65 protein-coding genes and 1 tRNA gene (2 of these 66 running past the window's edge) are annotated in these 57671 nt (G+C 31.8%); 14 read left to right on the top strand and 52 right to left on the bottom strand.

Annotation, left to right across the window (positions count from 1 at the left end; translation table 11 throughout):
* The 11 genes from ACW5YJ_RS10305 to ACW5YJ_RS10355 form a co-directional block, all read right to left on the bottom strand.
* Window positions 1–213, bottom strand: the beginning of a protein-coding gene (locus ACW5YJ_RS10305; protein ID WP_196583704.1) for a phage scaffolding protein. The gene continues 312 nt to the left of window position 1, outside the view; the window shows 213 of its 525 coding nt (coding positions 1–213); the start codon lies at window positions 211–213; the stop codon falls past the left edge of the window.
* Between the two features lie 102 nt (window positions 214–315).
* Window positions 316–510 carry a hypothetical protein gene (locus ACW5YJ_RS10310; protein ID WP_196583705.1) on the bottom strand — a complete coding sequence of 65 codons (195 nt, stop codon included), beginning with the start codon at window positions 508–510 and terminating at the stop codon, window positions 316–318.
* Window positions 473–1465 (bottom strand): phage minor head protein, encoded by a 993-nt coding sequence (locus ACW5YJ_RS10315; RefSeq protein WP_196583706.1) that lies wholly within the window; start codon window positions 1463–1465, stop codon window positions 473–475. Before ACW5YJ_RS10315 ends, ACW5YJ_RS10310 begins: the two co-directional genes overlap by 38 nt.
* A complete protein-coding gene (locus ACW5YJ_RS10320) occupies window positions 1428–2837 on the bottom strand; it encodes a phage portal protein (RefSeq protein ID WP_196583707.1) in 1410 nt (469 codons plus the stop codon). Before ACW5YJ_RS10320 ends, ACW5YJ_RS10315 begins: the two co-directional genes overlap by 38 nt.
* Before the next feature lie 12 nt (window positions 2838–2849).
* Window positions 2850–4058, bottom strand: a complete 1209-nt coding sequence (locus ACW5YJ_RS10325) for a PBSX family phage terminase large subunit (RefSeq protein ID WP_196583708.1) — start codon at window positions 4056–4058, stop codon at window positions 2850–2852.
* On the bottom strand, window positions 4051–4572 hold the full coding sequence (locus tag ACW5YJ_RS10330) for a terminase small subunit (RefSeq protein WP_196583709.1): 522 nt from the start codon (window positions 4570–4572) through the stop codon (window positions 4051–4053). The genes ACW5YJ_RS10325 and ACW5YJ_RS10330 overlap by 8 nt, the downstream gene beginning before the upstream one ends.
* An 84-nt stretch (window positions 4573–4656) precedes the next feature.
* Window positions 4657–4908: a hypothetical protein gene (locus ACW5YJ_RS10335; protein WP_457338141.1), complete on the bottom strand. Its 252-nt coding sequence runs from the start codon at window positions 4906–4908 to the stop codon at window positions 4657–4659.
* Between the two features lie 250 nt (window positions 4909–5158).
* Window positions 5159–5581 (bottom strand): DUF1492 domain-containing protein, encoded by a 423-nt coding sequence (locus tag ACW5YJ_RS10340; RefSeq protein WP_196583778.1) that lies wholly within the window; start codon window positions 5579–5581, stop codon window positions 5159–5161.
* Between the two features lie 13 nt (window positions 5582–5594).
* Window positions 5595–5738, bottom strand: a complete 144-nt coding sequence (locus ACW5YJ_RS10345; protein WP_196583711.1) for a hypothetical protein — start codon at window positions 5736–5738, stop codon at window positions 5595–5597.
* A complete protein-coding gene (locus tag ACW5YJ_RS10350) occupies window positions 5738–6094 on the bottom strand; it encodes a hypothetical protein (RefSeq protein WP_457338142.1) in 357 nt (118 codons plus the stop codon). Before ACW5YJ_RS10350 ends, ACW5YJ_RS10345 begins: the two co-directional genes overlap by 1 nt.
* A gap of 255 nt (window positions 6095–6349) precedes the next feature.
* Window positions 6350–6511, bottom strand: a complete 162-nt coding sequence (locus ACW5YJ_RS10355) for a hypothetical protein (RefSeq protein WP_457338143.1) — start codon at window positions 6509–6511, stop codon at window positions 6350–6352.
* Between the two features lie 281 nt (window positions 6512–6792).
* Here ACW5YJ_RS10355 and ACW5YJ_RS10360 point away from each other — a divergent pair, with 281 nt between their 5' ends.
* Entirely contained in the window at window positions 6793–7416 is a 624-nt protein-coding gene (locus tag ACW5YJ_RS10360; protein ID WP_196583713.1) for a hypothetical protein, read from the top strand.
* Between the two features lie 19 nt (window positions 7417–7435).
* On the opposite strand, the gene ACW5YJ_RS10365 is transcribed toward ACW5YJ_RS10360, so the two are convergent.
* From ACW5YJ_RS10365 to ACW5YJ_RS10415, 11 genes are all read right to left on the bottom strand, one after another.
* A complete protein-coding gene (locus ACW5YJ_RS10365; RefSeq protein ID WP_457338144.1) occupies window positions 7436–7810 on the bottom strand; it encodes an SA1788 family PVL leukocidin-associated protein in 375 nt (124 codons plus the stop codon).
* On the bottom strand, window positions 7810–7962 hold the full coding sequence (locus tag ACW5YJ_RS10370; protein ID WP_457338145.1) for a hypothetical protein: 153 nt from the start codon (window positions 7960–7962) through the stop codon (window positions 7810–7812). Before ACW5YJ_RS10370 ends, ACW5YJ_RS10365 begins: the two co-directional genes overlap by 1 nt.
* Window positions 7963–8004: 42 nt before the next feature.
* Window positions 8005–8214 (bottom strand): hypothetical protein, encoded by a 210-nt coding sequence (locus ACW5YJ_RS10375; RefSeq protein ID WP_196583716.1) that lies wholly within the window; start codon window positions 8212–8214, stop codon window positions 8005–8007.
* The gene (locus ACW5YJ_RS10380) at window positions 8192–8392 is read right to left on the bottom strand and encodes a hypothetical protein (RefSeq protein ID WP_196583717.1); all 201 of its coding nucleotides are present in this window, start codon (window positions 8390–8392) and stop codon (window positions 8192–8194) included. Before ACW5YJ_RS10380 ends, ACW5YJ_RS10375 begins: the two co-directional genes overlap by 23 nt.
* Window positions 8389–9300, bottom strand: a complete 912-nt coding sequence (locus tag ACW5YJ_RS10385) for an ATP-binding protein (RefSeq protein WP_457338146.1) — start codon at window positions 9298–9300, stop codon at window positions 8389–8391. Before ACW5YJ_RS10385 ends, ACW5YJ_RS10380 begins: the two co-directional genes overlap by 4 nt.
* Window positions 9290–10141 (bottom strand): DnaD domain-containing protein, encoded by an 852-nt coding sequence (locus ACW5YJ_RS10390; RefSeq protein ID WP_457338147.1) that lies wholly within the window; start codon window positions 10139–10141, stop codon window positions 9290–9292. The genes ACW5YJ_RS10385 and ACW5YJ_RS10390 overlap by 11 nt, the downstream gene beginning before the upstream one ends.
* A 41-nt stretch (window positions 10142–10182) precedes the next feature.
* On the bottom strand, window positions 10183–10998 hold the full coding sequence (locus tag ACW5YJ_RS10395; RefSeq protein ID WP_457338148.1) for a recombinase RecT: 816 nt from the start codon (window positions 10996–10998) through the stop codon (window positions 10183–10185).
* Between the two features lie 11 nt (window positions 10999–11009).
* On the bottom strand, window positions 11010–11951 hold the full coding sequence (locus ACW5YJ_RS10400) for a YqaJ viral recombinase family nuclease (RefSeq protein ID WP_457338149.1): 942 nt from the start codon (window positions 11949–11951) through the stop codon (window positions 11010–11012).
* Window positions 11952–11965: 14 nt separating this feature from the next.
* Complete coding sequence (locus ACW5YJ_RS10405) at window positions 11966–12265, bottom strand: hypothetical protein (protein WP_457338150.1); 300 nt, start codon at window positions 12263–12265, stop codon at window positions 11966–11968.
* Window positions 12266–12339: 74 nt separating this feature from the next.
* Window positions 12340–12519: a hypothetical protein gene (locus ACW5YJ_RS10410; RefSeq protein ID WP_196583721.1), complete on the bottom strand. Its 180-nt coding sequence runs from the start codon at window positions 12517–12519 to the stop codon at window positions 12340–12342.
* A 5-nt stretch (window positions 12520–12524) separates the two neighbouring features.
* Window positions 12525–12830 carry a DUF771 domain-containing protein gene (locus ACW5YJ_RS10415; RefSeq protein WP_196583722.1) on the bottom strand — a complete coding sequence of 102 codons (306 nt, stop codon included), beginning with the start codon at window positions 12828–12830 and terminating at the stop codon, window positions 12525–12527.
* Window positions 12831–12903: 73 nt separating this feature from the next.
* On the opposite strand from ACW5YJ_RS10415, the gene ACW5YJ_RS10420 reads away from it, so the two are divergent.
* On the top strand, window positions 12904–13569 hold the full coding sequence (locus ACW5YJ_RS10420) for a hypothetical protein (protein ID WP_457338151.1): 666 nt from the start codon (window positions 12904–12906) through the stop codon (window positions 13567–13569).
* Between the two features lie 214 nt (window positions 13570–13783).
* Here ACW5YJ_RS10420 and ACW5YJ_RS10425 read toward each other — a convergent pair whose 3' ends face one another.
* Window positions 13784–14050: a helix-turn-helix transcriptional regulator gene (locus tag ACW5YJ_RS10425; RefSeq protein ID WP_196583724.1), complete on the bottom strand. Its 267-nt coding sequence runs from the start codon at window positions 14048–14050 to the stop codon at window positions 13784–13786.
* 130 nt (window positions 14051–14180) lie between these two features.
* On the opposite strand from ACW5YJ_RS10425, the gene ACW5YJ_RS10430 reads away from it, so the two are divergent.
* From ACW5YJ_RS10430 to ACW5YJ_RS10450, 5 genes are all read left to right on the top strand, one after another.
* On the top strand, window positions 14181–14939 hold the full coding sequence (locus tag ACW5YJ_RS10430) for an XRE family transcriptional regulator (RefSeq protein WP_196583725.1): 759 nt from the start codon (window positions 14181–14183) through the stop codon (window positions 14937–14939).
* A 163-nt stretch (window positions 14940–15102) separates the two neighbouring features.
* A complete protein-coding gene (locus ACW5YJ_RS10435) occupies window positions 15103–15603 on the top strand; it encodes a PH domain-containing protein (protein ID WP_081224923.1) in 501 nt (166 codons plus the stop codon).
* Between the two features lie 337 nt (window positions 15604–15940).
* Window positions 15941–16987: a thermonuclease family protein gene (locus ACW5YJ_RS10440; protein ID WP_196583781.1), complete on the top strand. Its 1047-nt coding sequence runs from the start codon at window positions 15941–15943 to the stop codon at window positions 16985–16987.
* A gap of 69 nt (window positions 16988–17056) precedes the next feature.
* Window positions 17057–17494, top strand: a complete 438-nt coding sequence (locus ACW5YJ_RS10445; protein ID WP_196583726.1) for a DUF4231 domain-containing protein — start codon at window positions 17057–17059, stop codon at window positions 17492–17494.
* The gene (locus ACW5YJ_RS10450) at window positions 17488–17895 is read left to right on the top strand and encodes a TIR domain-containing protein (RefSeq protein ID WP_174538778.1); all 408 of its coding nucleotides are present in this window, start codon (window positions 17488–17490) and stop codon (window positions 17893–17895) included. Before ACW5YJ_RS10445 ends, ACW5YJ_RS10450 begins: the two co-directional genes overlap by 7 nt.
* Here the strand turns inward: ACW5YJ_RS10450 and ACW5YJ_RS10455 are convergent.
* Window positions 17892–18089 carry a hypothetical protein gene (locus ACW5YJ_RS10455; protein WP_081224922.1) on the bottom strand — a complete coding sequence of 66 codons (198 nt, stop codon included), beginning with the start codon at window positions 18087–18089 and terminating at the stop codon, window positions 17892–17894. The genes ACW5YJ_RS10450 and ACW5YJ_RS10455 overlap by 4 nt on opposite strands.
* A gap of 97 nt (window positions 18090–18186) precedes the next feature.
* On the opposite strand from ACW5YJ_RS10455, the gene ACW5YJ_RS10460 reads away from it, so the two are divergent.
* On the top strand, window positions 18187–19230 hold the full coding sequence (locus tag ACW5YJ_RS10460) for a tyrosine-type recombinase/integrase (RefSeq protein ID WP_196583727.1): 1044 nt from the start codon (window positions 18187–18189) through the stop codon (window positions 19228–19230).
* Window positions 19231–19361: 131 nt separating this feature from the next.
* Here ACW5YJ_RS10460 and ACW5YJ_RS10465 read toward each other — a convergent pair.
* The 13 genes from ACW5YJ_RS10465 to zapA all read right to left on the bottom strand — a co-directional run bounded on the left by ACW5YJ_RS10465 (window position 19362) and on the right by zapA (window position 32926).
* Window positions 19362–19435, bottom strand: a tRNA-Arg gene (locus ACW5YJ_RS10465).
* A gap of 319 nt (window positions 19436–19754) precedes the next feature.
* Window positions 19755–20264: a YfcE family phosphodiesterase gene (locus ACW5YJ_RS10470; protein WP_017724198.1), complete on the bottom strand. Its 510-nt coding sequence runs from the start codon at window positions 20262–20264 to the stop codon at window positions 19755–19757.
* Window positions 20264–20845, bottom strand: coding sequence for an XTP/dITP diphosphatase (locus tag ACW5YJ_RS10475; protein ID WP_119603700.1), 582 nt, complete (start codon window positions 20843–20845; stop codon window positions 20264–20266). The genes ACW5YJ_RS10470 and ACW5YJ_RS10475 overlap by 1 nt, the downstream gene beginning before the upstream one ends.
* Before the next feature lie 11 nt (window positions 20846–20856).
* The gene (gene racE / locus ACW5YJ_RS10480) at window positions 20857–21657 is read right to left on the bottom strand and encodes a glutamate racemase (protein WP_457338152.1); all 801 of its coding nucleotides are present in this window, start codon (window positions 21655–21657) and stop codon (window positions 20857–20859) included.
* 208 nt (window positions 21658–21865) lie between these two features.
* A complete protein-coding gene (gene sdhB / locus ACW5YJ_RS10485) occupies window positions 21866–22678 on the bottom strand; it encodes a succinate dehydrogenase iron-sulfur subunit (protein ID WP_017724195.1) in 813 nt (270 codons plus the stop codon).
* Between the two features lie 2 nt (window positions 22679–22680).
* Complete coding sequence (gene sdhA, locus ACW5YJ_RS10490) at window positions 22681–24444, bottom strand: succinate dehydrogenase flavoprotein subunit (protein ID WP_017724194.1); 1764 nt, start codon at window positions 24442–24444, stop codon at window positions 22681–22683.
* A 45-nt stretch (window positions 24445–24489) separates the two neighbouring features.
* Window positions 24490–25101, bottom strand: coding sequence for a succinate dehydrogenase cytochrome b558 subunit (locus tag ACW5YJ_RS10495; protein WP_017724193.1), 612 nt, complete (start codon window positions 25099–25101; stop codon window positions 24490–24492).
* A 329-nt stretch (window positions 25102–25430) separates the two neighbouring features.
* A complete protein-coding gene (gene uvrC / locus ACW5YJ_RS10500; RefSeq protein WP_017724192.1) occupies window positions 25431–27218 on the bottom strand; it encodes an excinuclease ABC subunit UvrC in 1788 nt (595 codons plus the stop codon).
* Window positions 27219–27556: 338 nt separating this feature from the next.
* Window positions 27557–27871 carry a thioredoxin gene (gene trxA, locus ACW5YJ_RS10505; protein ID WP_017724191.1) on the bottom strand — a complete coding sequence of 105 codons (315 nt, stop codon included), beginning with the start codon at window positions 27869–27871 and terminating at the stop codon, window positions 27557–27559.
* An 81-nt stretch (window positions 27872–27952) separates the two neighbouring features.
* Entirely contained in the window at window positions 27953–30301 is a 2349-nt protein-coding gene (locus ACW5YJ_RS10510) for an endonuclease MutS2 (RefSeq protein ID WP_457338153.1), read from the bottom strand.
* 9 nt (window positions 30302–30310) lie between these two features.
* Window positions 30311–32023: a DNA polymerase/3'-5' exonuclease PolX gene (polX, locus tag ACW5YJ_RS10515; RefSeq protein WP_457338154.1), complete on the bottom strand. Its 1713-nt coding sequence runs from the start codon at window positions 32021–32023 to the stop codon at window positions 30311–30313.
* Between the two features lie 115 nt (window positions 32024–32138).
* Entirely contained in the window at window positions 32139–32660 is a 522-nt protein-coding gene (locus ACW5YJ_RS10520) for a CvpA family protein (RefSeq protein WP_426432622.1), read from the bottom strand.
* On the bottom strand, window positions 32660–32926 hold the full coding sequence (gene zapA / locus ACW5YJ_RS10525) for a cell division protein ZapA (protein WP_017724187.1): 267 nt from the start codon (window positions 32924–32926) through the stop codon (window positions 32660–32662). The genes ACW5YJ_RS10520 and zapA overlap by 1 nt, the downstream gene beginning before the upstream one ends.
* Window positions 32927–33227: 301 nt before the next feature.
* Here zapA and rnhC point away from each other — a divergent pair, with 301 nt between their 5' ends.
* Window positions 33228–34157 carry a ribonuclease HIII gene (gene rnhC, locus ACW5YJ_RS10530; RefSeq protein ID WP_107551331.1) on the top strand — a complete coding sequence of 310 codons (930 nt, stop codon included), beginning with the start codon at window positions 33228–33230 and terminating at the stop codon, window positions 34155–34157.
* Window positions 34158–34468: 311 nt separating this feature from the next.
* Here the strand turns inward: rnhC and pheT are convergent, their stop codons facing one another.
* The 6 genes from pheT to ACW5YJ_RS10560 form a co-directional block, all read right to left on the bottom strand.
* The gene (pheT, locus tag ACW5YJ_RS10535) at window positions 34469–36871 is read right to left on the bottom strand and encodes a phenylalanine--tRNA ligase subunit beta (protein WP_457338155.1); all 2403 of its coding nucleotides are present in this window, start codon (window positions 36869–36871) and stop codon (window positions 34469–34471) included.
* Window positions 36871–37929 (bottom strand): phenylalanine--tRNA ligase subunit alpha, encoded by a 1059-nt coding sequence (gene pheS / locus ACW5YJ_RS10540; protein WP_017724184.1) that lies wholly within the window; start codon window positions 37927–37929, stop codon window positions 36871–36873. Before pheS ends, pheT begins: the two co-directional genes overlap by 1 nt.
* A 329-nt stretch (window positions 37930–38258) precedes the next feature.
* Entirely contained in the window at window positions 38259–38999 is a 741-nt protein-coding gene (locus ACW5YJ_RS10545) for a TrmH family RNA methyltransferase (RefSeq protein ID WP_457338156.1), read from the bottom strand.
* A gap of 26 nt (window positions 39000–39025) precedes the next feature.
* Window positions 39026–39970: a M23 family metallopeptidase gene (locus ACW5YJ_RS10550; RefSeq protein ID WP_457338157.1), complete on the bottom strand. Its 945-nt coding sequence runs from the start codon at window positions 39968–39970 to the stop codon at window positions 39026–39028.
* 129 nt (window positions 39971–40099) lie between these two features.
* On the bottom strand, window positions 40100–40273 hold the full coding sequence (gene rpmF / locus ACW5YJ_RS10555; protein WP_017724181.1) for a 50S ribosomal protein L32: 174 nt from the start codon (window positions 40271–40273) through the stop codon (window positions 40100–40102).
* 80 nt (window positions 40274–40353) lie between these two features.
* Window positions 40354–40902: a YceD family protein gene (locus ACW5YJ_RS10560; RefSeq protein ID WP_017724180.1), complete on the bottom strand. Its 549-nt coding sequence runs from the start codon at window positions 40900–40902 to the stop codon at window positions 40354–40356.
* A gap of 126 nt (window positions 40903–41028) precedes the next feature.
* On the opposite strand from ACW5YJ_RS10560, the gene ACW5YJ_RS10565 reads away from it, so the two are divergent.
* Complete coding sequence (locus ACW5YJ_RS10565) at window positions 41029–42162, top strand: nucleotidyltransferase (RefSeq protein WP_426432616.1); 1134 nt, start codon at window positions 41029–41031, stop codon at window positions 42160–42162.
* Between the two features lie 110 nt (window positions 42163–42272).
* On the opposite strand, the gene coaD is transcribed toward ACW5YJ_RS10565, so the two are convergent.
* Both coaD and rsmD read right to left on the bottom strand, forming a co-directional pair.
* On the bottom strand, window positions 42273–42758 hold the full coding sequence (gene coaD / locus ACW5YJ_RS10570) for a pantetheine-phosphate adenylyltransferase (protein WP_017724178.1): 486 nt from the start codon (window positions 42756–42758) through the stop codon (window positions 42273–42275).
* A gap of 1 nt (window position 42759) precedes the next feature.
* The gene (gene rsmD / locus ACW5YJ_RS10575) at window positions 42760–43302 is read right to left on the bottom strand and encodes a 16S rRNA (guanine(966)-N(2))-methyltransferase RsmD (RefSeq protein ID WP_017724177.1); all 543 of its coding nucleotides are present in this window, start codon (window positions 43300–43302) and stop codon (window positions 42760–42762) included.
* 73 nt (window positions 43303–43375) lie between these two features.
* On the opposite strand from rsmD, the gene ACW5YJ_RS10580 reads away from it, so the two are divergent.
* On the top strand, window positions 43376–43765 hold the full coding sequence (locus tag ACW5YJ_RS10580; protein WP_017724176.1) for a DUF7147 family protein: 390 nt from the start codon (window positions 43376–43378) through the stop codon (window positions 43763–43765).
* 121 nt (window positions 43766–43886) lie between these two features.
* Here the strand turns inward: ACW5YJ_RS10580 and ACW5YJ_RS10585 are convergent, their stop codons facing one another.
* On the bottom strand, window positions 43887–44138 hold the full coding sequence (locus ACW5YJ_RS10585; RefSeq protein WP_017724175.1) for a YlbG family protein: 252 nt from the start codon (window positions 44136–44138) through the stop codon (window positions 43887–43889).
* 130 nt (window positions 44139–44268) lie between these two features.
* Between ACW5YJ_RS10585 and ACW5YJ_RS10590 the strand changes: the two genes are divergently transcribed.
* A complete protein-coding gene (locus ACW5YJ_RS10590) occupies window positions 44269–45189 on the top strand; it encodes a glycerophosphodiester phosphodiesterase (RefSeq protein ID WP_017724174.1) in 921 nt (306 codons plus the stop codon).
* Window positions 45190–45249: 60 nt separating this feature from the next.
* Here ACW5YJ_RS10590 and ACW5YJ_RS10595 read toward each other — a convergent pair whose 3' ends face one another.
* Both ACW5YJ_RS10595 and ACW5YJ_RS10600 read right to left on the bottom strand, forming a co-directional pair.
* Window positions 45250–45684 (bottom strand): YlbF/YmcA family competence regulator, encoded by a 435-nt coding sequence (locus ACW5YJ_RS10595; protein WP_017724173.1) that lies wholly within the window; start codon window positions 45682–45684, stop codon window positions 45250–45252.
* Between the two features lie 17 nt (window positions 45685–45701).
* Window positions 45702–46751, bottom strand: coding sequence for a CAP-associated domain-containing protein (locus ACW5YJ_RS10600; RefSeq protein WP_017724172.1), 1050 nt, complete (start codon window positions 46749–46751; stop codon window positions 45702–45704).
* 187 nt (window positions 46752–46938) lie between these two features.
* On the opposite strand from ACW5YJ_RS10600, the gene ACW5YJ_RS10605 reads away from it, so the two are divergent.
* On the top strand, window positions 46939–49197 hold the full coding sequence (locus tag ACW5YJ_RS10605) for an ATP-binding cassette domain-containing protein (protein ID WP_119603704.1): 2259 nt from the start codon (window positions 46939–46941) through the stop codon (window positions 49195–49197).
* 374 nt (window positions 49198–49571) lie between these two features.
* Here ACW5YJ_RS10605 and ACW5YJ_RS10610 read toward each other — a convergent pair whose 3' ends face one another.
* Both ACW5YJ_RS10610 and cyoE read right to left on the bottom strand, forming a co-directional pair.
* A complete protein-coding gene (locus ACW5YJ_RS10610) occupies window positions 49572–50033 on the bottom strand; it encodes a DUF420 domain-containing protein (protein WP_017724169.1) in 462 nt (153 codons plus the stop codon).
* Window positions 50034–50057: 24 nt separating this feature from the next.
* Window positions 50058–50969 carry a heme o synthase gene (gene cyoE, locus ACW5YJ_RS10615; RefSeq protein WP_017724168.1) on the bottom strand — a complete coding sequence of 304 codons (912 nt, stop codon included), beginning with the start codon at window positions 50967–50969 and terminating at the stop codon, window positions 50058–50060.
* Between the two features lie 271 nt (window positions 50970–51240).
* Between cyoE and ACW5YJ_RS10620 the strand changes: the two genes are divergently transcribed.
* A complete protein-coding gene (locus tag ACW5YJ_RS10620; protein WP_107551325.1) occupies window positions 51241–52149 on the top strand; it encodes a COX15/CtaA family protein in 909 nt (302 codons plus the stop codon).
* Window positions 52150–52693: 544 nt separating this feature from the next.
* Here ACW5YJ_RS10620 and ACW5YJ_RS10625 read toward each other — a convergent pair.
* Together ACW5YJ_RS10625 and ftsW are read right to left on the bottom strand one after the other, a co-directional pair.
* Window positions 52694–56149, bottom strand: a complete 3456-nt coding sequence (locus ACW5YJ_RS10625; protein ID WP_457338158.1) for a pyruvate carboxylase — start codon at window positions 56147–56149, stop codon at window positions 52694–52696.
* A gap of 360 nt (window positions 56150–56509) precedes the next feature.
* A protein-coding gene (gene ftsW / locus ACW5YJ_RS10630) for a cell division peptidoglycan polymerase FtsW (protein WP_017724165.1) crosses the window boundary here: on the bottom strand, window positions 56510–57671 show its 3' portion. It continues 74 nt past the right edge of the window; 1162 of the gene's 1236 nt are visible here — the last part of the coding sequence; its start codon lies beyond the right edge, outside the window; the stop codon is at window positions 56510–56512.

The following is a 57671-nucleotide window of genomic DNA, read 5'->3' on the forward strand; positions in this document are numbered from 1 at the left end:
TTGCTTTTCTAATGCTTCTTTATTGTTGGCCTTAGATTCTAAGTCAGTAATTTGTTTATCACGATTAGAAATTTCTTCGTTTGCTTTATCAAGCTCTTTTTGAGCTGAATCAGCTTTGTCTTTAGATTCTTTTAATAAATCGTTATGCTTATCAATTATTTTATTAACGATTTCATCATCAAGACCTAAATCAATTAAAAATTTTTTGTCCATAATTAAATACTCCTCTCATATCTATTGGTGTGGATTTTGCACCTTTTAACGCCTTGAGCATATTTGGGCATAAAAATAACTACTACACACTGTGCAGTAGCTTTAATCGCTTATTTCGGGTCTAAAGTTTACCAATTCTTTACTTATTATTTCTGTATCTGCTTCATTGCTAATAGTTATATTTACTATTGGTTCTTTTAAAATTTCACTTATTTCAGTTAATAATGATTTAACCTTTTTTAATTTCTCAATACCTTCATCAGCATCTACAATTACTTTTAACTTTACTTCTTTCATTATTCACCACTCCTTTTGTTTTTTCCCACTCTGAATAAGTCATGAATGGTATTACTTCGGTTTTATCATCATCTTTTCTAACTCTCATTACTGTTGGCAATTCATCTTCATCAATGTAATAAAGTAATTTACATCGACAATTTATGTTTTCTCTAGCACTTTTAATCCCTACAAATAATTTAGGCGCTTGGCCAATACAACCGCTAGAATGAAAGTTATTTTCAATAGGTATCGCTTTGCCATCAAGATGGCGATGTGTGTCACGTGTTCTAGTACCTTTTGTAGCAAACCATTTCTTTTTCATATCTAAACCATTATTTTTAGCAACTTTAGCACTATCAAGTCCAGCTTGTGACATTGCTCTGCCCGCTTCTGTACGAGCCACTCTCAATGATTGAGCCTTTGTCATTCCAATATCTTCACGTAATGATTTAGCTATTTTCGCATATCCTTCACCACTCATAATACCCTGTGTAATGTTTATACGAATTCTTTTAATAACTTCATTACGGTGTTTCTGTAATGTGGGAACCAATTTTATAAATTCGATTGGTTGCTCTATTGCACTTACAATAACTTCAGGACTAGGAATATCAAACTGCATTAGTTTTTGTGATGCCATTTCATATAGGTAAAGACTCATTAAATACTTTTTGATATAACTATTTTGTTGTGATTCTTGTATGGTTTTAATTACTTCTTTATAGGCACCGTTTAACATTTCTGCTATTCGTATAAGTTCTTTGTTAAGTCTGTTATATTTGTTAAATTCAGTCCATGTGGCATGTGGTGATTCTTGCTGATACTTTTCAAATAACATTGCTATAGTTTGTTGAATTACTTTTAATCTTTTAGCAAATACTATTTCTATTTCACTTTCAGCTTGTCGTTGGATTAATTCGATATATTCATCTATATCACTTTGATTCGTTATCTTCGGATTCTTCTTGTTCATTTGAACCCTCCTCAATATCACCAACTTGTTTATTAAATTCCATTTGTTCTTTTTGTAACCTTTGTAATTCTGCTTCTAAATCTTCAACAAATGGATGATTTTCAATAACCGTTTCATGACTAACTATCCCCATAGAAGATTGTGCCATTTGTACTTGTAATTCTGTATTTGCGACTTTGTTATAATTAAAACTTATATCTATATCTTTACAATCAACTTTTAAATTATGATGTTCAATTACATACCAAAGTAACTCTTGGATTGCTACTTTTGTTTTACGAGCCAACTTGTCAGCTTTTAAATTTAAATTAGTATATAAAAATTCTAATGCAACGCCACTAGGTGCAGAACCAAATTTATCGGAACTAAAATCAACTGCTTGGCCAAATAGCATTATATTTTCATATAGCATTTTTAAATATTTTTCCGTATTTTCAACAGGTACTTTTATCTCTATTGTATCGACGCCACCGTCAACATTACTTACTTTAATAGCACCATAATGACGCATATTTCTTTTAAACTCTGATAAATTAGTTTCATCATAATTCGTTAATACATATATTAATTCATTCGATTCTTTAAACATATTTGCTGTATCGGATAAACGCCTATTATATGCATCGACCTGTGTCTTATACATGAATAAATCTGAACGTTCAGCGTCATTATTCTTAAATGGTATAAACGGTATACGTCCCCATGATCCTGTACTGAAATGTGTTTCTTGACTGTTTAAATTACGTGAGTAATCTCTTATTAAACTCCCATTATCATAAATATAATAATTAATGAATGTTTCATCCCAATACTCGACTTTCATTTCATTGTCTAATTTATAGAAACGTATAAATGCTTCCAATTCTTCATGTTCTCTATCTTTCCATATTGGAACTCCTTGTTCAGCTGGTACTCTAAATAACTTTAATTCTCCCTCTTCGTCAATATAAGGATGAATCCACTCAATACCTTTATTACTTGCACCAGTTAATACACTATGTAACTTGTCATCAAATCTACTTCCTAATGCTAGGTTGATTTGCTCTATTATATTGTTATCTGTGTATTTAAATTCGATAGGCTTTCCAACTAAATAAGATACTTTTTGGTCTACTAAATTTGCATGAAAATTAGTGATTAATCTATCATCTGGCTTTAATGGGTCGACTTTTCCTGTTGCATCTTTTGAAGGTGGCTCTCTAACAATATCTGGCTCTTGATCATAATATTTTTGGCCAATTTCAAAGTTTGGTATTTTGTTCTGATGCGCTTTAATATATCGTATAATCATTTCTTCTAAAGTTTCAGGTTTATTATTACTTTTAATAATGTCATTAAATATTTCTGTCTGTGTCGGTTCACTTGGATACAAAATATCTCCTCCTTACTTAAAACCAGTTCCTGAACCTTTGCTAGATGTATAAATTGCATATCTTAAAGCATCTAAACAATCATCATTAGCTTTTACTGGTTCATCTTTTTTGTCGTCCCATACATAGTTATATATTTCATCTTTAAACAATTTAACTTTGTCCTCTATAATAAATAACTCATTAAGTTTAAATCCTCTAGCAACTACTTCTATTCCAGATAATTTTGATTTATCCGCATACCTAGCTTTTATACCTTCTTTACCAAATCTGTTTATGTGTTCAGTTCGAGCTGTATCACAATAAAATAAGATATTTCCATGTCGCTCTATGACACCTTTTGCGATTTGTACCCAATCATCGATTTCTTTATGTTGATAGGCATGTTCTTCAATTAGATATCTTTTACCTTCCATATCTTCTGCAACTACAACGATTGATCCATGATGTTCATATCCCCAGTCCACACCCGCATATTTCTTTTTAATTTGTTTTTGGTTATATTGTTCTTCAGTGATGTAGTGTATTTCTTCGTTAAAATCTTTATATACAACACCTTCAGCCGCTACCCACTTTCCGTAAATATCTCTATCGGTAAACATGCCTGATGGTGTACTTGCTATTATTGATTCAACATATTCACTATCTAAAAATGTATTATCAAATAAAGTGAATTGGAATGCTTTTATGTTAAGTCTGCCATTAGATAATGTTTGGCCAGAGTTATCAATATAATCTTTTTTTACTGGATGCATTGGGTTTTCGGGGTTTGTATCGACTAATATTCTTGCACCTTTATAACTACAACGAGAAAACACCTCTTTAATAAAAGTGTCATGTAATGCTGTACCTTCATTAAGAAATGCTCCAGCTGATGTAAAACCACGGGCTTTTTTCCATGAATCTGCATTTTGGCCGTCAAACACATAAACTTTATTTCCAAATATTTTAACTGCATTTGATTTATCTAACTTAAGTTCTTTGCCAAGTATTAATTCCATATCATCTAACACATTACGGCGAATAGATGCTTGAGTAGCACCACCTATAATAAAGTTCAATCCTTTGTTCTCATAACCAGCTATGTGCATCAAAAAAAGCAGTATAAACACATACGTTTTACCTGCTCGCTTAGCTCCACTTGCTATTAAAATTTTAGGTCGTTCATTTATAAAACAATTCCATACTTCTTGCTGTTTTGGGTTTAATACTTTATCAATCATCTGAACCACCAGCTAATTTAATAAGTGCTTTAGCAATTTCAGATTCTTGATTATTATTCTCTGCACTATCCATTTTTTCAATTTTCTTCTGAAGCATTTGTATTTCTTTTTCAAGTTTTTCATTAGCTAAACGACCATTTAAGATGCCATGAACTTTTAATATATGTTCTATAGATCGTTGACGTTCTTCAATTCTAGGTGTAATGGTATACGTAACTTCTTTATCAACTTCATCAGTTAAATTATCATATATCTTTGTATATAACTGTTGATGCTCACCTCGAGCTATTGATGCAGATATCGCTAACGCTTCAGTAACACTCATCAAACTCTCTTCTTGAACTTGTTCAATGCGTTCTTTAATATATTTTTTAATTGTAGTATTTTGTAGTAGTTTAGTTGCGTTTGTATTAGCTTTGTTTTTTGAATAACCAGCTTTAACATAGGCCTCTGTAGCATTCCCACTTTTAATATACTCATCAGCAAATCTTTGTCGTTTTACTGTTAATTTCATTTCATTGAATCACCTTCTTATGCTAATTTGTTTGTTAAATTTATACATAAAAAAACGCTTGCTCATGGCAAGCGTAATATTAAACTAAAAATGTTTAATTGTATTATTTTTTCTTTCTGTTGCTTTTGTTTCAATAATGTTTAATTGCTTATTTATAACAGCTTTTTCGTTTTGTTCATCCAATGGTTCCATTGAAATAATATCACCTAAAGAAGCAATCGAATATTTTTTCCATGCCAATTTATTACTTAATGATTTTGCAATATCAACTTTAATAACATGTTCTGGTGACTCATAGTAATAACTTTCTATAATTTCAAGTTTATTATATTCCATACTCTTTCCCCTTTAATTTATTTTGACTTACACAATTATAATACTTTATTATCAAGTTTATAGCTACACTTTATTTAAATTAAAAACCTACCCAGGTCGTAGCTGGATAGGTCAAAGGGGTGTTAATTAAATGCATAAGTTTTTAGGGGGTAAACCAATGCAAGTTTTTACATGCATTATAAACTATAGCTGTTTACATATATCATAATAATACATTTTAGGTATCAAAAACTGTCATTTTACTGTCAATTTATAATTCACCTAATTCTTCAGCGAATTTTAATACAATTTTCTTTTTTATTCTATGGCCTGTACTTTCGGATATATGTATATCACTACATACATTAACAAACATTTTTTGATTGAAGTAATACTCCTGAATAAATTCACGCTCTTTTCGACTTGATGTATTAATTACACGTTCAATGGCTCTTTTGAATTCCAGTATTTTATTTCTTCTTATATCGCATAAATAATTAGTTACGACCATTTCTGTTTTAGAATGTTTAGAAGGCACAAATTCCCCACCGATATTAGTGTCCGTTCTTATCCATGGATTCATTACTTCCTCTTTTAGATCCTTCAACTGTTTATGGTAATTTGGATAATCAACAAGTTCATCTTCTAATTTTCTAACCGTTGATAATTTTAAGCCGTATTTCTTTTTGCTCATCATCACCTCCTCCTTATTTCTCAAATTGTTTTAATCTATTCTCAAGTAATTGCTTTTCATACTCTCTCGCCTCAAGTTGTCCTTTCAATTTACTATTTTCTGAAACAAAACCTATGATTAATAGTAATAAAAATATAATAATTATCACTAACCACATTATCGTTTTACCTCAAACTTTTCTGAACCTTTTTCTTCAATAACAACATCACTATTCATGACTTGAACACGTTTACCATCAATATTAATTACTAATACTCCACCTTCATTATATTTAGTTCTAACATTCTCACCCTTGTACTGTTTAAGTACATCACCTGTTTTACTGTATATAGTCACAGTTCGCTTTAATCCTTTAGTGTCACTTTCAAAGTCTTTAGCTCGGTCATCAAACCACGTACTCCTCCTAATGAAAATGTTAATGCTAATAATGGAATTAATAGTAGTTTTTTCATAGTTTCCCACTCCTTTAATATTGGTATAAAACCCTATAAAATAAATATGTGTATTAGACATTGCATTGTTATCACTCCTAAATTCATGTAGAATATTATTTTATAAATTAATTTTTTAGGAGATAAAAATGAAAAAAAACTTAAAAGATTTATTTCTAACTGATTTAGGTAATAAAATTGAAAAAATCACAAAATCATTTCTAGTTATTACTATCGTAGTTTGCTTTTTATACGTATGTGTTTCAACCTATACCAAGTTTCCACAGATACTCATGAAAACTGAAGGTAGTAATTTAGGTTTACTTTTAAAATCACTTCAAGATAATTGGTTTTTATCATTTTTACTATCATTTCTAGTTACATATTTAATTTTCATTTTCTGGATGCTACTCATCTTAATTCTTAATTTCAACCACACCATAAAAATTTTAAAAATTAGTTTACTATGCTCGTTAGGTGTATTCTTGATAACATTCATTTTTGTATTTATATTAGCTTCTACAACCCCCTCAAATAACACGATTGTTTTCAGTGCTTTATCAGCTATTGGCGCATCTATAAGCTTTTGTTATACTGTTTTCAATAATAACAAGGGGTAGTTTAATTTATCTCTTGTTATTTTATTTAGAAATTCTCCATCTAAACTTAATATATTAAGTGTGAATGTCATTTGCTTTAGCTCAATTAAATAACCATATCTATTAATTTATTACCTTAATATCATTTAAATTAAATTTCTTATTCCAAGGAGCCCTACTATTGATTAAACATACAAAAGCAACTTCAAACAAATATTATAATTTAAAGAATAAAGAAAAAATAATTTTAAATAGTGATCAAAACCAATATTCAAGCATCAATTCCACAAAAGAAAATACTAATATCTTAGATAAAATTCAAAAACCCTATAGATATAGTAAATGGTCTATGTTTTTAATATGCATTTTATTATTTGTACTTAATGTTAGTGTTTTATTTAATTCTATTGTCAACAGTAAAAGTACTTTGCCCATTGATTATATAGCAATTTCATTAACTACTATTACTTTAATTAATGGTAATCTTATCCCTAAGTTATATAACTATTTCGTCAATGTAAGTAAAGAACAATATTATAATAAATTTAAAGATTATGAAGAGACAGAACCAATTAAAATTAAACTTTGGGAGAGTGAAATTCAACTTTTTTCTTATATGACAATCTTTTTTTCTTCTTTTCCTTTTTTATATTTTGTTATAGGAAGCTATGTTTCTCAATTCTTAACACAAACTATGACTTTTTTAGCATTATTATTTTTAATAATATGGGTTTTTTACAAATTTAAAAAAGCAAAATTTAATTTCTTAATGTCAATTCTTCACTTTTCAAAACGAAATAAATGATTCATTTTCTTACATTTAGTCAATCGTTTTCATAGTTACTTACATTTTTAGGATATATATCATTTACTATCATATCTTGCACATATTGACTTCTTGGATGTACTTGTGGAGTACCATTGTATAGCCATGGTTTTCTTTCTCTTTTTTGTTTTTCTTCCAAAATCAATGTGTGTAATTTTTTGTTATGTGCTATGCAAGTGACTTTTCTCTTTTGTTCATTTTCTCTAAATTCTTTTATCTTCATACCAACTGGCACATTTACTGATTCAAATAATGACCAACCTAAGTCAATTCTTCTGCATAATAGAGCCATAGATACTTTATTTTTCTGAAGATGTATTTTCATTTCTTTAGTTAAAGGATATTCCTTACCTTTTACTTTGAATTGATGCATTAGCATTTCTCCTCTACGTTTTCTATTCCTAAAACTGTAGCGTCTGTATAATCATTTTCATGTTCAAATAAATTATCTACTATGCGATCTATAAAATTTTGTCTAGTTTCGTATTTTCCTTGTGCAGCCTTAATTCGCTTTTCGAATTCCACTGTATATCTAAGAGTTATTGTTTCTTCTGACAAAGTAATCACCTACTTTATGTACTCAAACATACATGTTTGATATTCTTTTGTTAATTTATCATTTTGAATAAATGTGTTTAACTCATCTTCCGTAAGTTTCCAATGTTTTCCTGAATAAAATGTTCGTTCCACACCCGTAAGTTCATATAGTCCATTAGGACATAAGGTCACATGCAACATTAGCATTCCATTTCCATCATACAAACCGAACTGTTTCATTTGAATTCACCTCGTAATCGTAAATACCATTTCTTGTTTCTCTTTCTAACTTTTTTTGAACTAATAAATTATCTAACTTATAAATATCATCATCAGCATAATCAATTAATTTTTGTACATATGCATCCGACAAACCTGGAACATTTAAATAAGCTCTGACATAAGCTTTTGTAATCATCGAATCACCTTCAAGTTTTTCAATCTGTAATCTATACCGCTCATTTCAAGTACAGTTGCATTTTTTATCATTCTGCTAAATATCCGTTCTGAATCTAGACCATTCGTCATTTCCTCTAGCCTTAAATTCGTGGTTATAATATTATGCTTATCTACACGACTTTCTAGAATTTGGAAAAGTTTCCCCATTCCATAGTCATTAAACTTAATTCCATAATCATCAATTACCATTAGGTCAACACTTTTTATTATTTTTAAAAGTTCTGATTCGTGCTCACTAGAATTATTGCTATATGTGCTTCTGAACATCGAGATAGCATCTTGAACATTCAAGAATAAAACTGTATATCGCTGCTTCATTATCTCTTTAGCTATTGACATTGCTAAGTGAGATTTTCCTATCCCACAAGATCCAGTGAGGATTAGTGACTGCTTGTTATTTAAGTCAAAGTTCTCTACATACCGCTCACAGATAGCCTTTGCTTTTTGTTGTATCTCATTTGCTGGTATGTATTCATTGAAAGTTGCTTTTTTAATTTCATTGTTTACGTGAGAATACTTGAACATACGTTTAATTTTTTGGCTCTCTATTGCATTTTTACGACGTAGCTTTGCTTCTCTCAATTGCGCATTTGATTCACACGTACACCCGTCTTTATATTCATAACCACTCGCAAATTTGTAGTAGTCGTACTTGTGCTTACACTTCTCACAGGTAAGCCCTAATTCCTCTACAACCACTCTGCTTATTTTAGGGTTGTTTTCTCGAAGTTTCTTTGCGACATCGGCTATTTTCGTCATTGGAGTAACGCTTTGGTTCATGATGTTTCGGTGATATTCTTTTTTTCTGTCATCAACGTATTTTCTTAATTCTTCACGCTCTGCATGACTCATAGTTTCACTGTCCATTTCGCGCCTCCTCAATCACTTTAAGATAAGGATTATCACAATCTTTTTTCTCGCTAGTATTTAAATTTTGAGTATTAATTAATGCTTCAACATCACTCAATGACTTCACGCCTTTTTGATACCAGCGTTTAAGTATGCCGTTGATGTAATTCCAACGTTTAGAATTATTACTTACTGCAATCTCCATTGCTTTAATAACAATTTCATCTGCATCATTTGGGAATTCATCAATCCATGCATTAATTTGATCAACAATATAGGGCTGTAAGTTACCGAAGCCGTTTTGTTGGAAAAAGTCATACGCCAACACCTTGGGGGGACTACTGTAAATTTCACAATCTCCTATACTCCTGTCTTTATTACTCATATCTAGTTGTGGTTGTTTCTTTTCATTCTTCTCATTCTTTACATTCTTCTCATTCTTGTTTGTGTGCTTTTGTGATGCATCTGTGTCGCTTTCGTGATGCTTTTGTGATGCTTTTGTGATGCTTTTGCGTCGCTTTTCTGAATCTCTACTTTGATAAAACTCATAATTGACAACGGTTAAGAGCGTCTTTTTTGTGTCGCTTTTTGTTGTTAACATGCCGTCGCTTTCTAATGTTTTCAAATACATTTTCACCTTGTTATTCGACCAAGACCATCTTTCACAAAGTTTTCTAATACTAATGATTTTTTGTCCACGTTTAACTAAAATTAATTCTTTACCTAACAAGACTTTTTTATCCTCATGATTAACCATTAATAAAATGTCTAACCATGCTTCAAAACGAGAAAACTTTCTTTTTTCTTCATACAACCAATGTTCTCTTAACGACCTATGAACTTTTATCCATCCGGTCATGTTTTCTCACCTCTTAAAACAGAGGGAGCTATTTGCTCCCCTTATTCACTTTTATCTTGATGTTCAATACTTTCATTCTCTTCAATCTCTGAATAATCGGTAACATCGATTACAGTGGACATGTCTTTGTCTATCTCTTCCTTAATTGTGCTGTCATTTTCAACTGCTTTATTCATTTCAATAGATTTTGGTGCATATTTTAATACTTCTTTGAGTACTGTTTTCTTAGCCATAGAATCATAATTTGTAACCCAAGGAGATGTCCATCCTTTTTGAACAGCCTGGCTAAATGCTTTAGCATGTTTATCTACTCTTTCTCTTGTCCAATAAACAAAGTCATATCCGCCATTTTTCAAATGATAAACTGCATAATAACCAATTGGTTCTCCCTCTGGTTCTTGCGAAGGAACATGTATTAAATCTTTGAATAAGCCATATCTATATTCAAACTCATCATTGATATATACTTCATGTGCATAGATTGATTTATATTGGCCACTTCTACTCGCTAAATCAATTAACCCTTTATAGCTCAATTGAAATTGTACTTTACCTCCATAAGGTATTAGATACGCTTGGCCAAGCCCTGTATTAGGTTCTACACCTAACTGTGATGCTTGCATTAACGCAGCAATAAAACTCATCTGGTCACACTCTAATAATTTAGGGGTATTGCTTACTGCAGTCATAGCTATTCGAGCCATTCTGTCTGAATCCATATGCTTAGGTAATGCTCTTTGAATTTCTGGAGCCATTTTCTTCAATAAATGATTTAATTGTGTTTTAGGACTTTGCTCATTTACTCCATTTACTTTACATTCAATAACTTTTTGTTTTAACGTTTCATTTGTAGCCATTTTCTATCCTCCTAATGATTCAATTCTTTAATTCTAAGTACGCGATATTTTGTTTCTTTGGTATATTTATTTGCTAAATCTGGATAATCTTTTTCAAATGATGTTTTATCAAATGATGTTTTATTTTGCATTTTCCAACTTACTTTGAAATTTTTAGACATTCCACGCTCTTCATTACCTAGCGTTGCCTTTATTTCATTTTCATATTTTTGTTTGAGTGCTTTAATTTCTTTTTCTTCTGCTTTCACTGCATTTAACGCTTCTATAGTAGTTTCAACATCATTACTTAATATTTTTTCACTATCTAAACTTTCATGGTATTTATGTTTTAGAAATTCTGTTGTCGCATTCGATCCATCCATATTAGGTATCTCTTCACCTAATATATATCGTTCCCAAAATTCCTTCTCTTTGTCTATTATTAAATTAATTAAATCTTCATCACGTTCAATCTCTTTCCATAAGAATCTATTACCACCAATCAACACTGCAATATAAGCTTTTTTATATCCTGTAACTGCTAAATAATGTTGTACTTGAGCTAAATAAGTACTGGGAATTTCATCATCTTTCCATTTATCTTTATTAAATTCTGACGTAGTTTTACATTCTAATAAAGCTTCTTCGCCAACTACTGAACGATCTATATTTGCGACCATAAAATTATATTTAGGATGTCTGAACATTTTATTTACTCTTCTAACCTTTTTACCTGTGCGTTTACTAAACTCTTGCGCAACTACATCTTCTAAGACATTGCCCCAATAGATATATTCATTATCTAAAACTGGTTCTTTAACTTCGCCAATTTTTTCAAAATATAATTGTATTGGAGATTTCCATCTATTAACACCAAGAATAGTACCTACATCAGAACCACCTATTCCAGTTTTCCGAACATTCAACCAATCTTTATGTGACATATCTTTTGTATTAATTGAACTTCTACTCAAGTTAATAACACCTCCTACTTGTTCATAGTATTTATTAGTTCATCTAGTGAATTTAATAATTGGAATTTTTTTAATGCTTCTAAAGCTTCGCTCTCAGAGATAATAAATTTAGCCATATAATCTGGCGCAATTAAGCAATCTCCCCAAAAATCTTTTTCGTCATCTTCTGTACTAATAATCACTTGAAGATTTAATCCTGTATTAACTTCATTTCTTTTACTAAGTTCTCTTATAGCTTTTTGTAATTTAATTGTGTGTTTTCTTACATACTGTTTTAGTTCACTATTTGTTTTATCTGATAAATTTATAGCCATTCTTGACGGCCTCCTTTTATTTTTATATATTTAAGTTGTATATTTTTGTATCTGACTGTTTGCAATTGTCGTTGCTAACAGTCTTTTTTTATTGCTATATCGTAAAACCATTTTGCTAAAACGCCACTTATTATTCCAAAAGCTATACCCAACACAATGCTCAGATGAAAATCTTCTGAAAGTAATAAAATGTAAAAAGTAGTTGTAACCCAGACCATCACACCAATATAAAAAGCAAAATCTGTTTTGCTCATACTTTTCACCTCTTTCTAAAAATCTCTTTCCAATTTTCTTGGATAAATTGATACATTTTAGGGCCATTAAATCTCCATTGATTAAAATCACGATTAGGTTCATGTACAATATCCAATTCAATTAACTTCCTTTTGAATTTAGGCCTGTCTAGCAACCTATCTTTAATAACTTCATCTGATTTAATCTTTAAATTTTCTTTTAAATCATCCATAGTCCATACTGCTTTTTGCTGATTCATAATAAGTTGGTTGTGTTCATCTTTTGTAATGACTACAAATTGTTCTGGTATGGTAACTGTTAATTGTGTCATGTAATCACGCCTTTCAAATTTAGGTTGTGCTATACTATTTTTATCGCTACTGCGAATGAAGGTGGTGTTTTAAGTGTATTACATTGATCCATTAAAAAATGTTAGGGGAATAATCAACAAAAATATAAGCACTTTAAAGGGTAATCAATACTTAATAAATAAATCGTTTGCTAATTCACAATATGCAATAAAATCTGTTAATGAACTTAACAATTTATACAGAAAAACACTTTTAGAGATTGGTAATGCTGGTGTTTTAAACCTAAAACTATCAGGTATAACTACAGTTCCTAATTTCAAAAATTTTCAAAGCAATCTATTTTCTAATGATTCTATGAATAGTTTTAAAGAACTTGTGGATATTGACTTTGATACTATTGATAAAACTATTGAAATCATGAGATATGAGTATGTCAAAAACTCTCTTTTTAACACTAAACCTATTAAAGTTATCAATTGGGAACCTGTTGTTTTTAAACCAGATAAAGAGATAACAAATATAAATACCTATAATATCGATAATGATGCGAACACTAGCAAAAAAATACATGAAGCCACTCCTAAACTAGAATTGTTTTTATTAAGTGTCTTGTCTGATAATTTAGTCGATTCAATAACTCCTCTAGTTGAGTTTTTATCTGTTCAAATGTTGCCATTTTTCCCAGAAAATATAAGACCATTTTGTTTCTGGTTAATTGTATTTGTCGCTATTTCAAACCATAAAGATAATAATAATTAAATCATTAGAGACTATTTCCTCAGATTACTCACTACTATGTTTAATTTGATGATTAAATTAACTCAATTTATCAAAATATCTTTATAAAAAAAGTAGCAAAATTTTGTTATTCTGGATTTAATTAATACCATCTAAAGCCTTTTTAGTCACAATTGCAGTTGTAATTAAAAGGGCTATTTTTAATATTTTGCTTTTCACTAGCTCTCCACCTCTGCTATATAGCTTCCATTTTTTGTTCAAATGACAATACAAAAGATTTCTTTTTCTTTTGCATTAGTACGAAAATTTCGTATTCATCACCTAAAAAAATTTCATCATATTTAACATTAAAAGCCTTCATATATTTTGACAGTAAACTATCCTTAATGTTTGTAGAATCTTTTTCCATATTTTGTATAGTTCTAGGCGATACTTTGAATAAATCAGCTAATTCTTCTTGCGTCAGATTATAACTTACTCTCAACTCTTTTAAAGTATTCATTTGTTTCACCACCTTTCAAAATTAATATAATACGATTTTTTCGTATAGTCAACAATTAATTCGATTTTTTCGTATTTTTATTTACAGTCATGCGAAATTTTCGTATAATATGAATTAAGGAGGATTAATCATGCAAAACAAAGAACGAAATAGAATTATCGCTAATAATATAAAGAAGTATTTAAAACAAAATAATATGTCACAGAAAGAATTAGCTAACAAAATAAACATTTCTCCTTCTACTTTAAGTGACTATTTGAACTTACGTTCTAATCCTTCACATGGAGTAATACAAAAAATTTCTAATGTATTTGGTATACTTAAAAGTGATATTGATACAACATACAAAGAATCTAACGAAATAAATGATATATATAATAAACTTTCTAATGAACGTAAAAAACATGTCCTTTCTTACGCTGAACATCAATATAAAGAACAAGAAAGCACAGTAAATGAAGATACTTTTAATGTAACTAATATATATAATCACAAAAAAGAAAATAAAGAAAATGAAGAAAATGTAATCCCCTTCCCTATATACGGTGCGACTGGTGCTGGTGTGGGTGAAGAACTATATGATGATGTTTTATATGAAGAAATTAATATCAATGTAAATGATCTACCTAAAGATGCTGAATTTGGGATATTAGTTAATGGTGATTCAATGGAACCAATTTTTGATAAAGGGAGCTATGCTTTCGTTAGCAAACAAACTCAAGTGTTTAACAACACAATAGCCTTAGTCGTATTAAATAATGCTGCATTAATAAAGAAAGTTGTATTTAATGGTAATACTTTAAAGTTGGTATCAATCAACCCTTACTATGAGGATATCTATGTAAGAGACAATGACAACTTTAGAGTTGTTGGAAGAATTGTTATGTAGAATTACTTAGTTTTAAAATGGGTTACTATAAACGTATATTATTCAATATTAGAAATAATTTCAAAAAGGCAATTCATATACTTACTATAATGAAATATTAGGGTATTTACTTATTAATATGTTAGATATGAACAAAAACTTAAATAAAAGGGGTTAAAATAAAATGGCAAAAAAAGATAAAAACTTAGAAATAGTTAAAACAACAATATTAAATGAAAATGAAGAAATACAGTATAGTATTTTTGGAGCTTATGAAACTAAATCATTAGGCGCTGACACAGTAAAAAATGGAGTGTTAGTAGCAACTAATCAAAGAATCATTTTCTATGCTAAAAGATTTACTGGTTATGATTTAGAGAACTTCGATTATTCAAAAATAAGCACATTTGAATTGAGTAAAAAATTAATGGGTAATATTATTACATTCTATTCAAGTGGTAATAAAGTAAATATAAAATGGGTGAATGATGATGAATTAGATGACTTTATAGAATATGTAAACAAACGCATGCAAGGAAGAGATTCCAATACAGATACTAAAAAAGAAAGCTCTTCTATCAGTCAAAATTTAAATGAAATAAAGCAACTAAAAGAATTATTGGATATGGATGCAATTACTCAAGAAGAATTTGATTTAAAGAAAAAAGAGTTATTAAATTTATAATTTCAAGTTTATTAGAATCGTTTATTTAATTAGGTTATAATTATCTTTAAAGAGAAATATATAGTTATCTAGGCATACGTGTATCTATAACACGTATGCCTAGATTTAGATTGTTTAACGCGGAGTTATTTTAAAATTTAAAATTATAATTAATTTATGACTGTTAATACAACATAAGTTGTTTAATATATATATTTTATTATTAGGAGGATGTTATATGGATATATTTTTATTTCTTTTATGGTTTTTTATTTCTATTGCTTTTATAGTAATGCTCGTTATTACTATTGTTAAAACAATTAGAAAACGTAATGTTCGAGGGTCATTAATAAGCACTATGGTTTTATTCATCGTAGGGTTTATAGCTTTTATATGTATTGGAATATTTGGTATTAACGATAGTGAGATTAATGAAACCAAAAATTCTAGTCATGCCGAAAAAAGTGCGAATCAGTCAAAGGATAAACTAGCAAAAGAAGAATCAAAGAGTAAAAATAATGAGAAACAAAATAATGAGAATTTAGAGAAGAAAGAGCAGCATAAAGAAAAGGAAAATAATACCAAAGAAGAAAAAAAAGACGTTGAGAAGAAAGAGCAACATAAAGAAAAAGAAGATAATGCCAAAGAAGAAAATAAAGATGTTAAAAAGAAAGAAAAGGAAACTCATAAACCCAAACCCGGTACTACTGACAGAATTCCTGTTGAATTAAGTTCTAAAGTTGATGGTGACACTGCAAAATTTATTTATGATGGAAATGTCCAATCATTTAGATTTTTGCTTATTGATACACCAGAAACTAAGCACCCAAGACTTGGAAAACAACCTTTTGGTCAGGAAGCGTCAGATAGAACTGCAGAATTATTAAATAATGCTAATGAAATAGAAGTTGAATTTGATGTTGGTCAAAAGCAAGATAAATACAATAGATATTTAGCTTACATATATGTTGACGGTGAAATGTTAAATAATATATTAGTAAGAGAAGGATTGGCAAAAGTAGCTTATGTCTATCCACCTAACACAAGATACTTAACAAAACTTGAAAATTCACAAGAAGCAGCAAAATCTGAAAAAATAGGTATTTGGAGTTTAGATTCAGCATTTGAAACTGAACAGAAGAAAGAAAGTAATTCTCAAACACAAAATAGTGTTAATAGTAAATCAAATGATAGCACTTCAACAACTGAGAGTTCAAATAATTCTGTAGAAAAAGACTCTACTACTGATAATTCTAGTACAAGTACACCTAGTCAAAGAAGTGAATCCTTCCCAAACTGTACTGCATTACGTCAAGTTTATCCAAATGGTGTTCCACTAGGACATCCTGCTTATGAAGCAAAACATGATAGAGACAAAGATGATTATGCTTGTGAAGTGAATTAATATTAAAGGGCACCCGACTGTGCCCTATGCAAATATGAAAAACATCGAATAAAGTTAGGAGATTGAGAAATGTTGGATTATATTCATGACAGATTAGAAGATCAAATAAATTGGTATGACGAGAAAAGCATGATCTGTCAAAAAAATTATAATTTAAATAAGTATATACAAATTATTGCAGGTGCATTAATTCCAGCAATAATCCCTTTTTCGTTAGTATTTGACTCTATTAGTTTTACCATTACTACAGCAATATTAGGATTATTAATTGTTATATCTCAATCAATATGTAGTATAAAGAAATTTCACGAGAATTATATCCAATATAGGACTACATGCGAGGTTTTGAGACATGAAAAATATCTGTACCTATATAATGTTGAGCCTTATGATAATGAGAAAGAGCCTTTAAAACTTTTAGTTTCAAGAGTTGAATCAATAATCTCTAACGAAAATATAAATTGGCAGACAATGAGACAAGATATTAAGGAGGAAGAAAAATGTTAGGAAAATTATTTGTAAGTTATAGAGCTGATGCTGAAGGTTCACGTTATAAAAATTTATTTGTTGGGTGGTCTGAAAATCCAAATAAAAGTTTTTTTGATGTGAAGTTTGTGGATACTAGTGTTGGGATAAGCATAAAGTCTGATGATGCTTATTACATAAAAGCACGAATTAAAGAAAAAATTAAATCATCTGACAAAGTAATTTGTATTATAGGAGAAAACACTCATACTTCTGACTGGGTTAATTGGGAAATAGATACAGCAAAGGAATTAAATAAACCCATAGTTGCAATTAAAATTAATAGGCTTTACCATACTCCAACACGACTTTATAATAATGATGTTAAATGGGCATATTCTTTTAATTATGAAGCAATTAAAAAAGCACTTCTCGAAGTTTAATCGGGAAGTACTTCATAAGTTTTATCAAATATATCGGGTTTTACAGGATAACGCTCGCCGTTAATTCCTGTTATAATCCAGTCGCCTTTTTCAGCTTTCATTCGACCTTCTAATGTATCTATAAAAGTTGTTTCCTTAGCTTTTTCTGCATTAACGACAACAGGCTTTTTTCTAACTTTTACTTTAGGAGACATATTATTCACCTACTTTTTAATTAATTATAACATATTTAATTTTGCGGGTAGCTCGCCTACCCTTATTATTTTTTATCTTTTTTAGGAGGAACAACTTATGAAAACACAACAATATAATAAAAAACTAAAAAAGTGGATGTACGATTTTGTATATGAAGGAAAACGCTATAGAAAAAAAGGATTTAAAACTAAACGTGAAGCTGAATATGCAGGAAATGAAAAGTTTAATGAATTAACTAAAGGGCTTTATCTTGATAATGATTTACCCTTTTATGATTACTTCAAGAATTGGTGCGAAACATTCAAACAACCTAATGTTACACCTATAACTTACAAATCATATAAGGCAGCTATCAAACATATTGGTGATCATTCATTTTCACAGACAAGCCTTAAATCATTAACACGAAATATGTATCAACAATTTATAAATGAATTTTCTAAAACACACTCAAAAGAAACAATAAGAAAACTAAATGGATATATCAGATCATCATTAGATGATGCTGTTTATGAAGGACTATTACCTAAGAATATTACTTATAAGGTCACATTTAAAGGGTCTAACCCTCCAAAAGATGAACAAAGCAAGTTTATTAACATAGTAGAATACGAAACACTTAAACAATATTTCAAATCACAAAATAATCGTTCATCCCTCGCTCTATTTATAATGATTTGTACAGGTTGTAGAATAAGTGGTGTTTTAAATATGAAGTATGAATACATTAACCAAGTAAAAAATGAATTATTTATAGATGAACGCAAAAATGATGTGTCCCCTCGTACTTTAACAATAGCTAAAGACGATATGAGACACATTATTGATATGATAAAAAAACTAGGTTTAAATACCAAAGGATTACTATTTAATTCATTTGGTACTACACTTACTATTAACGCTGTTAACAAGCAATTAAAACAGGCCTGTAACTTACATGGTATTAAACAGATAACATCACATGCATTGAGGCATACGCATTGCTCTTATCTCCTCGCAAACGATGTTTCTATTTATTATATTTCCAAAAGACTTGGCCATAAAAATATCACTGTTACTACTGAAATATATTCCCATCTATTAGAAGAAAAATATCTTGAAGAAAATAAAAAAGCAATTGAAATTTTATCAGCAATGTAAAAAGTATTTTCGGTGCCATGCCGGTGCCATAAAAAATTGTTTTCTATTGTATCGTATAGTAGACAAAATAAAAGAAACCCCGTCGTAACGGGGTTTCTTATTTTGAATTGTGCGCTATTTAACGCTATTAGTGTCCTGGGAGGGATTCGAACCCCCGACCGATGGCTTAGAAGGCCATTGCTCTATCCAGCTGAGCTACCAGGACATATTCTTTTTGAACACAAGAATTATTATATCTAACTTATCGCTATAAAGCAATACTCAAAGCATTAAAAATAAATATGATTTTTCACTTTAATAGACTTTTTATCATCTTTTTTTAATTTCATTAAAAAAATAACTAATTTTAGCATTTTACTAGGATAAATAGCTTAATAATTTAATGATTTTAGGAGCGAAAGTGAAATCAAACTACATTAATCGCCCCTAAAAAGATCTATACTCACCAATATTACTTTATTATTCCAATAACTACACATTATTTAACATAATTTATGTATTTTCCAGCCATATATTTTTAATCATTATAGATTGAATGTTTCACTATCAATGATTTGATGAGTACGATTATAAAAATTTAATTTTACATATTTTTCAGTTTCATCAATCAACAATTCGGCATAGGTCTCTTCTATGTTACTTCTCGATTGTGAAATGCTCCCAGGGTTTATGACATGGACATCACCAATGTGCTCATGTTTAGCCACATGTGTATGACCATAGAAAGCAAATTGACATCCTGATGCTTTGGCTTGTTCGGCAAGTTGCATACGTGTACGATTCACATTGTATAAATGGCCGTGAGTATAAAATGCTTTAATACCATTTACTGCTATAATTTCTTCATTTGGAAATTCAGGATAAAAATCCGTGTTCCCTTTAACTCTATAAAAATGGCTTAATTCACTGTCATGATACTCAAATTCGGAATCACCTAGGTGAATCGCAACATCAATATCATCATGGTGGCTTATTACGTCAAAAAGAATACCTTGTTCCGTGTGATTATCACTTACTATAATCCATTTCAACATTATTGTTCACCTTCTAAGTATTGTTGTAACTTTTCAATTGCTTTACCTCTATGACTTACCTCGCTTTTTTCTTCGGCTGTAAGTTGAGCCATCGTTTTATTTTTGTCATCTAAATAAAATATAGGATCGTAACCAAAGCCTTGTTCCCCTATTTTACTTAAAGTAATTTCACCTTCAACTGTACCTTTAAATTGAACAGTTTCTTCTCCAGGTGCACTCATACTAATGACACACACAAATTGTGCAGCGCGGTTTGTTTCATCACCTAAGTTGGTTAGCAATTTTTCTATGTTAGCATTATCATCTTTTTCAGTTCCAGCGTAACGTGCAGAAAATATACCAGGTTCTCCACCTAAGGCAAATACTTCTAGACCACTGTCATCGGCAATTACTCGTTTATTTAATGCCTTTGCAGCAGCTTCTGATTTCAACTTCGCATTTGCTTCAAATGTATCTCCTGTTTCTTCTACATCAAAGTCCTCAATTAACTCTGTGATGCCTATTACATTATAGTCAGGGAATATGACTTTAAAATCATTTATTTTGCCTTTATTGTTTGATGCAATTACTATATCTTCCATCGTTTCGTCTCCTATTCTTGTATTTCAATTTTTTCAACTTCCACTTTCATTTTCAACCATTCTTCAATAATTAATTCTATATGTTCAGTTTCTCCGGTAGCAAAGAATTTATGTTCGGGTTGTCGTTTATATCCTGCATGTTCATTACTAAAAGTTAATAATGCACTTACCTCACGTGCAGTTTCTAACCCTGAAGAAATCACTACTTTTTCCCCACCAAAATAATCATTTATCGGTTGATATAATAGGGGATAGTGCGTACAGCCTAAAATTACTGTATCAGCGTTACTATTTCTCCAATGCTTTAGTGTTTGATGAATAATAATACTTGTGATTGTAGGGTCTTGGTAACGCATCTGTTCAACTAAAGGTACAAAACCAGGACATGCTATCCCAGATACTTCAACATTTGGATTTATATTTTTAATATGATGCCTATAGGCTTCAGATTTAATTGTACCTTCTGTGCCTAAAATTAAAACATCATTGTTTTTGGTAGTCATAATTGCTGTCCTTGCACCAGGTTCTATTACACCAATTACTGGTATTGGTAATATGTTTTGCAAATGTTTTAATGCTACTGCTGTAGCCGTATTACAAGCAATCACTAACATTTTAATATCAAATGCCATTAATTTCTGTGCTAATTCTGTAGTGAATTCCCTAACCTGTGAGCCCTCTCTCGGACCATAAGGGCAACGCTTAATATCACCTAAATAATATATTGTTTCGTTTGGAAGTTGGCGCATAATTTCTTTGGCAACTGTTAAACCACCAACCCCTGAGTCGATTACACCTATCGGTTTGTCCATATTCAATTACATCCTTATTTATTATCTTGTACTTTATTGTAGCATAGTCTTGTTTTCAAAATCATTAATCATGCTAATAGTTAAGTCTTCATTCATGATATATACAATACATATTTACCCTGTTCGACTATAAAATAATTATCTAATTTTATAAAAAAAGACTTAACATTTGTTATTTAAATGTTAAGTCTTTAATACTATTGTTCAATTAGTACACTTGGTGATCTGAACCAAAGAATGATTTGAACATGTGGAATGATGTTTCTCTATTTAAAGCGGCAATAGATGTAGTTAACGGTATCCCTTTAGGACATGCATTTACACAGTTTTGTGAGTTACCACATGCTTGTAAGCCTCCACCGCCCATTAATGCTTCCAAACGCTCGTCTTTTGTCATTGAACCTGTTGGATGTAGGTTAAATAGTCTAACTTGTGAAATTGCTTGTGCACCAACAAAGTCGTTTTTACTAGTTACGTTTGGACAAACTTCTAAACAAACACCACAAGTCATACATTTGGAAAGTTCATAAGCAGTTTGACGTTTTTTCTCAGGCATACGTGGACCTGGACCTAAATCATAAGTGCCATCTATTGGAACCCATGCTTTCATTCGTTTCAAGTTATCGAACATTCTAGTACGGTCAACTTGTAAATCACGAATAACTGGGAATGTGCTCATTGGTTCTAATTTGATAGGTTGTTCTAATTGATCAACAATTGCAGAACATGATTGTCTTGCTTGTCCATTAATTACCATTGAACATGCGCCACAAACTTCTTCTAAACAGTTCATATCCCAAATAACAGGTGTTGTTTTTTCGCCTTTACTATTAACTGGGTTACGTCTAATTTCCATTAAACATGCTATAACGTTTAGGTTCTCTCTATAAGGAATTTCAAATTCTTCATTATATGGTGTTGATTTGTCGTTGTCTTGACGTTTTATAATTAATTTAATTGTTTTTTGGCTAGGTTGCTCGTTTTGTGCAGGAGTTTCATTAACTTCTTTTGTTTCTACCATAATTATTTACCTCCCTTTGACGCCTTAGAGTAATCACGTTTACGTGGTGGTATTAAACTAATATCAACTGGTTCATAAGTAAACTTAGGTGCTTCTGTTTTGCCTTGATACGTAGCTAATGTTGTTTTCAACCATTCTTCATCGTTTCTTTCTGGGAATTCTGGTTTATAATGCGCGCCACGTGATTCATTTCTATTATAAGCACCAATAGTGATTACTCGTGCAAGTACTAACATATTCCATAATTGACGTGTAAAGAACACGGCTTGGTTACTCCAAGTTTGAGTATCTTCAATATCAATGTTTTGATAACGTTCCATCAATTCTACAATCTTCTTATCAGTTTCTAATAGCGATTTATTTTCACGCACAACTGTAACATTTGCAGTCATGATTTCTCCTAATTCTCTATGAAGTTTATAAGCATTTTCAGTGCCCTTCATATTTAATAGGTGATCAAATTTTTCTTGTTGATCTTTAACGTGTTTTTCGTAAATGCTCTCATCTAAATCTGTATATGAATCTTCAATATTTGAAATATAATCTACAGCATTTGGACCAGCAACAGTACCACCGTAAATTGCAGATAGTAATGAGTTAGCACCTAAGCGGTTACCACCGTGTTGTGAAAAGTCACATTCACCAGCTGCAAATAAACCTTTAATATTTGTCATTTGATCATAATCTACGTATAAACCACCCATTGAGTAATGTACTGCTGGGAAGATTTTCATTGGTACTTTACGAGGGTCATCACCAGTGAATTTTTCATAAATCTCGATGATTCCACCTAATTTAATATCTAATTCATGTGGATCTTTATGAGATAAATCTAGATATACCATGTTTTCACCGTTGATACCTAATTTTTGATTCACACATACATCAAAAATTTCACGTGTCGCGATATCACGCGGAACTAAGTTACCATAATCTGGATATTTTTCTTCTAGGAAATACCATGGTTTACCATCTTTATATGTCCAAATACGGCCACCTTCACCACGGGCTGATTCACTCATTAATCTAAGTTTATCATCGCCAGGGATAGCAGTTGGGTGAATCTGAATAAATTCACCGTTAGCATACATCGCACCTTGTTGGTATACAATTGAAGCAGCTGAGCCAGTATTAATCATTGAATTTGTTGTTTTACCAAAGATAATACCAGGGCCGCCAGTTGCCATAATCACAGCGTCTGAACCAAATGATTGAATTTCAGCAGTTGTCATATCTTGAGCAACGATACCTCTTGCCATATTATCATCATCTTTAACTATACCTAAGAATTCCCAACCTTCATATTTTGTAACTAATCCGTCAACCTCATAGCTACGCACTTGCTCATCTAATGCATAGAGTAATTGTTGACCTGTAGTAGCACCGGCATATGCAGTTCTGTGATACATCGTACCACCGAAACGTCTAAAATCTAATAGACCTTCTTTAGTTCTATTAAACATTACGCCCATACGGTCAAGTAAATGAATAATTTTAGGTGCTGCATCAGTCATTGCTTTTACAGGTGGTTGGTTTGCTAAGAAGTCTCCACCATAAACAGTATCATCTAAATGCACTGACGGAGAATCTCCTTCACCTTTCGTATTTACCGCTCCGTTAATGCCACCTTGTGCACAAACAGAGTGTGAACGTTTAACAGGAACAAGTGAGAACAGGTCTACATGCGCACCCTGCTCTGCTGCTTTAATTGTTGACATTAGACCAGCTAGTCCACCACCGACAACAATAATTTTCTTCTCTGCCATAAATTGTCACTCCCTCAAATATATGTGAAACTTTATTTTGTAATTTTATAAAAATGCTAATATTGCGCTAATACCGATGTATGAAACAACTAGGAATACAACAAGTGAAACCCATGTAAAGATTTGTTGTGATTTTTTAGATTGTAATACCCCCCAAGTAACTAGGAATGACCATAAACCATTCGCAAAGTGGAATGTTACGGCTAATAAACATACAATGTAAAAAATCAACCATCCTGGATGAGTTACAATGTCGTGTACCATATCAAAGTTCACTTCATGTCCTAATGCACGTTGTATCCTTGTTTGCCATAAATGAATCGCTATAAATATGAAAGTTATGATACCTGTGACACGTTGTAACAAGAACATCCAGTTTCTAAACGCTGAATAGTGCCCCACGTTCTCTTTTGCCGTAAAGGCAATATGTACGCCGTATACTGCGTGATACAGAATTGGAATATAAATAACAGCAAATTCCAACACAATTAAAAAAGGTAATGATTCCATAAATCCAGCTGCCTTGTTGAACGCTTCAACGCCTTTAGTTGCCTGATGGTTAACAAGTAAATGAACTAATAAGAATCCACCTATTGGTATTACACCTAGTAAAGAGTGTAATCGTCTTAAATAGAATTGATTTTTCGAGTATGCCAAAAGGAAGTCCCCCCTGTGAAACAATTAATTTTTTAGATTTCTTTTTTTGATGTGAAAGTAATTAGAATTTCTATATAACCCCTGCGTACAATAACTCTTTATGTATTGTATGTTTGTTACAACACAATATTATTGCACAATTTTAAACATAGAAGTATTATACAAAGTCTATTTTTATACATAATTTAAAATACAGTGTTAATGAGAATATTCTCAATTAGAAAACGCTTCCACATACATGTAAAAAAAGAATTCCTGTTATTTGCTATTGTAACACTAATTAAATAGAAAATGGGCATGAGAATGATTCTCATGCCACAAAGTTTCCACTACTTTTTATCGTATAACGCTTGATGAAGATTCTCAGCAACATTTTGTGGGAGTCCTGATTTTTTTAATTCCTCTACGCTTGCTGCTTTCATTTTCTTAATAGAACCAAATGTACGTAATAATTTTGTTTTTCTTTTAGCGCCAATACCATCTACAGTATCCAACACAGATTGTAATCCAGTCTTCTGTCTTGTTTGTCTATGGAAAGTAATCGCAAATCTATGCACTTCGTCTTGTATTCTTTGAAGTAAATAAAATGGCTGACTATTTTTCTTCATGGGAACAACCTCTGCATTTTCACCGTAAAGAATTTCTGATGTTTGGTGCTTATCATTTTTACGTAACCCTGCTACAGGTATATCAAGGCCTAATTCATTTTCAAGAACGTCAAGTACACCACTCATATGTCCTTTACCGCCATCTACAATAATCAAGTCTGGTAATGGACTGCCTTCATTAAGTACTCGCGTATAACGTCGACGCACAACTTCTCGCATAGATTTATAATCATCTGGGCCAACTACCGTCTTTATCTTATATTTACGGTAGCCTTTTTTATTAGGTTTGCCATCCACAAACGATACCATTGCCGAAACAGGATTAACTCCTTGAATATTTGAATTATCAAAAGCCTCTATACGAATTGGTGTTTGGATGCCCATCACATCACCAAGCTCTTCTATTGCTTTTACTGTACGTGATTCATCTTTGGCAATTAATTCAAATTTATTTTCAAGTGTTATTTCCGCATTATGATTAGCTAAGTCTACCATATCTTTCTTTTTACCTTTAAGAGGCTGAACAATTTTAGTATCTACAACTGATTGGATAATTTCTTTATCAAGATGCTTTGGGACATGTACTTCTTTAGGTAAAATATGCTGATTTAAATCATAAAACTGACCAATAAATGTATAAAATTCTTCTTCTTCTGTCTGTTGAATAGGTATCATTGTAGCATCTCGTTTAATCATATTTCCTTGTCTTATAAAGAAGACTTGAATACACATCCACCCTTTTGACACACTATAGCCGAATACATCTCTAATAGTGCTGTCAGAGGATGTAACTTTTTGTTTTTTATTTAAATTGTGTATATGTTGAATTAAATCTCGGTACTCTTTTGCACGCTCAAAATCTAAAGACTCACTAGCTTCTTGCATTTTTTGTTCTAAATTATGCAAAATCGTTTTATCTTCACCGTTTAAGAAATCTGTAATTTCTTTTGTCATCTCTGCATATTTTTCTAAATCAACTGGATAAACACAAGGGCCTAAGCATTGTCCTATATGATAATACAGACATAATTTATCAGGCATTTTATCACATTTCCTAAAAGGATAAATACGATCTAATAGTTTTTTAGTTTCTTGTGCTGAATAAGCATTAGGATATGGTCCAAAGTACTTACCGCTCCCCTTTTTAACTGTACGTGTAACAATTAGTCTTGGATATTTTTCTTTAGTTATTTTAATAAAAGGGTAGCTTTTATCATCTTTTAATAAAATATTGTATCGGGGTTGGTATTGTTTGATTAGGTTCAATTCTAACAACAAGGATTCTGTTTCACTCGATGTAACTATAAATTCGAAATTACGAATTTCACTCACTAAGCGTGTCGTTTTAGCATCATGTGCTCCTGTAAAATAAGACCTTAATCTATTTCTTAACTTTTTAGCCTTACCAACATAAATGATTTGGTTATTGCGATCTTTCATTAAATAACAACCTGGTTCAGTAGGTACCACTGTAAGTTTTTGTTTAATCTCTTTTTGATATGTTTCCATAATTCAAGCAGCCTCCTTTCTTTATCATTTACATTTCAATTGTGTGTAGTTTATAAATAAAGTCATAACAATTACTATTAAAATTCTATATCTACACCATTATAAAATAGCTTAGCTATATTACACAATTTATTGGAATTTTTACGCTTTAACTCTATGAATAATTATATAACAATAGTAGCCTTTAATTAAGCTGTACTGACTTCTAAATATAAACTGTTTAAACTTATACTTTTTTGAAAGATTAAATCATTATTATCATTCCAATAAACTATTTTCTATCTGATTAAAAAATCCAGGACATTGATATGTCCCGGACTTGGTAGTTCTTTAGATTATTATAAGTGTTTTTCGATTACTTCAGCTAAGTTTTCTTTAGGTTGGAAACCTACAACTTTATCTACTGGTTCGCCATCTTTAAATACGATTAAAGTTGGGATGCTCATAACTTCAAATTTAGCAGCTGTTGATGGATTTTCATCTACATCAAGTTTTAAAATATTAGCCTTACCTTCAAAGTCACCAGCTAAATCTTCTAATACTGGAGCAATCATCTTACAAGGGCCACACCAAGTTGCCCAAAAATCTACTAAATTTACCCCTGATTGAATATTTTCATCAAAGTTTGAATCCGTTACTTTTACGATTGCCATAACTGCCAATCCTCCTTAAATTTCAAATGATGAAGAAATTATAACAGACTTTATAATATTCTGCATACCTCTTGCTCACGATTATTTTAATTCTACTACGGTTACGCCAAATCCACCTTCACTTGGCATACCGTTTCTATATGATGACACACTTTTATGTCGTTTCAAATGATTTTGCACACCTTTTTGTAAAGCACCTGTGCCTTTACCATGAATAATATAAACTTGTTCGTAATTGCTCAGTACAGCCTGATCTAAATATTGATCTACAGCGACCATTGCTTCGTCGTAGCGATAGCCACGTAAATCCAGTTCCATTTTGATACTTTGTCTATTTTCACGCTTAATCATTTTAGTAGGTTCTTCTTTAGTTTTCTTAGTTTTTTCCAAGTCCTCTAAAGGTAGTTTCATCTTAATGATACCCATCTGCACTACTGCTTCATTATTATCGATTAGTTCTAAGACTTCACCTTTTTGGCCATAAGTCAATACTTTAACTTCGTCACCAGTTTTAATTGTATCCCATTTTTTCTTTTCAACATTTTGCTTAATTGATTTAGCTTCATACTGATCATCTAGTTGTTTTTTCTTATCAATCAATTCATGTTCTTTTACATCTGCACCTTTTTTATCTCTCAATTCACGTAATTCTTTTAAGATCTCATCTGCTTCATTAGTAGCTGATTTCACACGTTGATTTGCTTTTTCTTTCGCTTCATTCATGAGTTGCTTTTCATGATTTTGATATTGTTCATACTGTTTTGCTAAAGCATCATGTGTATCTTGAGCTTCTCTAAGCAGGTGGTCTAACTCGATTCGTTGCTCATCTACACGTTTTGAATTTGTTTCAAGCGAAGCAATCATTTCATTAATTTCTTGTTCGTCTTGGCCAATCATAGATTTAGCTTTTTGAATAACTTGGATGTTTAGTCCTAGTTTTTTTGAAATGTCAAAAGCATTAGAACGTCCTGGGACACCCATCAACAATTTGTATGTTGGACTCAATGTATTAACATCAAACTCTACACTCGCATTCATAACACCGTCTCTATTATAGCTATATGCTTTTAATTCTGGATAGTGTGTGGTTGCCATTACTAAAGAACCAATATCATGTACGTAATCTAAAATACTCATCGCTAGTGCAGCGCCTTCACTTGGATCTGTACCTGCCCCTAATTCATCAAATAAAATCAAACTATGTTTTGTAGTTTCTTGTAAAATTTCAACGATATTTTTCATATGAGAAGAAAATGTAGAAAGAGATTGTTCAATTGATTGTTCATCACCAATATCACAGAACACATTTTCAAATACACTCAACTTACTACCATCAAGTGTAGGTATCAACATACCTGATTGTGCCATCATAATAATTAAGCCAAGTGTTTTTAACGTAACAGTCTTACCACCCGTATTGGGACCGGTAATAATAACCGTCTCAATATCTTGTGCAAATTCAATCGTATTAGCTACAACAGTATCACGGTCTAATAAAGGATGATAAGCTTTTGGTAAATATACTGTTCTTTCAACGGTGAACTCTGGTTTAGTCCCTTTAATTGAACTTGCATAACGTGCTTTAGCCGTTAGAAAATCAATTTGACCCATTATAGATTCTGACATCAAACAAGCTTCAGCTTCTTCAGCTACATAGCCTGTGAGTTCCGATAGAATCCTTTCCTTTTCAACGGCTTCATCATTGCGCAAACGACTAATTTGATTACTCATTTCTACTATAGATGATGGCTCAATATATAATGTTTGCCCTGAAGCCGATTGATCGTGAACAATACCATTAAAATCTTGTCTATACTCCGCTTTAACCGGGATAACATTCCGTTCATTACGTACAGTTACAATTGCATCGGATAGTTTTTTCTGATTACCTTGACTTTTAACAATTTTATCCAAGTTTTGTTTGATTCGCTGTGTCGTACTGGAAATTTTACTTCTAATACCTTGTAATTCATAACTGGCATTGTCATATAAATCATAAGCATCACATTTTTCATGTATACTTTGATATAAATCAGTCAAGATAGGTAACTGTTCCATTCTGTCATTGAGAATTGGGTAATTAATTGTCTCTTCTTCGTTAATAAGATTGTTATAAAATGTCTTATATTGATTTTGTATTTGTATAAGACGTTTAATCACATTTAATTCACTCACATTCAGCACACCACCAATACTGGCTCTATGGATAAATGCTGAAACTTTTGCCAATCCGCTTAAACTAGGCATACGATGCTTATTGTAAATCTGTGCAATTTCATCGGTCTCATTCATTTGAAATTCTACTGTTTCAAAATCCGTTGCAGGTGCCATAGCGACAACTTTTTCTTTTCCTAAATCACTAATTGCTTCATTTTCAACTAACAATTTGATTTTATCGAATTCCAAGACATCTAATGATTTCTGTCTCATCTAACCCCTCTATTTCTTCAATTTAATATTATTTTCTATTAGCGATTTAAAATCTTCGCGAGACATTGTGTTAATAACTCTGTCTTTTTTCACAAATCCTTTTTGTGCAGTTGCAATACCATATTTCATAAATTCTAAATGGTCTATATGGTGCGCATCTGTATTAATAGTTAATTTAACATTCGGGTGTTTTTTTACAGTTTCTGTATTTAAATCTAAGCGTTTAGGATTTGCGTTAATTTCTAAAATTGTATTTGTTTCAGCTGCTAATTCACACAACTTGTCAATATTCGGTTCATAACCAGGACGTTTCCCTATGATGCGTCCCGTCGGATGAGCAATGTGTCTAACATATGGATTGCGGCATGCATTTTCCAAACGTTGCATAATTTCATCTTGAGATTGATTAAAACTTTGATGTATTGCAGCTATAACATAATCTAATTGTGCTAATACTTCATCATCATAATCTAAACGACCATCTGGTAATATATCCATTTCTATCCCTGAATAAATATCAATTTCATCATATTTCTCGTTTAAAGCTTTTATTTCTTCATTCTGGCGTAATAACCTTTCCACAGACAAACCATTTGCTACTTTCAAACTCTGTGAATGGTCTGTAATCACCATAAATTGATACCCTTTTGCGATATTAGCTTTGACCATTTCTTCTATGCTAAATGCACCGTCACTATAGGTTGTATGCATATGAATATCCCCTTGGATATCATTTAATTTTATAATTTCTGATAAGTCTTTATCAAACTCACTGCCATCTTCTCTAATTGCAGGTTCTATCCAATTAACACCAAAGTGTTCATAAATCTCTTTTTCACTTTGGTATTGAATGATGTTTCCGTCTGCTTGTTCAATTCCATATTCGCTCACTTTTTCATCTTGTTCTTTTGCTAATTGACGTATGCGAATATTATGATCTTTGGAACCTGTAAAGTGCTGTAACGTGTGATAAAACGCTGATGGTTCAATCAGCCTAAAATCAACACCAATGGTTTCATCATCAAAACTTAGTTCTAATGATACTTTTGTTTGACCAACGGCGACATCTTTTACTTTGTTCGGAATATTTAATAATGCTTGTTGCACATTAGCTGGTTCATCTGTACTAATTATATAATCCAAATCCTTACTCATTTCTTTATACCTTCTAAAACTTCCAGCAACTTCATATTGTACAATAGCGTCAATTTGTGACAAATAAGCGTCTATAATTTTATTTAATCCACGCATTTGATCAATAGGATAATTATCTTTTTTAGCGCCTAATGCTTTTACAGCTTCCAATATATTTTGTTCTGTCTTTTTGGCAAAACCACTTAATTCACTTACCAATCCTTGTTCACATGCAGCTTGTAATGCTTCTTTCCCATCAATTTCCAATTCTTTATACAATTTAGCTATTTTTTTACTACCTAAACCTTGAATTTTCAATAATGGAATAAGACCTTCTGGTACTTCTTGCTTCAAAGATTCTAATGTAGATGAAGTGCCATTTTTACGGTATTCATCTATTACTTCACCTACGCCTTTGCCGATACCTTTTAATTGAGTCACATCTTCTATTTGTTCTATTGGACGTTCGTCAATTTCAAGGCTTTGTGCGGCTTTTCTATATGCCGATACTTTAAATGTATTTTCGCCTTTTAATTCCATATAGGTAGCTATTTTTTCTAATAATTGAATAATATCTTTTTTTGTCATTATTTTCACTCCATAGAAAAAGGTCAAGACAGATTACTGTTCAAATTCAGTAAATTGATTATGTCCTGACCTCCTATATTTTATAAAACCTTATATGTTTATATTCTAAAGCATCTTATATATTTAGTACATATGTTGATATGAATGGCACATGAATTACAAAGTATTCAGCCAAATGCCCTTCCATCAACTGTTGTTGTATGAATTCAAGCGGGTATATTGAAATCATATAAAACAAAGTAGCACAAATAATAGTTGAAGAAATCACACTCATTATTACACCTAACCCACGACTTATCAAATTAGGTTGTCTAGATGTTATTACATTATCAAATAGAACGACAATACCATAGCAAAGTATTTTCGTAACAGTTGCTATAATTAAAAATGCTACGATATGATCAAAACGTTGCTGTAGGTTATCAAATTGAAATGCATAGTTCAAATCATATGCACGCGTTTTAGGAAACGGCACAAATAACTCTAATCGTTGTGAAATTTGTGAATATAAACGATGCGCCACCCAAAGTGAGAACAGTGTTGAACCTAAATGTAATGTACTTAACCAAGTTCCCCTTCTAAATCCAATCATGCCTATGTAAAGGAAAATAATTACGATTATTAAATCAATAATCATTATTCTTCTCTATTTTTTAATTGTTTTATTTCTTGTTGTAAACGGTAATTTTCTTCTTCTAACTGTACTTTTTCATGCATTATGTTTACAGCTGTAAGAATAGCTTTTCTAGTAGTATCAAGACCTGCGCTTTTACTAGCCAGTGTTTTCAGCCTCTCATCTACTAAATGCGCTACATAACGGATATGCTCAGGGTTGTCCTCTCCGACGATTGTATAATGTTGATCATTTATAGTTACGTTAATCCGATTTTTAAACTCACCCATATAATAACTCCTGACTTTGAATGTAAATTTCCGAACTTATTCTTCCATTAAGTATGTAATCTAGTTATTTATAATATTTATCACGAACTATTATACACGACATAATATTATTTTGTAAGTGGTGAGATTTGTTATATTAAAAAATCTTGTGATTTATTTTAATTTTGTCTATATTGGTAAAAATTTTCTTCCACTAAAACATATGTAAACCATACAATCTATTCTCAAATTCTACACATATGATATGATGTTAACTGTCTAAAATTTAATTCAGTTTTTTATATAAAGTGAGGTCAATAACATGTCTAATGTTGTACACAAATTAACTAAACAACAGATCGATCAATTAATGTCGAAAATATCTTTTGATACTACAAATGTATCCCAAGGTATGAAAGCTAAAACAAAATATAAAAACACATCTATTTCTGTATATAATTCAAATAAAGTAATGTTTCAAGGTAAAGATGCTGAATCCATTGCATCACAATTATTACCAAATGTTGTTCCAGCTAAAAAAAATACAGCTAAATCATCAAACTCACAACAAGCAATACAATATAACCGTTATAATTGTATTGGCAGCGATGAAGCTGGCAGTGGTGATTACTTTGGGCCACTTACGGTATGTGCAGCTTATGTCTCTAAAAAAAATGTTCAAATCTTAAAAGCATTAGGTGTAGATGACTCTAAAAGATTAACTGATGCTAAGATTATTGAACTAGCAGAACAACTTGTAACTTTCATCCCTCATTCATTGTTAACAATGAACAATGATAAATATAACGAAAAACAACAAGTAGGTTGGTCTCAAGTGAAAATGAAAGCTGTTTTACACAATGAAGCTATTAAAAATGTGACACAAAAAATTGATACAGAGGAATTAGATTATATTGTCATTGACCAATTCGCTGAAGCTGGTGTATACAAGCGCTATGCGTTGAGTGAACTACCCTTTAACAGTAAAACTAAATTCGAAACTAAAGGAGAATCAAAATCCATTGCTATTGCAGCTGCAAGTATCATCTCAAGATACGCATTTGTTAAACATATGGATAATTTATCTCGTTCAGTCAAAATGGAAATCCCTAAAGGCGCAAGTAACAAAGTTGACTTAACCGCCGCTAAATTAATTGAGCGTAGAGGCATAGCTTATCTTGATAGTATTTCAAAAAAACATTTTGCAAATAGGCAAAAAGCTGAAAACTTAGTACAAAAAAAGCATAAATAAGAGTGTATATTTACCTTTAATACTATTATTTATCGTTATCTCCCCTTTGTACTATGAACAGCCATTGAAATGTTTTTCTATTTACACTGTAAATTCAATAAGACATAATTAATACATTAAATAATTCTGGTATAAATGTAAAACACACCTCCAAGTTTGAAATCGTGCTGTTCCAAAAGTTAGACTGAAAATCTAACTTTTAAGAGTCACTTCAAATGGAGGTGTGTTTTTTATTGATTTGTTTAAATCACTTTCAACTGTATGCCATACTTTTTATAGCATTAAAAACATCTATCACTCTTTAATTATGGCTATCTGATTGTAGCGCCTTTCGCTTGTAAGGCAGTCAATATTGCTTCATGTACCGCATTTACTTTATCATCAGTAAGCGTATCTTCAGTGTCTAAATATGATAAACGAATTGCTATAGATTTTTCATCTTCAGCGACATGTTCACCTTCATAAACATCAAATACTTCAGCTTCTTGTAATATATCGCCACCATTTTGATGAATTGTATTTACTAATTTTGCTGAAGGCATATCACGGTTAATAACTAATGCAATATCTCTTGATACACCTGGGAATCTAGGTATTGGTTGATAATTAATATAACCTACAGATACTGCCATTAATTCATCATAATTCAACTCGAATACGTAAGTACGTTTTAAATCGTTGTCTTTTTCAATTTGTGGATGTAATTCTCCTACAAATCCAATAACTTTTCCATTTAATTTCACGTAAGCCGTTCTACCTGGGTGTAAACCGTTAATTTCACTGGCTTCATATTCAAATTGTATATCTAACTTCTCCGCCACTCGATCCACAATTCCTTTAGCTACGAAGAAGTCAATTTCTTCTTTCTTACCTTGCCAAGCGTTCACAGTGTAATCACCTGTTAAAATACCACTTAAATATTCAACCTCGTCTGGTAATTCACCTTCACCGTTACCAAAGAAGACACGGCCAAGTTCATATAAGCGCACGTGGTTATTTTTACGTGCTACATTGTATGCGACAGCATCAATTAAATGTGGAATCAAACTTTGACGTAACGTAGAGTGAGCTTCACTCATCGGCATTAACAACGCAACTGTATCACGGTTTTGCAATGCAAAGTGATTAGCTCGTTCTTTATCGACAAGTGAATAATTAATTGCTTGGTTTAAGCCTGCACCTTCTAAAGATGCTTTTACAATACGAGACTTAGACTGTCTATCCGTTAATGAACCATGTGTAACATGTTCAAATACTGGTAGTGTTGAAGGAATTTCATCATAACCATATATACGTGCGATTTCTTCAATTAAGTCTTCTTTAATTGTGATGTCTTTACGACGTGAAGGTACCATCACAGTTAGTACATCATCAGCGTTCGTAGTTTCAAAACCAAGTTGAACGAAGATAGCTTCAATGTCTTTTGCAGATAGTTCAAAACCAATTGTTTGATTAACTTTTGCAACTGAAATATCAATAGGTGTTACAAACTCGCCTAAATCACCTTCAGCAACACGGCCTTGTGTGACAGTACCACCTGCGTATGTTTGAAGTAAATAACAAGCACGATCAACCGCTTCATCTACAAATTCTGTAGCAATTCCTTTTTCAAAACGACTAGAAGCTTCACTTCTTAAATTCAAACGTCTTGATGTATGGCGAATTGATACTGGATCAAAAATAGCACCTTCAATAACAACATTTGTTGTCGCTTCAGTTACCTCTGAGAAATCTCCACCCATAACGCCAGCAATAGCGATTGGTGAATTACCGTTTGTGATTACGATATCAGATGCTACTAATTTACGTTCTTGATCATCTAATGTTGTTATAATTTCATCTTCTTTTGCTTGACGAACTTCGATTTTTTTAGAACCAATTTGGTCTTTATCAAACATGTGTAATGGTTGACCATATTCGATTAAAACATAATTTGAAATATCAACCACATTATTAATTGGACGAATACCAGCTTTAATCAAGCGCATTTGCATCCATTCTGGGGAAGGTTTGATTGTCACATCTTTTACAACACGTGCACTATAATAAGGTACCTTATCGTCATTTTGAACAGTTACGCTGATTTCATCATTAGTTTGTTCATCATTTTCATTACTTTGTGTTTCTGGTTTTACCATTGGCACATTATATAATGCTGCTGTCTCATAAGCTGTACCAATCATACTCAATGCATCAGCTCTATTTGGTGTAAGGTCAAATTCCATAACTTGATCGTTTAAGTATAATGCACTTAACGCATCTATTCCTGGAGTTACTTCTGATGAAAACACATAGATACCGTCCTCGAATTGTTTAGGGACTAAGTTAGTTGGTACACCAATTTCTTGAAGTGAACAAATCATGCCTTCTGAACGTTCTCCACGTAACTTTGCACGTTTAATTTTCACTCCACCAGGCAATCTACCCCCTACTGTTGCAACAATAACTGTTTGGCCTGCATCTACATTAGGTGCGCCACAAACGATTTGGACTGGTTCTTCTTCACCGATATCAACTTGACAAATATTGAGTTTATCAGCGTCAGGGTGTGCTGCTTTTGATTGCACATAGCCTACAACTAGGTTTTTAATATCTTTTGTATAATCAATGATATCGTCTACTTCTATACCAGTTCGTGTAATACGTTCTGCAAGTATGTTAACAGGTTGATCAACCTCAACATATGATTCTAACCATTCTTTTGAAATAAACATTATTTTTCACCTCTATCTTCTACTGCTTTAAATTGACTTAAGAAACGTACATCATTGGTATAGAAATGTCTTATATCTTCTATACCATATTTCAACATTGCAATACGGTCCGGCCCCATTCCAAATGCGAAACCTGAATATTTAGTTGAATCAAATCCTGCCATTTCAAGTACGTTAGGATGCACCATCCCAGCCCCTAAAATTTCAATCCAGCCTGTGTGTTTACATACATTACAACCTTCTCCTTTACACTTGAAGCAAGATACATCTACTTCTACTGAAGGTTCTGTGAATGGGAAATAGCTTGGGCGTAAACGAATCTCTCTATCTTCACCGAATAATTGTTTTGCCAATAATTCTAATGTTCCTTTTAAATCACTCATTTTAATATTTTCATCTACAACTAATCCTTCAATTTGCGTAAATTGATGGCTGTGTGTAGCATCATCTGAGTCACGACGATAAACTTTCCCCGGACATAAAATTTTAACCGGTCCTTGTCCATTACGCTTTTCCATAGTTCTTGCTTGAACTGGAGATGTGTGTGTACGCATCAATATTTCATCAGTTATGTAAAAACTGTCTTGCATATCCCTAGCTGGATGAGATTTTGGTAGGTTTAATGCTTCAAAATTATAATAATCTTGCTCTACTTCAAAACCATCTACAATTTCGTAACCAAGACCTAAGAATAAATCTTCAATTTCTTCAATAGTGCGTGTTAATGGATGTTTTGCACCATTAGCAATTTTACGGCTAGGTAAGGTTACATCGATTTGTTCTTCTTTAAGTTGTTGTTCTAATTGTTCATTTGCTAACAATTCACGGCGTGAGTCAATTTCACCTTCAATTGTCTGTCTCACTTCATTTACTTGTTGACCATAAGCAGGTTTTTCTTCGTTCGGTAGATCTTTCATATGCTTCATTAAACCAGTAACCGAACCTTTTTTTCCTAAATACTTAACCTTTACATCTTGTAATTCTTTTTCATTTTGAGCTTCATTGATATCGACTAATGCTTGTTGTTTTATTTCTGACATAGCTTCAGTTTGTGTCATACTTAGCCCTCCTATTTTTAAAATATGATCGAGTTATTTAAATTAAAAAACACAAAAAAGACTTTCATCCCTTGAAACTGGGACGAAAGCCTTCCGTGGTACCACCCAAATTTATGCATAAGCATACACTTGTTGTCATTGATAACGGAAATGATATCCGACTTAAATTTCTTTAAGTAACCAAAAAGGTGAAAAAAACTAAATACAGTGGATTATCTTTCAGTCTTGAATAATCTCCCTTATACATCTGTATGATATAGTTTAAGTCTTTTTATCGGTAATTATTTAAATTTCATTGTCTTTATTATATACGATTATTCACAAAGGGGTCAACCTTTCAAGTGATACATTACGATACTCCCTGCAATAGCAACATTTAAACTTTCAGCCTTACCATAAATTGGAATTATTAAATTTTGTGTTGTTTGTTCTAATAATTTCGAATTTACACCATCGCCTTCATTACCTAGTAATAATGCAAAAGCATCTTGACTTGAAACTTGATGGTAATCTACTGCGTTTTCTAATGCTGTACCATATACTTCGCCTTCAAAGTTTTCAATAAACTCACTTAAATCTTTTGTGACGATAGGTAAGTGGAATACACTCCCTTGGCTTGCACGTAATACTTTATCCTGATAAGGATCTGCAGTCCCCTTTTCAAGCACTATCAAATCTAGCCCTGCAGCGTCTGCAGTACGGATTAAAGTGCCTAAATTGCCTGGATCTTGTATACAATCGATAAGCAACACTTGTTTAGCAGAAGTTATTTCATATTCAGGTTTTTCAATAACAGCGAAAAAACCTTGTGGTGTCACTGTACCTGATAATACTTCCGCAACTTTCAGATTAATTTCAAATACTTCTTGTGCATAATTCTTTAAGTTGTCATCCAATCTTTCTGCATCGACAACGTATAATTGTTGGATTATCAAATTACTTTTATATGCTTCTTCAATTAAGTGGTAACCTTCAATAAGTGCTAATCCAGTTTTATCTCTTTCGCGTTTCTTTTTTAATTTATTCGCGCTTTTAACTTTACTATTTTGTGCTGAAGTAATCATTTCCATAGCATAGCCTCTTTATCAATTTATTTTCAACCTTTGAATAAGTGTGTAATATTTGTATGAATATTTTTTGCGATTTTAGAAAACGGTTGTTCTTTTTCTATTAATATACTATCACCATTATACGTTATTTCATCTCCTTTAACAGGAGCAATATTATTATGGAATTGAATTTTCAATGTTTGTGTTACTTGCAAGTTTTTATCATTCATTACTTGAAAATGAATATGCGGTTCTGATGAATTGCCGGAATTACCAACGTTAGCTATATGTTGGCCACGTAATAATTCGTCACCTTTTTCAATTTTAAATGAATGTGGTTTAATGTGTGCAATCAAACTATATTCTTTATGACCATGTTTTATAACTATATAATTACCTTCAGGATGAACAGTATTCATCTCACCAGGTATACTATCTGAGATTCCGTCGACGATTTCTTCAACAACACCATTTGCTGGAGCAACAATGGGCAAATCATAAATATGATAATTTTCACATTGATTTGAATCACCGTTATATGTGCATCCGTCTTCAACTTTTATAAGGTCCATTGCTAGTCTCTGATTTTTATATTGATAGTGATAATTGATTAACTCATTATCACCGCCCCAATAAACAAAACATTTGGATTTAATCGGTATTGTGTAATATTGCTTTGATTGTTTCATACCACGTATATGTTTAATCAGTACCAACGTCATCCCAATAATTTCCTGATATTTATTCAGAAAAACACTTACCCCTGTAGTCATTTTATTATCAAACCAAATGTATTCTTGATGTCGATTTATATGTAAGTGTCTATATAAATGGTTCTGACCTCTAATGGCATTATAATTACTTAATATTTGTTCCAAGTCATTTATAGATGTGACATCTTGAAAATATTCACTAAAGTGATCATATAGCCATTGAACTTCATTGTTTTCTATTTTATTTATAATAATTTGCGCATTTATTGTTTCCATCATTTTTACACAACCCATCAGTTGATAATAAAAAAATCCTACCACTAAAATAAAAAATCGTCCAAAAATTATCAAGTGAATAATTAATGAACGATTCGATTAGGTTATAACGTAACCTTTAAATTATTGAAATTATTTTGATACAACTTCTTCGCCATTGTATGAACCACAGTTCTTACATACACGGTGAGATAATTTGTATTCTCCACAATTTGGGCATTCTGTCATACCAGGTACTGAAATTTTTAAATGCGTACGACGTTTATTTTTTCTTGTTTTTGACGTTCTTCTTTTTGGTACTGCCATGATAATCCTCCTTATATTCAAACACTAAATAGATATTTTTAGATTCAATAATCCATTATACTATAGATTAGTTAAATCCGCTATTGCTCTTCGTCATATAATTGTTGTAGTTTTTGAAGCCTAGGATCGATTTGCTCTGATTCGGAAGATTCCTTCTCTTGTGCAAGTTCAATCGCTTGTTCTTCGTCAATAACTTCCCAACCATTACCTTCTCGTAACATCTGATCGCTTTCATTTGAAAAAGCACGCATTGGCTTTTCAATAATAACTAATTCTTCAGCAATATCCTTTAGATTTATCATACCGTCTGTTGCATCATGGTAATGTTCATCATCTTCTTCATCGTTGCCATACTGCTCGTATCCCTCTAAATCAAAAATCTCTTGAGATTTAATATCTAAAGGAACTTCAACTGGAACCAATGTACGTGCACATGCCATTGTGTATGTTCCTGTTATATGCATATCTGCAATGACTTCATTTGATCTGACGGTTAGTTCACCCTCAACATCAATATCAGATAGATCTATTAAATCTAATGATTTTACTAAATGATCAAAATTAACCGTTTGATGGAACTCAAATGGTTTATCTTGGAATTTTCTTAATTGTGTTATTGACCATTTCATATGGCTTCACCTCTATCAAGCACAAAATTTATTTTAACTTTATAGACATAAGTTGTCAAGATTTTTTCTTAACACAATTATATCTGTTACAATAACTATAATGAATTCTGAAAGGAAGAATTGCAAATGAAAAGTGTTGCACTAGTCACTGAATATAATCCTTTCCACAATGGTCACTTATATCATGCTCAGCAATCAAAGTCAATAACCGGCTCTGAAGTTTCTGTCGCAATTATGAGTGGAAGCTTTGTAATGAGAGGACAACCAGCAATTTATAATAAATTTAAACGCACGCGTATGGCATTAAGCGCAGTTGACTTAGTAATTGAACTTCCTGTCTTTGCATCGTTATCGGCAGGACAATATTTTGCTGAATTAGCCGTAAAAGTTGCTAATTATTTAAATATTGATCATTTATCTTTTGGTAGTGAGTCTGGAAATATAGATGCTTTTCTAACATTAGCAGAAGACATCTCAAATGCAGAACAATCCATACAGTTTGCCGAAAAAACAAAAGAAGGTAAGAGTTATCCTAGAATCCTTAGTGAACTAATAACTAACAATGAATTACTGTCTTCACCAAATAATACACTTGGTATTTCTTATATCAGAGCAATTCAAAAATGGGCACCAACAATACAACCATGGACTATATCACGTTTGCAAAGTGCACATCATGACAAAGAAATAGCGAACTTAGGTTTTGCGAGCGGCACTTCAATTCGCAAATCACTTCAAAATGCTAATGCACAATGGAAACAAGTAGTTCCTGAGTCTGTTCACCCCTATTATACTGTTCCAAATGTTTCAGTAAATGACACATTCCACTATTTAAAATACGCAATATTAAACCAAGATACAGATTCCTTAAACCAAATCTATACCATGAGTGAAGGTTTCGAAAATCGAGTAATTCAATTTATTGACCAAGCAGAAAATTTCGAACAGTTTATGACTCTATTAAAAACGAAACGATTTACCTATACACACATTCAACGATTATTAATGAATATTTTATTGAATTTGAAACAGCAACAAAAACCTGAAGCAATACATGCTGTTAGGGTCTTAGGCATGACTCAAAAAGGACAGCAATATTTAAAACAATTGAAACAAATTTTTCCTGAACGCAATTATATTACTCAACTAAATAAACAAAATGCACATTTTTTTAAACATGAAATACACGCTACAAAAATTTATAACCTCATTTCAGGTGAAACTGCCAATGATTTCAATACACATGTCATACGCGTTTAAAGCGCATCTGTATGACATAAACTTTGTTAACCTAACTATTTGTTTATAAATCCAAAAAGAGTGGTTCAATAATCAAAATCTCTAATTAGATTATTGAACCACTCTTTTTGTTATTTCTTGAATTTTTCATTTAATGCTTTTTCAACATGTACAGGTACAAAATCTGACACATTAGCTTTATATGCTGCTACTTCTTTTACGACACTTGAACTTATAAAAGAATAATTTGTACTTGTCATCATATACATCGTTTCTACGTTGCTGTTAAGTTTTTTATTCATAGATGTTAGTCTTAACTCGTATTCAAAGTCACTCACAGCTCTTAATCCCCTGATTATTGTTTGTGCGCCGATTTCGTCGCAAAAATCAACTAATAATCCATTAAAATGATGTACTGTCACATTATTTAAATGTTTTACTGATTCCTCAATTAACTCAATACGTTCTTCAATAGAAAAAGTACCTGCTTTGTTACTATTTTTCAAAACGCAAATGTGTAACTCGTCAAAGCGATCCGCACTTCTATCTATAATATCAATATGCCCATATGTAATTGGATCAAAACTCCCTGGAATGACTGCTTTAGTTGTAGACATTTTAATCTCCTTTTTCTAATAACAAAGTGTCTGTCAATCCATAGTGATAACGTTTTATCACATGGAATGGTTCAGTTTTTATATTCTCGTGATGATGGAACTCACAAACGATAATACCATTTTCTTTTAACAAATTAAACTTTGCGATACCTTCGAGTGATTCATCTATCAAACCTTTTTCATAAGGAGGATCCAAAAATATCACATCAAATTGTATATCTCGTTTAGATAAGGCTTTTAAAGCACGGTCGGCACTGTTTTTATATACTTCTGCTTGTGCTTCAATATTTAATGTTCTTAAATTTGCTTTAATCACTTTCACTGCTTTAAAATTTTGATCTACAAAAATCATTTGATCCATACCACGTGACAACGCTTCGATTCCTAAAGCACCGCTCCCAGCAAATAAGTCCAAACCTATACCTGAAACTTCATGTAAACTATTAAAAATACCTTCTTTAACTTTATCCATTGTTGGTCTCGTATTGCGCCCTTCCATACTCTCTAAAGCTTTACTTTTATGTACACCAGATATTACTCTCATATAATAGACACTTCCATTCTTAAAATAAATTTTATATAATGCTTAATGCAATGATTAAGGAGGAACATTATTAATGAAACAATCATTTATAAAATTAGGTGAAGGCCTAACAGATTTGTTTGAGTTTAATACATTAATCGAATACAATTTCGAAAGAATCGATCACCTTGTTTATTTCCATTCACCTAAATCTGAAAATCAACGTTCATCTGTCGCTCTAATTATGAAACCAACTAGTGGGCAGCATTTTCAAGCAATGTATATTATGCTTAATGCACTTAATTATCCATATCCAACTTCAAACAAAAAATTTGAAATGATTAACGATCAAGCAGCTAAATATAATATAGACGTAAAAGCCATTGAAGTTCAACCACTCGAATTATTCCACGAAACTGAGTTATATTTCAATTATTTAACTAGTGTCTTAAGATTACAAAGATGGATACCACCCTTACAATAAAGAAAAAAATAAGCCACATTAGACATACGTTGTACTATTGTGGCTTCCATATATTTATTCGTTGATGAAACTATTATTTATACACTATTGATGTGCAAAAGGTTATGATTTGTAGAGTAACTTACATGATTTCATGTTGCTCTTTCTCATAAGTTTTCTTCAAATACTTATAAGGCGAACCTTCTACATGTTTAACATATTTAAGTTTCATCAATTTGTTTACAATATCATCCGCTTCTGACTCATTAATATACATAACTAAGAAACGACCTTGTCTATTTGCACTTACAATATGACCAAATTTTCTTATCTGTCTTTCATGTTTCATGTGTTTCAAATATATAATCAAACTTATTCTAGGTATAACATTCATATTCTTATCACTCCAATTATTAGCCATTATATAATATCATGTCTTTTTCAATTTATAAATAACAATTATTTTGAACTCTCCTGTACTTTTGCTATATTACTTTATATACACAACTTGAGGAGGAATGTTCGTGACAAAATTCAACAAACTAATTAAAGGTGGATTTTTAGGTACTGTAGGCTTAATGGGTAGTATTTTCTTTTTTACTAAATACAGTGCTAAACCACATAATCAAAGTATACCACCTTTCTTTTCTAAACCTGCACCATATATTTTTGCACATCGCGGTGGTATGGCGGTTAGACCTGAGCAAACTAAATTAGCTTTTGATAACGCGGTAGCCCATGAAATAGATGGATTTGAAACAGATGTAAGATTAACAAAAGATCATGAACTTGTTGTTTTTTATGATAATGACATCGATCGTACTACAAATGGTTCCGGAAAAATATCAGAACATACGTTAGCAGAACTTAAACAATTAGATGCTGGCTACCACTTTACTGATATTAACGGCGTTCATCCTTATCGTGGCCATGAAGATGCAAAAATTTTAACATTTGATGAATTATTAAAAACGTATCCTAATCAACTTATAAGTGTTAATTTACAAGATGATCCAAAAAGTGAACAAGGTCAGCTTGCCCCTGAAATCATTTATGAAATTATCGTTGCTAATAATGCACAACAACGCGTCTTAGTATCAAGCTTCTACAGTAAACAAATTGAGCGCTTTAATATAATAAGTAATGGAACTGTAGCTATTGGCGCAAGTCAAAACGAGGTAGCAGAAGGATTGTTGAAATTTTATACGGGCCTAGGTAATACTTTTCAACCCCGTGCCAACACTTTCCAACTGTTTGTATCATTTAAAGGTATAAAGTTAACTTCACCTAAGTTTATCAAATGGTTAAATGAACGCAATATCGTCCCAGGTTATTGTGGCGTAAATAACCTTGATTTAATGAACGATTTGGTTTTTTACGGGGCACACACATTAGTAACTGACAGACCTGATTTAGCACAACGATTTAAAAATACTTATCATTAAAATTAAAAAAACAGGGCAACGAGACCAAAATAAATTTTTGGTTTCGTTGCCCTACTTTATTTATAGTGAACAGCTACATGATCCACCTGTTGCACAACCACCTGCGTCTTTTTGAAAAAATGGATTACCTGCTTCAATCTTTACATTTTCAGAAACAGCATATGCAATTTTCACAATCACTTGATCAATCAATTCCTGCAATGCAACTTCTTTTTGTTTGTGATCCATAACGACTGGCAGCATTTCATAAGCCCTTTTACGTTTACGCGTATCTAACATTACGTTCTGGTAATCTGGGTGGTATTTACCAAAACGCATAATTTCATCATATTTATCTTTTGATTTTAAAAAAGCTTGATACAAGAGATGTGCTTCGTCATTATCAGCAAGCGCTTGTTCTGATTCTCTATATTCTTGATACAAACGAGACTCTAATATTTTATCACTTAAGGCTTCTATTTCGTCGAGTACGGTCAGTGTTTCTTCAGTTATCATAATCAACTAACTCCTATCTATTTATCTTCTACAAAAATGAGCGTATAGTAACCATTTGTCACTTCCCCACCCATTTCATTATATTTTGAGTTCAACATTCTAGATCGATGAATATCCGAATTTAACCAACTATGAATAAGTGTTGGCACTTCATTGAAATCATAACCCACGTTTTGACTCGTAGATACAAATGGTATTTCTTGCTCATTTAATTGCTGTTTTAAAGCATCCTCAGTAAATTCAACACTATCAGTCCCAATTGCTTCATACAAGTTAAATGATGCAATATGTGCTAAATCATTATTTATACGCAAAGGTTTAGCATCTTTTAATTTTCTCATTTCATTAGTAATTTCATATAATGTCATCAATTGGTTTGCGTTTTGCTCATATGGTAAATCTTTTTGTTTACGTGCAACTTCTCCATCTTCTTTATCACCCAACATTTGATAAGGTTTAAACGCTGCTAATGCATCACTGTCTAAATATCTTACTGCAACAATTTTATTTGCTTGTTGATCAATATAAATTTGAGCATAAATATCTTTAAATTTTATAAGTGTTTGAGTTTTCATATCTGAATCGGAAATTTCTAACTCATATTTTTTTCCATTTGCTTTGATTGTTGGTTCTGGATTTATGCTAAATTTCTCGAATACATTTGAAGCATTATCAGATATTTTGACTGGATTTACTTTTGCTTCTTTTCCAGTAGCATATACAGATTTAATTATATTATGTTTAGTTGTAACTAAATAATATTGATCCTTTTCTTTGAATACATAATTTTTAAAATCACCTTTATATGAATACACTCTTTCAGCTTGTCCATATGTATCTGTAAGTTTTTTTAGATTTTGGCCAATCCAAGTTCCTATCCCTTCCTTGGGCATTGTATTTTCAACATTTTGCTCATTTTCTTGAAAGTCTTTGTTTTGAGTTGTTTTTGTCGAATTTTTATTTGGATTTTCCAAAACGTCAAACTTCAAACGTGGCGAGTAAAAAAGATATATCAAGAAAGAAATCAATAATAGTACACCAATAACTTTTATTATTAGTTTTTTCATCACTCACCCACCTATAGTTATCTTTTGTTTATTGTACATGTTTCAATATATCACAAGCAAGGTATGTCATTATATAATGACGAATTATTAAAATATATGCATTTTTCTAAGGGTATATACTTTTCTAACCAATTTAAGTATTACAAAACAATTTAAGGGTAGAATGTATTATAAGAGGTGAATGACAATGTCAATGATTCGCGTACATGGCGCTAAGCAAAATAACTTAAAAAACATTTCAATCGATATACCTAAACATCAAATAACCGTATTTACAGGACGTTCTGGATCTGGAAAATCTTCTTTGGTTTTTAGCACGATTGCTGCAGAATCTGAACGTTTATTAAACGAAACTTATTCAACATACATACAACATCAGTTAGCTCAATTTTCAAAACCTAATGTAGATTTAATTGAGCATTTGCCAGTAGCAATGATAATTAACCAAAAAAGATTAGGTGGTAATTCACGTTCTACAGTAGGTACAATTTCAGATATTTATGCATCTGTCAGATTGCTATGGTCACGTATTGGCGTACCATTTGTTGGTTACTCAGACATATTTTCTTTTAATAATCCTAAGGGCATGTGTCCCGAATGTTCAGGCTTAGGTTATGTAGAAGATATCGATTTAGACGAATTGTTAGATTATGATAAATCACTCAACGAAGACGCAATTCAATTTCCATCATTCAGACCGGATAGTTGGCGTGGCAAACGCTATTTATATTCTGGGCTTTTTGATAATGATAAAAAATTAAAAGATTATTCAGAAGAAGAATTCAATACTTTACTTTATACAAAACCAACTAAATTAAAAAACCCTCCAGAGAATTGGCCGAAAACAGCAAAATTTGAAGGCTTAATCCATCGGTTTAGGCGTTCTTTCCTACTAAATGATAACTTTGAAAAAAATAGATTTAAAGAAGCTATCGATCGCGTAGTCACTTCTAAAAAATGTCCAACGTGTCTCGGTAAAAGACTAAATCCAAATGTATTACAATGTAAAATTAATGATTTAGACATTGCAGACTTCACTAATTTATCCATAGATGAAGCGTTAAATTTCATAAGAAGAATTAATTCAACAAAAGCAAAAGTTATCATCGAACCATTGCAACAACAGCTATCTTCATTAAGTTATATCGGATTAAATTATTTAACGCTTTCCAGAGAAACAACTACATTATCCGGTGGCGAATCACAGCGGATTAAATTAATAAGGCATCTTAATAGTGCACTAAGCGATCTCGTCTATATTATAGATGAACCAAGCATTGGGTTACATCCTGATGATATACAACGAATTAACGAAATCATTCAATCATTAAAAGATAAAGGCAACACAGTTTTAGTAGTTGAGCATGACCCTGATGTTATAAGCATAGCTGATCATATCATTGATTTAGGTCCTCTAGCTGGTAAAAACGGAGGAGAAATTACATTTACAGGAAGTTATGAAAGTTTGTTGAAATCATCTACACATACAGGTTTAGCCTTACGGAAACAACATAATTTAAAACCAAATCCTAGAATCCCCCATGATTTTATCAATTTAGAACACATTGATAAAAATAATTTAAAAGACGTTTCTGTTAAATTGCCCAAACAGGCAATGACTGTTGTTACAGGTGTGGCTGGTTCTGGAAAAAGTTCACTGATACACGCAGGTTTAAAACAAAAACCTAATACAATTTTTATAAATCAAAAACCCGTACATGCATCAAGTCGCTCAAATTTACTCACTTATTTAAATATATTTGATGATGTAAGAACTTATTTCAGTGAAGAAACTCATTTAAAAAAAGCCATGTTCAGCTACAACTCCGAAGGTGCATGCCCTGAATGTCATGGTAGAGGTATCATCAAAACAGAATTAGCCTTTATGCCAGACTTTACTCAAACGTGTGATTTGTGTCATGGAAAGCGTTATAAACCCGAAGTATTAAATGCAAAAATAGAAGGGTATAATATTGCAGATATTTTAGCATTAACAGTAGATGAAGCAATTTCATTTTTTCAAGAAAAGAAAAATATTGCTCAACATTTAGAAGCGTTAAAATCTACTGGTCTGGATTATATGACTTTAGGACAAACTCTCGACACATTATCTGGCGGTGAAATACAACGCGTTAAACTTAGTAAATATTTAACACAAACTGTCCACCAACATATTTTCATATTTGATGAACCAACTACAGGATTACATGAAGATGATATCCCTATTTTATTAGACAGTTTTGAAAGTCTAATCCATGATAAAAACACAGTAGTTATTATCGAACATAACTTAACGATGATGACACACGCTGACTGGATTATCGATATCGGTCCATTTGCAGGAGAAAAAGGCGGTAGGCTACTTTATCAAGGAACACCCCAAGGGTTGTTAGCTGTAGATGATTCTGTAACGGCTAAACATTTACAAAGATATATCGCGAAATAACAACACACTATACACATTATACGTAGTAACGGCACCGTATAAATAGTTATATTTAAAATAATTATTATTAGCTAGGTTGAATTATATAACAAATTCATTTAAACCAAAATTGTTTCTCCACTCCTACTCTTATATTTAAATTGTAATTAAAAAAATAGCTATGAAGAAATCTACCGTCCTGGATAGATATCTTCATAGCTATTTTTAACGAGTTGCTTATGACTAGTACTTATCGACTTAGTAACTTAGATTTATGTTTTCTAATCGTAAATAATGGAAACGGGCTATCAAATCTGTTTATAAAACAAATTTCTGCCCGCTGCCCTTTCCATATTCCCTAGTTCAAATAAAAGACTAACATTTTCCAATATTAATTATAAACCGAATGTCGCTTTAATTAATGACGTTGTTTCTCCACCTGGATAAAATACATAAAGTAATAAATATACGGCTACACCTGTTATTGCTGTGAAGAACCAGATTATAGAAGCAATTGGTCCGACAAATCTATGCACTTTAAATTTATCTTTAAAAGCAGTAATGATTTGTAAAAGTCCTAAAACTCCACCAATTGTTGCTAAATTAATGTGGAAGACTAAGAAAATTGTATAATAAAGTTTAACTGAGTCTGGACCACCAAATGCAGTATTACCAATAAAAATAGTCCTTGATGCGTAAATAATAAAGAATGCTAGTGCGAAACCAGCAGCAGTTAACATTACTTTTTTGTGGCTTTCAATTTTTCTCAGCCAAATTTTGCGCCAACCTATAGCGACAAGGATTGCACTAATTACAATAAAGCTTGTACTGATTGTAGGTAAGATAGGTAAATTCATATATTACATCCTTATTTATAATTATTAAAACATTTGAATTAATGAGACGACAACGACAAGTACAAAGAAAACTACTAAATAGTTTAATGAGTATATAAACATTTTTGTTGCCCATTTTGTTTGATCTGAATCCTTTTTAAAGCTTGTTAATCCTAAATATAACCACCCTAAATTTAATAGTGTAGCCAACACTATAAACGTTGTTCCTAAGCTACTTAATAAGAATGGAAGTGGTAATAAGAATACTAGCCATAAAAACATACTTACTCTCGTACGTTTAAACCCTTTTACTGATGGTAACATTGGAATATTTGCTAATGAATATTCATCTTTACGTTTAATTGCTAAAGCGTAAAAATGGATAGGTTGCCAACAGAAAATCACTAAAAATAGCGCTACTGCTACCAAGCTAATATTTCCTTCAATTGCTGTCCACCCAATTAAAGGCGGGACTGCACCTGGAAAACTACCAATCACTGTATTCCATACCGTATGACGTTTAGACCAAATTGAGTAAAATGATACATAACCAACTATACCTAGCAGTCCAATTACACCTGAAGGTATGTTTAACGCAAACAGTAACGCTTCCCCTATTAGCATCATTCCAAAGCTGAGCATTAATAAATTTCTATTCGAAATTCTGTCATTAACTGTTGGTCTCTGTTGTTTACTCGGCATGATACTGTCAATATCTTGATCGTAGTAATTATTTAAAGCACATGCGCCCCCCATAATTAACGTAGAGCCCACCAACATCATTAAGATTTGTGGTATTGACGAGAGGAAGGAATGATTTGCCAACACAATCGCTAACCATGACCCAGCAAATGCAGGAATCAAATTACCTTGTACCAATCCCATCTTGATAATTTGCTGCAACTCTTTAAAAGTCACACGACTAGAATTATGCGACAAAGTTTGTTCTTTGTTCATAATTTCCCTCCTAATTTTTCCATATAATACAATGATATATTAAATTTGTATCATTGACTACATTTATGTAAACTTATTTGTGACACTTTAACGACATTACTAAAAAGTCATTTTTGTGACACAATTAAAATAGTTTTTATTGTTATAATTATATGTAAGATTTATTAAAATAACTTTAAATGTATCATTACGGAATAAAATAATTACAGTGACAATGACTATTTGTAATTTAGTTTCTCAACTGTTTTATTTTTATGTGGGGGGTTAATTCTTGTTTAGCAAAAAAAACCTAAAATGGTTATCCGTGTTGGCAACTGTAATTATGGCTTTTGTTCAATTAGGGGGCGCATTAGTTACCAAAACTGGATCAGCAGATGGTTGTGGATCCGATTGGCCTCTATGTCACGGCGCATTTTTACCTGAGAACTTACCAATACAAACGATTATTGAATTAAGTCATCGTGCTATTTCCGGCTTATCTTTAATTATTGTTCTCTGGTTAGTCATCGTTGCTTGGAAACACATTAGTTACATTAAAGAAGTTAAATCATTATGTATCATTAGTGTTGGTTTCTTACTAATACAAGCGCTTGTAGGTGCTGCAGCAGTAATGTGGCAACAAAATGCCTATGTTTTAGCGTTACATTTTGGAATTTCGCTCATTTCATTTTCTTCAGTATTTGTATTAACTTTAATTATTTTTGAAATCGATCGCAAATATGAAGCAGATGAATTATTTATTAGAAAGCCATTAAGAATTTATACTTGGATAATGGCTATTATCGTTTATTTAACAATTTATACTGGGGCATTAGTCAGACATAAAGAAGCTAGTTTAGCATATGGCCAATGGCCATTACCTTTTAATGATTTGATACCTCACAATGTCCAAGATTGGGTAAACCTTACTCACCGAGGAATGGCATTAATCGCCTTTATATGGATAATGATTACATTCATTCATGCAGTAAATAACTACAAAGATAACCGTACAATACGTTACGGATACACAGCTGCATTTATATTAGTTATCCTCCAAGTAATTACTGGCGCATTATCTATTATTACAGAAGTTAATTTATTTATCGCCTTATTACACGCTTTATTTATTACATTACTCTTTGGTTTAATAGCCTACTTCATTGTCTTGATGTTACGGACGATTAGAAGTGGCGGCTAAGTAAAACATCGAATATGTTATATCAATAAAAACTGTCAACGAGATAAAAGGCACGTTGACAGTTTTTTATTGTATATTTTTCTGTACATATACTCCAAATAAACTTTTACATTAGGTGTATAATATGACCTTGAAAATTTTCTAACAATATAATTTCTACATTTTAGACATTTTTGAGCATAAATCTAAAAAAAATAGCACTTAGATGATTTAATTCAATTCATCTAAGTGCTTCTTTTTTATTCAATACTTCGTATTGTTGGCTCGCTTTCTTAGTGTATATCTTCACCCTGTAGTCTTCAACTTGCCCTGTCCCCTCGAGAATCTCGTCAAAATACATCGCATTAACATGTAATTTGATATTAAAATACTTGAAAATTTAAGACCCTTCCGTATAATTTAATAAACACTACTAAACTAAACAATAATAAAAAAGACAATTTCTATATTGTTTCAGTAGAAATTGCCTTTTTCACTTGTCCAAGAACTTTATATCCCAGACTCGTTTCCATTAAAAAGTTTATAAATAATTATACTATGAAATTTAATCAACAGGTTCTTTTTCAATTTCTATTAATAAATCCCCTGTTTCAATTGCCTCGCCACTTTGGACTGTCACTTGCTTCACAACACCGTCGAATGGAGCTTGAATCGTTGTTTCCATCTTCATAGCTTCAGTTATCAATAATGCTTGTCCACTTGTAACTGTTTCACCTACTGAAGTCTTAACTTCAGTAACAGAACCCGGCATTTGAGCGCCGATGTGATTTGGATTTAATTTATCAGCTTTCGGTTTTACACTTTCATTTGCTTTTACATTTTCATCTTGAATGAATATACGTCTCGCTTGTCCATTCATATCATAGAAAATTGTTCGAATTCCCTTTTCATCTGGTTCCGTAATCGTCTTCAATGTAATGATTAGACGTTTACCTGTATCAATTTCTATTTCCACTGTTTCATTTGAACGCATTCCAAAGAAGAATGTTGGTGTATCTAATAGTGATACATTTCCAAACTGTTCTTGCGTAGCAATGAATTGCTCGTAAACTTTAGGATATAAGACATAACTAATAATATCTTGCTCTGTTACTTCTCTCTCTTGTTTTTCTTCTAATTCTTTTCTTACCGCTTCAAAATCAACAGGCTCTAAATATTCGCCAGGACGATCTGTAATTGCTTCTTGTCCCTTTAGAATTACTTTTTGCAATTCTTTATTAAAACCGTTCACTGGTTGTCCAATATCACCTTTGAAGAATGAAACAACCGATTCAGGGAAATCTAATTTATAACCATCTTTTATCACTGTTTCTTCATCTAAATCATTTTGTACCATATATAATGCCATGTCCCCAACAACTTTCGAGGAAGGTGTTACTTTAACAATGTCACCAAATAAGAAGTTAACACGTTGATACATTTCTTTAACTTCATTAAATCTATTACCTAATCCTAAGCTCTTCGCTTGTTGACTAAGATTTGAGTATTGCCCGCCTGGCATTTCGTGTTTATATATTTCAGTATTTGGCGATTTAATATCACTTTCAAAGTCATTATAATATTGACGTACAGTTCCCCAATAATGAGACAATGCTTCCATTCCATCAACATCGGCACGCATATTTCTATCAAAACCATTTAATGCATAATACAATGAATTACCACTAGGTTGACTTGTTAAACCACTCATTGAAGCAACAGCTGTATCAATAACATCTACGCCTGCATCTATAGCTTCTTTATAAACCAATAAACCATTACCACTTGTATCATGTGTGTGTAGATGAATTGGTAGGTCGACAGCTGCTTTTAATTCACCAATCAATTCATTTGCTGCTTTAGGTTTCAACAAACCTGCCATATCTTTAATTGCTAATATATGGAAGCCTTCACGTTCAAGTGTTTTCGCCATATTTACGTAATACTCTAACGTATAAATATCAGAGCGATTCGGATTTAGAATATCACCTGTATAACAAATAGTACCTTCTGATATTTTACCAGCTTTTAGTACAGCTTCATTTGCCACTTTCATTTGATCTACCCAGTTTAATGAATCAAAAATTCTGAATACATCAATACCGGCTTCCGCACTTTCTTCCACAAATTTTTCAATAACATTATCAGGATAGTTCTTATAACCGACAGCATTAGATGCACGAAGTAACATTTGGAATAATACGTTTGGAATTGCCTTTCTAAGTCTCTCTAAGCGTTCCCAAGGATTCTCTTTTAAGAAGTTATACGCTACATCAAATGTAGCACCTCCCCACATTTCTAAGGAGAAACTATCTTTCATTACTTGTGCTGTTTTCGAAGCAATATTCATCATATCTTTCGTTCTAACACGCGTTGCTAGTAACGATTGATGCGCATCTCTAAATGTAGTATCGGTTATCAAAACGTCTTCTTGCTGTTTTAGCCATTCAGCTACGGCTCTTGGCCCTTTACTGTCTAATAGTTGTTTGGTACCTTCTAATGCTGCAACTTCTTTTTTAGAAACTTGTGGTATAGGTGATGTTTCATAAATAGGTTTTGGTCGTTTTTCTACGTTTGGAAAACCATTAATTGATACATTACCAATATATTCTAACGTTTTTGTACCTCTATCGAGTGTTGGTGCAATATCAAAAAGTTCCGGTGTCTTTTCTATAAATTTAGTTGTATAATCACCTGTTTTGAATTGTTCGTTTCTCATAACATTAATTAAAAATGGAACATTGGTTTTAACACCACGAATTCTCATTTCTTGTAATGAGCGGTCCATTTTTTCATTCGCTTGTTTGAATGACATTGCATGTGTAGATAATTTCACTAATAAAGAATCGTAATAAGGTGATATTTCGGCACCTTGGAATCCATCACCAGCATCTAACCTTACGCCAAAACCACCACTTGAACGATAAGCAATGATTCTACCACTATCAGGCATAAAATCATTTGTTGGATCTTCAGTAGTAATACGACATTGGATTGCATAACCTAGCGTCTGAATATCTTGTTGTTGTGGCATGCTGATTGCCTCATCATATAAATTCTCACCATCAGCAACTAATATTTGTGTCTTAACAATATCTACGCCTGTAATCATTTCAGTTATCGTATGTTCAACTTGTACACGTGGATTTACTTCTATGAAGTAAAATTCATCACCAGAAACTAAAAATTCTACTGTACCAGCATTCACATACTCGATATTTTCCATTAATTGAATCGCAGCAGCACATATACGTTCTCTTAAATCGTCTTCAAGCGCTACTGAAGGTGCTACTTCAACAACTTTTTGATGACGTCTTTGTACTGAACAATCACGTTCGTATAAGTGCACTATATTCCCATGTTCATCACCGATGACTTGAACTTCAATATGTTTGGGATTATCGATATATTTTTCTATATAAACTTCACTATTACCAAAAGATTTTTCAGCTTCAGATTTAGCACGATGGAATGCATCTTCTAGCTCATCTTCAGAACGAACGATACGCATACCTTTACCGCCACCACCACTAGTAGCTTTAATCATCAATGGATAACCAGCTTCATTCGCAAATGCAACTGCATCTGGTTGGTTGTCTATTGGACCATCCGTACCTGGTATAACCGTTAGATTTGCATTAATTGCTGTCGTTCTAGCTTTTACTTTATCGCCAAACATATCTAAATGCTCAACACGAGGCCCTATAAACTTAATGCCTTCTTCCTGACACCTTTTTGCAAAAGTTTCATTCTCACTTAAAAAACCATATCCTGGATGAATTGCGTCTACATCTGCTTGTTTAGCAACATCAATAATGCGTTCAATGTCCAAATAAGATTCAGCAGGCCCTAAATCTTCACCCACTAGGTATGATTCATCCGCTTTATATCTATGTAAAGATCCTTTATCTTCATTTGAATAAATAGCAACTGTTTTAACGTCTAACTCTGTTGCCGCTCTAAAAATCCTTATTGCAATTTCACCACGATTGGCTACCAAAAGCTTGTTTATTTGTTTCACATCATGGTCCCCCTTAAATTTAGAATTTTCAAAAAAGTTTGATATAAAAATCATTATAGCAAAATCCGAACAATCTAGACAGTAAAAAATATATAGCCATTATTTTAACACAGCTCAAAATACATATGTCACTCACTGACGGATAGGTAATGACCATCACATTAAAAACTACGTAAGACCTTGATATCATCACTTTCTTTCAAAATTATATCATAAGAATAGCATAATAAAAAGTTATTGTTTACAATAAGTTTTAGTTATCATAATTGAACTTTGATAAAAGTTTTTCAAAATCACTTTAAAGATGCAAAAAAATAAGCAAACGTTTTCAATACATTTGTATCAAAACGTTTGCCTTTATTAAGAATGTCTGGTTGGACTAATTCTTGTTCTGTTTTTTCTTGTTTTTTTATATTTTGCTTGTTCGATTTTAATTTGTTTTGCTGTTATTAACAATAAGCCCATTGCTATACTTAAACTAATCATCGAAGAACCGCCAAAACTAATAAATGGTAAAGGCACACCTGTTAATGGAATCGTACCAGAAATACCACCTAGATTAACAAAAGTTTGACTACCTATATAACTTGCTACTCCTACACAAACTAACTTATAAAAATAAGAATTTGTTTTGCTTGCGAGTTCAAAAGCTCTATAAACGATAAAAAAGAGTAAACATATAACAAACAAACCACCTAATAAACCTAATTCTTCACATATAATAGAAAAAATAAAATCTGTATGTGGCTCAGGTAAATACCCTAATTTCATAATACTATTGCCTAAACCTCTGCCTAGTAATCCACCATTACCAATTGCAATCAACGAATTTGAAATATGGTATCCTGTACCAGATTCTTGACTAAATGGATTCGTTAGCGTACTGAATCTTGCTGTTAAATAATCCGGAACCAACCCAACTAGTAAGAAAAGCGAGCCAATAATTACAATCCCTATTATAATCAACAGACCGTATTTGATTGATTTTTGAACACCAATACCTGCATAGAATAATATTGCAAAGAAAATAATCATAATAAGTAACGTTTGACCAACGTCTCGTTGCAATAACACAAGGCCTATACATATACCCGCTAAAACGATAGGATATGTTAGTAATTTAGGTTCTTTGAATACTTTAGGCCGTTTCTTTTCAATCATATAAGGCATATATAAAATTATGCCAATTTTTAATAACTCGGAAGCTTGTAAATTCATAAAGCCTAAATTAATCCAACTTTTTGAACCATTTATATTACTACCGATCAATAACGTCGCAATCAATAATATAACAATGCCAAGCATCATGCCTTTTTGGAATCTGCTTGTTTCAAGAAATTTGACATTCATAAAGAAAGCCATAAAAAATACAATAATCAAACTCATAATTACATACATTAACTGTCTAGTATAAAAGTATGTTCCAGCTACTGATATACCACCAGTTAATGACCCTTTAGTAGCAGCGACCATACTTGCGCTGTAAACCATTACCAAACCTATCAAACATAGTAATAAATAG

This window comes from Staphylococcus sp. mip270_02 (assembly GCF_054031535.1).

Bases quoted from the DNA above. Each gene is read 5' to 3' on its own strand.
- zapA (WP_017724187.1), bottom strand. From the start codon at position 32,926: ATGGGTGAGTTTAAAAATCGGATTAACGTAACTATAAATGATCAACAT.
- ACW5YJ_RS10335 (WP_457338141.1), bottom strand. From the start codon at position 4,908: ATGGAATATAATAAACTTGAAATTATAGAAAGTTATTACTATGAGTCA.
- ACW5YJ_RS10425 (WP_196583724.1), bottom strand. From the start codon at position 14,050: ATGAATACTTTAAAAGAGTTGAGAGTAAGTTATAATCTGACGCAAGAA.
- ACW5YJ_RS10585 (WP_017724175.1), bottom strand. From the start codon at position 44,138: ATGAATGTTATACCTAGAATAAGTTTGATTATATATTTGAAACACATG.
- ACW5YJ_RS10455 (WP_081224922.1), bottom strand. From the start codon at position 18,089: ATGTCTCCTAAAGTAAAAGTTAGAAAAAAGCCTGTTGTCGTTAATGCA.
- ACW5YJ_RS10380 (WP_196583717.1), bottom strand. From the start codon at position 8,392: ATGATTACAAAAGCTTATGTCAGAGCTTATTTAAATGTTCCAGGTTTG.
- ACW5YJ_RS10340 (WP_196583778.1), bottom strand. From the start codon at position 5,581: ATGAGCAAAAAGAAATACGGCTTAAAATTATCAACGGTTAGAAAATTA.
- trxA (WP_017724191.1), bottom strand. From the start codon at position 27,871: ATGGCAATCGTAAAAGTAACGGATTCAAACTTTGATGAAAATATTCAA.
- pheT (WP_457338155.1), bottom strand. From the start codon at position 36,871: ATGTTTATTTCAAAAGAATGGTTAGAATCATATGTTGAGGTTGATCAA.
- ACW5YJ_RS10355 (WP_457338143.1), bottom strand. From the start codon at position 6,511: ATGAATGTTATCAAGAATACACCTAACGAGCATAGTAAACTAATTTTT.
- rsmD (WP_017724177.1), bottom strand. From the start codon at position 43,302: ATGAGAGTAATATCTGGTGTACATAAAAGTAAAGCTTTAGAGAGTATG.
- ACW5YJ_RS10315 (WP_196583706.1), bottom strand. From the start codon at position 1,465: ATGAACAAGAAGAATCCGAAGATAACGAATCAAAGTGATATAGATGAA.
- ACW5YJ_RS10510 (WP_457338153.1), bottom strand. From the start codon at position 30,301: ATGAGACAGAAATCATTAGATGTCTTGGAATTCGATAAAATCAAATTG.
- ACW5YJ_RS10350 (WP_457338142.1), bottom strand. From the start codon at position 6,094: ATGTCTAATACACATATTTATTTTATAGGGTTTTATACCAATATTAAA.
- sdhB (WP_017724195.1), bottom strand. From the start codon at position 22,678: ATGGTAGAAACAAAAGAAGTTAATGAAACTCCTGCACAAAACGAGCAA.
- ACW5YJ_RS10375 (WP_196583716.1), bottom strand. From the start codon at position 8,214: ATGAAACAGTTCGGTTTGTATGATGGAAATGGAATGCTAATGTTGCAT.
- ACW5YJ_RS10410 (WP_196583721.1), bottom strand. From the start codon at position 12,519: ATGAGCAAAACAGATTTTGCTTTTTATATTGGTGTGATGGTCTGGGTT.
- ACW5YJ_RS10475 (WP_119603700.1), bottom strand. From the start codon at position 20,845: ATGGAAGATATAGTAATTGCATCAAACAATAAAGGCAAAATAAATGAT.
- ACW5YJ_RS10330 (WP_196583709.1), bottom strand. From the start codon at position 4,572: ATGAAATTAACAGTAAAACGACAAAGATTTGCTGATGAGTATATTAAA.
- ACW5YJ_RS10445 (WP_196583726.1), top strand. From the start codon at position 17,057: ATGTTGGATTATATTCATGACAGATTAGAAGATCAAATAAATTGGTAT.
- ACW5YJ_RS10580 (WP_017724176.1), top strand. From the start codon at position 43,376: ATGAAACAATCATTTATAAAATTAGGTGAAGGCCTAACAGATTTGTTT.
- ACW5YJ_RS10365 (WP_457338144.1), bottom strand. From the start codon at position 7,810: ATGCATCAATTCAAAGTAAAAGGTAAGGAATATCCTTTAACTAAAGAA.
- racE (WP_457338152.1), bottom strand. From the start codon at position 21,657: ATGGACAAACCGATAGGTGTAATCGACTCAGGGGTTGGTGGTTTAACA.
- ACW5YJ_RS10430 (WP_196583725.1), top strand. From the start codon at position 14,181: ATGCAAAACAAAGAACGAAATAGAATTATCGCTAATAATATAAAGAAG.
- ACW5YJ_RS10550 (WP_457338157.1), bottom strand. From the start codon at position 39,970: ATGATGGAAACAATAAATGCGCAAATTATTATAAATAAAATAGAAAAC.
- ACW5YJ_RS10520 (WP_426432622.1), bottom strand. From the start codon at position 32,660: ATGATTATTGATTTAATAATCGTAATTATTTTCCTTTACATAGGCATG.
- rpmF (WP_017724181.1), bottom strand. From the start codon at position 40,273: ATGGCAGTACCAAAAAGAAGAACGTCAAAAACAAGAAAAAATAAACGT.
- ACW5YJ_RS10470 (WP_017724198.1), bottom strand. From the start codon at position 20,264: ATGTTGAAATGGATTATAGTAAGTGATAATCACACGGAACAAGGTATT.
- ACW5YJ_RS10385 (WP_457338146.1), bottom strand. From the start codon at position 9,300: ATGGACAGTGAAACTATGAGTCATGCAGAGCGTGAAGAATTAAGAAAA.
- ACW5YJ_RS10405 (WP_457338150.1), bottom strand. From the start codon at position 12,265: ATGGCTATAAATTTATCAGATAAAACAAATAGTGAACTAAAACAGTAT.
- ACW5YJ_RS10390 (WP_457338147.1), bottom strand. From the start codon at position 10,141: ATGACCGGATGGATAAAAGTTCATAGGTCGTTAAGAGAACATTGGTTG.
- ACW5YJ_RS10450 (WP_174538778.1), top strand. From the start codon at position 17,488: ATGTTAGGAAAATTATTTGTAAGTTATAGAGCTGATGCTGAAGGTTCA.
- ACW5YJ_RS10415 (WP_196583722.1), bottom strand. From the start codon at position 12,830: ATGACACAATTAACAGTTACCATACCAGAACAATTTGTAGTCATTACA.
- rnhC (WP_107551331.1), top strand. From the start codon at position 33,228: ATGTCTAATGTTGTACACAAATTAACTAAACAACAGATCGATCAATTA.
- ACW5YJ_RS10325 (WP_196583708.1), bottom strand. From the start codon at position 4,058: ATGATTGATAAAGTATTAAACCCAAAACAGCAAGAAGTATGGAATTGT.
- polX (WP_457338154.1), bottom strand. From the start codon at position 32,023: ATGACAAAAAAAGATATTATTCAATTATTAGAAAAAATAGCTACCTAT.
- ACW5YJ_RS10595 (WP_017724173.1), bottom strand. From the start codon at position 45,684: ATGATAACTGAAGAAACACTGACCGTACTCGACGAAATAGAAGCCTTA.
- ACW5YJ_RS10310 (WP_196583705.1), bottom strand. From the start codon at position 510: ATGAAAGAAGTAAAGTTAAAAGTAATTGTAGATGCTGATGAAGGTATT.
- uvrC (WP_017724192.1), bottom strand. From the start codon at position 27,218: ATGGAAACATATCAAAAAGAGATTAAACAAAAACTTACAGTGGTACCT.
- pheS (WP_017724184.1), bottom strand. From the start codon at position 37,929: ATGACACAAACTGAAGCTATGTCAGAAATAAAACAACAAGCATTAGTC.
- cyoE (WP_017724168.1), bottom strand. From the start codon at position 50,969: ATGAACAAAGAACAAACTTTGTCGCATAATTCTAGTCGTGTGACTTTT.
- ACW5YJ_RS10600 (WP_017724172.1), bottom strand. From the start codon at position 46,751: ATGAAAAAACTAATAATAAAAGTTATTGGTGTACTATTATTGATTTCT.
- coaD (WP_017724178.1), bottom strand. From the start codon at position 42,758: ATGTCTACAACTAAAGCAGTCATTCCAGGGAGTTTTGATCCAATTACA.
- sdhA (WP_017724194.1), bottom strand. From the start codon at position 24,444: ATGGCAGAGAAGAAAATTATTGTTGTCGGTGGTGGACTAGCTGGTCTA.
- ACW5YJ_RS10565 (WP_426432616.1), top strand. From the start codon at position 41,029: ATGAAAAGTGTTGCACTAGTCACTGAATATAATCCTTTCCACAATGGT.
- ACW5YJ_RS10345 (WP_196583711.1), bottom strand. From the start codon at position 5,738: ATGTGGTTAGTGATAATTATTATATTTTTATTACTATTAATCATAGGT.
- ACW5YJ_RS10440 (WP_196583781.1), top strand. From the start codon at position 15,941: ATGGTTTTATTCATCGTAGGGTTTATAGCTTTTATATGTATTGGAATA.
- ACW5YJ_RS10460 (WP_196583727.1), top strand. From the start codon at position 18,187: ATGAAAACACAACAATATAATAAAAAACTAAAAAAGTGGATGTACGAT.
- ACW5YJ_RS10395 (WP_457338148.1), bottom strand. From the start codon at position 10,998: ATGGCTACAAATGAAACGTTAAAACAAAAAGTTATTGAATGTAAAGTA.
- ACW5YJ_RS10435 (WP_081224923.1), top strand. From the start codon at position 15,103: ATGGCAAAAAAAGATAAAAACTTAGAAATAGTTAAAACAACAATATTA.
- ACW5YJ_RS10545 (WP_457338156.1), bottom strand. From the start codon at position 38,999: ATGGAAATGATTACTTCAGCACAAAATAGTAAAGTTAAAAGCGCGAAT.
- ACW5YJ_RS10560 (WP_017724180.1), bottom strand. From the start codon at position 40,902: ATGAAATGGTCAATAACACAATTAAGAAAATTCCAAGATAAACCATTT.
- ACW5YJ_RS10610 (WP_017724169.1), bottom strand. From the start codon at position 50,033: ATGAATTTACCTATCTTACCTACAATCAGTACAAGCTTTATTGTAATT.
- ACW5YJ_RS10605 (WP_119603704.1), top strand. From the start codon at position 46,939: ATGTCAATGATTCGCGTACATGGCGCTAAGCAAAATAACTTAAAAAAC.